Consider the following 56,142-nt stretch of genomic DNA (forward strand, 5'->3'; position numbering starts at 1 on the left):
GTCGGTCCGATGACCCGTGCCTGCCTGCTGGAAAACACCCTTTATGCGGCGGAAACCCTGCACGCCTGATCGGTACTTTCAGCAATAAGAAAAACCCGCCTTGTGCGGGTTTTTTCATGCCTGAGAAAAAACTGTAACCGTTCGCCGGAAACCCCTCTTTTTACAGGCCTTTTCACGAGATTTTCAGGTCACTCAAACAACCATCGACAGATCTTCAGCCATACTTCTAGAATGCGACGCTTTGAAGAAATAACCCGTTACAAACTAACGGAATATCCAACCTTTGTGAGTTCGCCCGCGTGAAAATTCGTCTCTCGATTCTGAGCCTGTTTTTTGCAGTTTCAGGCACTTTCATCACGCCAACGATCAACGCTGCGGAAACCACCGCTGCCCCACGTGACGCTTCGACCCTGAAGATCGCCTCCGGCAGCGCACTGCTCATGGATATGCAGACCAACAAAGTCATCTACTCCAGCAACCCTGACGTGATCGTGCCGATCGCCTCTGTCAGCAAGTTGATGACCGGACTGGTTGTGGTTGAAGCCCGGCAGAACATGGACGAATGGATCAATGTCGATATCAGCAACACACCGGAAATGAGGGGTGTGTTCTCCCGAGTCAAACTCAAGAGTGAACTGCCGCGTCGCGAGATGTTGCTGATCGCCTTGATGTCTTCGGAGAACCGCGCGGCTGCCAGCCTTGCGCACCACTATCCGGGCGGTTACGCCGCCTTTATCGCGGCGATGAATGCCAAGGCCAAGGCACTGGGCATGACCAGTACGCACTTCGTCGAGCCGACAGGCCTGTCGGAGCGTAACGTTTCCACCGCCCGCGACCTGAGCAAGCTGCTGGTGGCCGCGCATAAGTACCCGCTACTCAGCGAACTCAGCACTACCAAGGAAAAGACCGTGTCGTTCCGCAAACCCAATTACACCCTGGGTTTCCGCAATACCGATCACTTGGTCAATAAAGCCGACTGGGACATCAAGATCACCAAAACCGGCTTCACCAACCCCGCCGGTCATTGCCTGGTGCTGGTGACGAAAATGGGCAATCGCCCGGTCGCGTTGGTAATTCTCGACGCGTTCGGCAAGTACACCCACTTCGCCGATGCCAGCCGCATCCGCAGCTGGGTGGAAACCGGCCGAAGCGCCAACGTTCCTGCGGTGGCTCAACAATACAAGGCCGAGAAGAACCTCAAGTCGCGCCAGAGCGGCGTGGTTGAAGCCTCCAAGTAACCCGCCACCCAAGAAAAAGCCCCGAATCATCGGGGCTTTTTTTCACCTGTAAATCAGTCATTGGGCAGCGGCATCTTGTCGTCATCGGGAATGCCATCGCCTGCACTCGGATCCCGTGCAGGCTCGGGTGTCAGCACATTAGGCCGAGCCATCGGGTCACGCATCGGGCTGTCCGGGTCCAGCACCGGATCAATCTCTGGCTCCGGCGTTGTAGGTACGCTGTCCGGTTTTTGGTCATCGAAGCTTGAATCGGTACTCATACGCACCTCACATCAAGGTTTCAGATTGGCTAACGGGTCATAAGGTTTGGCCGGTTTCTTGTCGTCCTCACCAGGCTTCACGTCTTTCGGCGCTTTGGCTGGGCCAACCGGGTCGACTTGCGGATCGTCAACATCCGGCGAATCCGGGTCAAAGCCCAGATCATGACCCGAAGAATGTTCGGTCGAATGCGGCCCTTTCGGGGATGGGGAATCTGCCATGTTCGCCTCCTGATTCACCCGCAAACAACGGGCTCTATAGATAGGAGGCGTGCCGGGCGCCGTGGTGCCCGGCAGATGACGAACGGGAACTCAGTGCGCCGTCAGGGCCTTGCGCGCCTGCGCGGCTTCATTTTCCTGACCAGCCTGAGCCAGCTCGTCGGCCGCTTTGAGCCAGCGCTGACGGTCGACGGCGGCCGGGATCTGCGACGGTTTTTGAATCAGGATCGCCCAGCCACCGGACTTTTCCAGCGCCGACTCAAAGGAGCTGAAACTCATCAGCTCGCGGCGGTTCATGCCAGCGCGCAGCAGGACCTTCTGTTTATTGCGATCGTAGCCGGAGAGGATCGCGTACCGCGACTCGGCCCAGAACGCCGAACCCTCGCTGAAACGCACCATCACCGGATAACCCGCCGCCACTTGCGTCAACAGCGCTGGAAGGTTGCTGTCCAGGGGATAAACCACCATGCCGTAGTCGCGGGCAAGGTTCTGGATATTCTGCTGCAGTTTGTCTTCGGCGCCCGGCAGGTGCAGTGGTTTTTCCAGCAAGCCCGGGGTGATCACGATGCCTTGCTGCGACAGGAGACTGGCCAGCACTTGCGGCCCGCTCTGATTGGCTTCGCCGCGATAGAACGTACCGCTCAGTTCAACTCGCTCCGGCAGACGCTTGACCTCGGGCGCCACACTGCCTGCACATCCGGCCAACACCGCCGCGCAACCGGCCACCAGCAGCGCCGCACGAATTCGAGAAAATACCTGCACCATCGTCACTCTCTGTTCAGACGCCGGTCATCGTGTTCCGGCAACGCCTGCGATCATAGGGCCGCGCCAGGCTGCGGTATAGCCTTAAGCGGCAGACACTTCGATTGCATAGAGCAAACTGATTGGTCACCACCGACCTTTGGTCAATAGCCTGAAACACCCCATTGTCTAGACTGTCATTGAAACAGAGCGAATTGAAAAAAGTGTGCGCCCGATGCAGGGCGAAGAGGAGGCACTGATGAGCCTGACCATGACTATCTTAATGTTGATTGCCGGCTGGCTGGCCGTGGCTGCCGCCATGTTGTGGGGGGTGTTGCGTGTTTCGCGGCGCCACCACCATCCGGTTCAGCCTGCTGCGGCTGAGAAAGCCGAGGAACACCGCGTGAGGCATGCTACTGCGCACTGAGGTTCAACATCAAAAGCGAAAAGCCCCTCACCCTAGCCCTCTCCCCGAGGGAGAGGGGACTGACCGAGTCGCTATTGAGAAGTACATCGACCTGAGATATCGAGCCGAACTCAGGTTTAAAAACCACGCAGATCGGCTCCCTCTCCCTCGGGAGAGGGCTGGGGTGAGGGGCTGGTTCTATTCGACACGGCAAATCTCGAATCAAAAAAAACCGCCTGATCCCTAAGAGTTCAGGCGGTTTTTGTACTTTCAGCAGTTACACCTGCTCAGCCAACTTCTTCTGCCTAGCCCTGCGAGACATCATGTTCAGCACTTCAATCGCTGCCGAGAACGCCATCGCTGCATACACATAACCTTTCGGTACATGGGCGCCAAAGCCTTCGGCGATCAGGGTCATACCGATCATGATCAGGAAGCCCAGAGCCAGCATCACCACCGTCGGGTTGTCGTTGATGAACTTCGCCAGCGGTTCAGCGGCAAACAGCATCACCAGCACCGACACCACCACCGCGATAATCATGATCGGCAAGTGTTCGGTCATGCCGACGGCAGTAATGATGCTGTCGATCGAGAACACCATGTCGAGCATCAGGATCTGGCCAATAGCGGCAGCGAAACCCAGGGTAACCGTCGAGGTCGCCGACTTCGGATCTTCCGGTGCCGGGTCCATGCTGTGATGGATCTCGGTCGTGGCTTTCCAGACCAGGAACAGACCACCGGCGATCAGGATCATGTCTTTCCAGGAGAAGGCCTGGCCAAGAATCTCGATCACCGGAGCGGTCAACTGCACGATGAAGGCGATGGTGCTCAACAGCGCCAGACGCAGGATCAACGCCATGCCGATACCGATCCGGCGCGCCTTCTGCTGGTACTGCTTGGGCAATTTGTTGGTCAGGATCGAGATAAAGATCAGGTTATCGATGCCGAGCACGATTTCCATCACCACCAATGTGGCCAAAGCAACCCAAGCGGTGGGGCTGGCGGCGAGCTGTAACAGATATTCCATGGGTCAGTCCTGACTCTGTGTAAGACGAATTAGATGGTCTTGGAGGAAGATTCGGAGTTTTCCGCGTCTTTTTCCGGTGTTTCTTTCTTCTCGATCAACCCGCCGGTGGCATCACTCAGGGCTTGTTCGGCGGCCTTGTGCGTGTCGTCGATCGCTTGCTTGGCGCTTTCGGCAGCCTTGCCCATCAATTGCTGGGCGCTTTTCTCGGCCTGATCGCAACCGGCCAGAAGCAGTAAAGACGTAAACATCAATGCTGGGAGGGTGTATTTCATGGGGATTCCTTCGAATGAACAGACAGGCTCACAGACCGGCCGTCGATGGCTGGGCATTCTAGGGAGACAAACACTTCAGGAAAATTCGTATTTTTAGCGGCTATACTTCGGTTTTCACGAACTGTAGACCGTCATGCTCAACTACCGACAACTGCATTACTTCTGGGTCGTGGCCAAGACCGGCAGCATCGTGCGCGCCTGCGAGCAACTGAACCTGACACCACAGACCATCAGCGGGCAGATTTCCCTGCTCGAACAGACTTATGGCATCGAGTTATTCAGACGCGTAGGCCGGCAACTGGAGTTGACCGAAGCCGGGCGACAAGCCCTGCCCTACGCCGAGCAGATGTTCCAGCTCGGCGGCGAACTGGAACTGATGCTGCGCGCCCAGCCCAACGAACAGCAGATTCTGTTCCGCGTTGGCGTGGCGGATGTGGTGCCGAAATCCATCGTCTACCGCCTGATTGCGCCGACCATGGAGCTGAACGAGCCGCTGCGCATCACCTGCCGCGAAGACAAACTCGAACGCTTGCTCGCCGATCTGGCCATCCAGCGTCTGGATCTGGTGATCTCCGACAGCCCGATGCCCTCGCATCTCGACATCAAGGGCTACAGCCAGAAGCTCGGCGAATGCGGGATCAGTTTCTTCGCCACCCCGGAACTGGCAGCCAGATACGGTCAGGACTTCCCGCGCAGCCTGCATGGCGCGCCGCTGTTGATTCCCGGACCGGAAACCGTGGTGCGCAGCCGCTTGCAGCGCTGGTTTGCCGAGCAGCAGATCCAGCCGCAAATCGTCGGCGAGTTTGATGACAGTGCCTTGATGCAGGCGTTCGGCCAATCCGGCAGCGGGATTTTTATCGGCCCGAGCGTGATTGCCGATGAAGTGAAGCGCCAGTACGGCGTCGAGCTGATTGGCCAGACCGACGCGGTGACCGAGTCGTTCTATGCCATTTCGGTGGAGCGCAAGGTCAAGCACCCCGGCATCGTTGCGATTACCGAAGGTGCCCGACGCGAGCTGTTTACTGCGTTATGAGGCCTCGGCGCACATTTCGCGCGGCTTGAGCGTCATCAACACCATGGCGAGGAACACCGACAGCAGAATGAAGCCGGCGGCGGCAAAGCCGAGGAAGCCCAGACCCGCACTGTCGATGACCCGGCCACCGACAATGGCGCCCAGACCGATCCCCAGATTGGCCCCGGCGATGTTCAGCGAAGCAGCAAAGGCCGGCGCTTCCGGCGCGGCTTTCATCAGGCGCACATGGCTGACCAGGAACAACGCGGCCTGGGTGATACCCCAGATCCCCATCGCCACCGCCAGCCCCAGCGGCGAATGAATGTTCGGCACCAGCGAGACCATGCCGGCAATCATGAACGCACAGAACAACACCGATGCCCCCAACGGATGGCGGTCGACCGCACGACCACCCAGCGAGTTGCCGATCAACCCGACCGCGCCGAAGGCCATCAGGCACCAACCGACCACGGTGCCGTTGAAGCCGGCGAGGCGCTCAAGAATGTCGGCCAGATACGTGTAAGCAGTAAACATGCCGCTGAACACCAGAATCGACAGCAGGATATGGCCGATCATCAACGGGCTGCGCAGGATCTTGAACTGCGAGCGGAAGCTGACCTGATGCTGGTGCAGGCTGGTTTTCGGCAAGTAGACAAACAGCAACAAAGCCTTGGCAAATGCGATCACCGCGAGAATGCCGAAGGCACTGCGCCAGCCGAAGGCGTCGGAAATCAGCGTGCCGACCGGAATGCCGAACACCGTGGCGCAGACAATGCCGAAGCCGATCTTGGCGATGGCGCGACCGGCGAAATCCGGGCCGACGATGTCCACTGCCGTCTCACTGGCCAAGGCCCAAAACACCGGCAACCCCAAGGCCGGAATCAAGCGGGCAATTGCCATCACCCAAATGTTCGGCGCCAGAGCGGCCACGGTATTGGCCAGGCCAAACATGATCAGGATGCTGATAAACAGTTTGCGCCGCTCGAAGCGGGCGAAATATGCGGTCAGGAAAGGCCCGAACATCGCTACGGTGAAAGCGAACAGCGTCACCAGCAACCCGGCCTGCGGGATGGTGACTTCAAGGTCTCGGGCAATCGCCGGCAACAGGCCGACGATGACGAATTCCGTGGTCAGCACCGTGAACCCGGCGGCGGACAACAGAAGAATGGGCAACAGCATGCGCAACTCCAGCAAAACGACGACACCAGCGTTGACCCGGAGGCCCGCTGGCAGAGTTTGAAAATAAGGATGCGCAATCTTAACAGAGTGTGTCCGGGCTGACTTGCACAAACCTGTCGACTTTGTTGCCTGATCCGGTGGCAGATCGTCACAGGCCTGAAGGATAAGGCCCACGCTGTGATAAAGTCCGCGCCCTGAAAAACGTACAGCTTATTCAACGACCGGTTTATTGGCGTTGATCTCGCGTCAGCCCTTTCGGTGCGTGACGGTGGTCTGCCCCCGATGTCCACCGCCCTCACGGCACCTTGCACCCTATAAAAAATCAGAGATGCCGTTATGACTGCTTCGTCCCCTTCTCTATTGCAGCGCCTGAAGAACCTGAGCCTGGTCGCCCAGATCCTGATCGGCCTGATTGCCGGTATCGCTCTGGCGATGTTCGCCCCGCAAGTGGCAAAAGACACCGCGTTCATTGGCAAAGTGTTCGTGTCGGCGTTGAAAGCCGTCGCGCCGATTCTGGTGTTCGTGCTGGTAATGGCCTCTATTGCCAACCACAAGCACGGCCAGGAAACCCACATCCGCCCGATTCTGTTCCTCTATCTGCTGGGTACCTTCGCCGCAGCAGTGGTGGCCGTCGTTGCCAGCATGGCGTTCCCGTCGCACCTGGTGCTGTCCACCGAGAACGTTGCGGTCACTGCGCCCGGCGGCATTGGTGAAGTGTTGCAAAGTCTGTTGCTGAGCGTGGTCGACAATCCGGTGAAGGCGCTGATCGAAGCCAACTTCATCGGCATTCTGGCCTGGGCGATCGGCATGGGCGTCGCGATTCGCCATGCCGGCGACACCACTCGCGAAGTGCTGGGCGATCTGTCCAACGGCGTGACCTTGATCGTGCGTGTGGTGATTCGCTTTGCACCGCTGGGCATTTTCGGTCTGGTCGCTTCGACACTGGCCACCTCCGGTTTCGGCGCTCTGATCGGTTATGCGCACCTGCTGGCCGTGCTGCTCGGTTGCATGCTGTTCGTGGCGCTGGTGATGAACCCGCTGATCGTGTTCTGGAAGCTGCGTCGCAACCCGTACCCGCTGACCCTCAAGTGCCTGCGTGAAAGCGGTATCACCGCGTTCTTCACCCGCAGCTCGGCGGCGAACATTCCGGTGAATCTGGAGTTGAGCAAGCGCCTTGGCCTGCATGAAGACACTTACTCGGTGTCGATTCCGCTGGGCGCGACCATCAACATGGCCGGCGCGGCGATCACGATTACCGTACTGACCCTGGCGGCCGTGCATACATTGGGTATTGCCGTGGATATTCCTACGGCGATTTTGCTCAGCGTTGTCGCCGCCATTTGCGCCTGTGGCGCGTCGGGTGTGGCGGGTGGATCGCTGTTGCTGATTCCGTTGGCGTGCAGCTTGTTCGGGATTCCGAGCGAGATTGCCATGCAAGTGGTGGCGGTCGGTTTCATTATTGGCGTGTTGCAGGATTCGGCAGAGACCGCGCTGAACTCGTCGACTGATGTGCTGTTTACCGCTGCGGCTTGCCTGGGTGAAGAAGCGAAAGCCCAACGCACGGCTTGATATTCGCTGTAATCAAAAGCCCGCCATGGTGTGAACCTTGGCGGGCTTTTTTGTGACTGAGATCTTTTCCCCCTCACCCCAACCCTCTCCCCCAAGGGGGCGAGGGGGAAAGGGGGCAGACCGAGTGCTGTTCAAAACCTGAGTTCGACTTGATATTTCAGGTCGGCGTATCCCGAACAAACAACGCGATCAGTCCCCTCTCCCTCCGGGAGAGGGTTAGGGTGAGGGGCTCTTGAAAAATCAGAACGCGCCCATGTAATCACGCTTGCCCACTTCAACACCGTTATGACGCAGCAACGCATAAGTGGTGGTGACGTGGAAGAAGAACTGCGGCAAGCCATAAGTCAGCAAGTACGACTGGCCACTGAAGCGCTTCTCTTTCGGCGTGCCCGGACGAGTAACGATTTCGATGCCTTCCTTGCCGTCGATCTGCTCTGGCTTGATCTCGCCAATGTAGGCCAGCACCTTGGCGATCAAGGCTTGCAGCTCGGCGAAGGTGGTTTCGGTATCGTCGTACTTCGGCACTTCGACTTCAGCCAGACGTGAGGAAACGCCCTTGGCGAAGTCGACAGCGATCTGCACCTGGCGGGTCAGCGGGAACATGTCCGGGTACAGACGTGCCTGCAGGAAGGCGTTCGGGTCGATGTTTTTCTCGGTGGCGTGGGCTTCAGCCTTTTTCAGTACATCGCTCAGGGCGTTGAGCATCTGTTGAAAAACCGGGACGGATGCGGCGTACAGGGAAATGGTCATGGCAGTCTCGAGTAGTTGCTGGGTGGAACAAGGAGGCGATTATAGCCATGCTTGATGACCACACGGCTTGCCTTTTGTTTGGCAAGGATTAGGCTAGGCGCCTTCGACTGCAAAGGGAACGCGCGATGACCACTGAACCAGAATCCACCTTCGACGAGCCACGGCTCAATGCCACGGAAATCCGCATCCTCGGCTCGTTGATCGAGAAACAGGCAACCAGTCCGGAAACCTATCCGCTGACCCTTAATGCGCTGGTCACGGCGTGCAACCAGAAAACCAGCCGCGAACCGGTGATGAACCTGACTCAAGGTCAGGTCGGGCAGAGCTTGCGCGCACTGGAAGGTCGCGGTTTCGCCAAACTGGTGATGGGCAGTCGCGCCGACCGCTGGGAGCACAAGGTCGACAAGGCACTGGAACTGGTGCCGGCGCAGGTGATTCTCAGCGGTTTGATGTTTTTGCGTGGCCCGCAGACCGTCAATGAGCTGCTGACCCGCAGTGGCCGCATGCATGAATTTGAAGACACCGAGCAAGTGGTGCATCAGCTTGAGCGCTTGATTGCGCGCGGGTTGGCCGTGTTGATTCCGCGCCAGGCCGGGCAACGTGAAGATCGTTACACCCATGCGCTGGGTGATCCGGCGGACATCGAGGCGATCATGGCGGCACGGCAGAATCCGTCGGATCGCGGTGCGAGCAGCGGTGTTTCGGTTGAGCGTATTGAAGAACTGGAAGCGCGGATCGCAGCGCTGGAAGAGCGCCTGGCCCGCCTCGAATAACCACCACCGTTTTATTGTGGGAGCGAGCCTGCTCGCGAAGAGGTTCTGTCAGCTACATCATTTTTGAATGACACACCGCATTCGCGAGCAGGCTCGCTCCCACAGGGGATCTACAGCGAGCACACAATCTGTGTATGACAAAAATTCAACTGTGGGAGCGAGCCTGCTCGCGAAGAGGCCCGCCCAGCCACCACAACCCATCAGCTCCGGGCAAACTCCACCGCCGCCGCAAACTGAGCTTCATTCGGGCGCACGCCGGTGTACAGGACAAACTGCTCCAGCGCCTGAATCGCTATCACCTCAAGCCCGGTAATCACCTTTTTGCCTTCGGCCCGAGCACGCACGATCAGCGGCGTCTCCGACGGAATCGCGACCACATCAAATACCGTCTCAGCCGCAGCAATAACTTGAGGCTCGAACGCCAACTGCCCCGCCTCCGGCCCGCCATCCATGCCCACTGGCGTCACATTGATCAGCATCTGTGGACGCTCCTCGCCCAGTTCCGCCTGCCAGCGATAACCCAGCGAATCCGCCAATGCACGCCCGGCACGCTCGTTGCGGGCGACAATCAAACCGTTTTTGTAACCGCCATCGCGCAAGGCGCTGGCCACCGCTTTGGCCATCCCGCCGCTGCCACGCAGGGCGAAGGTCGAATCCTTGGGCACCGCGTGGGTTTCCAGCAACTGCGCGACGGCAATGTAATCGGTGTTGTAAGCCTTCAGATGGCCGTCGGTATTGACGATGGTATTGATCGACTGGATCGCTGCCGCCGACGCATCCAGCTCATCGACCAGCGCAATGCACGCTTCCTTGAACGGCATCGACACGCCGCAACCGCGAATGCCCAAAGCGCGAATGCCGCCCACGGCACCCGTCAGATCCTGACTGCTGAACGCCTTGTAATAGAAATTCAGGCCCAACTGCTCATACAAATGGTTATGAAAACGCAGACCGAAATTGCCTGGGCGCCCTGACAGGGACATGCACAGCTGAGTGTCTTTGTTCGGGTTCATCTGCATGAAACTTCTCCTTCAAACGCACTTTCGGATAGACGGGATTAGCCAGCCCATCGGGTTCTGAACGATCATTGAGGCCTGTTTTAAGGGTGTCTTTTGGCCCTTGCCTGGCCCGGTAAAGAAGCCGGTACAGACCTTACACAAAATTTACCCAGCGGCTGTGCTGATTTTCAGAATTTCGCTGTCTTAGAAGTATCCCCGCGACAACTGTGGGCCTGGTGCAGGCCCTGCCGCCGGGTCGAAGAACCGAGGACTTATCATGATTCGTAAACTCCCCATTCTGGCCTTGTTGATTGGCGCACTTGCGGTCACAGGTCAGGCAGAAGCCGGTGGTGGCCACGGCTGGCAAGGCCCTGCGGTGTTTGGCGCGATCGTCGGCTCGGCCATCATCGGCTCGGCACTGATCAATCAGGATCGGCCGGTGTACGTGCAACAACAGCCGGTTTATGTGCAGCCACAACCGGTCTACGTGCAGCAGCCGCCACCACCGGTCTACTACCAGCCGGCACCGGTGTATGTACAACAACCGGTGTACATCCAACAGGCCCCCGTCTACTACGGCCCGCCTCGCGGTTATTACGGCCGGCCACATGGCTACTACGGTGGCCCACGCTGGTAATCGCAACACTGAGCCCTGCTTTTATAGCGGGGCTTTTTTATGACCGTTGGTCGGCAAACGTCTGAAAAAATCTCGCCAAGGTCGCTGTGAGGACAGTTTCACCGGCTAAAGTCGGCATGATTGAATGACCGCTATGTAGATTTCCACAAAACGGTCACTTTTTTGTCATGACGGAGCTGCAATCTGAATCCGTCCGTAAACAACAGGTTGATAACAACAAGGACGACTGTATGCCAACACAAAACCCGCACCGCATCGTCGGCCTGTGCACCTCCAGCAAGGTGTACAGCGCGCTGACAGAACTCAAGCACCTGGAAGGCCATCGCTGCGCGAAATTTCTCTCGCTGCTGGCGGAAAACCTGGTGCACAAGGGTTTGCTCAATGAGCGCGAAGTCATGCACATGCTTGATCAAGTGGTCGACTGAGCCAGCCCTCAACGGCGTCAATGACCACTATCGAAAGCGTTGATTGTCCGTAGAACCGGCGAATCTCTAAGGTAGCTCCATTGATAGATGGAGGAACTCGTCATGGCTCAGGTTCAAATCATGTCCGTTATCGGCAGCGCCGTTCCCGCTTCGCTCAGGGCCTCGGGCTTGCTCGCCTGCTGGTATCTGATGCGCGACGGCGAAGCGATCAGCGGCCCGCTCACTTCGCTGCCCGCCGCGCAGGCACTGTCACAAAAAATCGTCAGCGAGCCGTTCCACGCTTAAGGCAGTTGCACCTTGGGCTTGGTCTCGGCGAACAACGCCCAGCTCGACATGAACAACGCCGCGATCAGCGGCCCAATCACAAAACCGTTGAGGCCGAACACTGCCAGACCGCCAAGGGTCGAGATCAGAATCAGGTAATCGGGCATTTTGGTGTCCTTGCCGACCAGAATCGGTCGCAGCACGTTGTCCACCAGACCGATCACGAAAACCCCGAACAAGCCCAGCACCACGCCCTGCCAGATCATCCCGCTGAGCAGGAAATACACCGCCACCGGCGCCCAGACAATCCCCGCGCCGACTGCTGGCAGCAACGACAAAAACCCCATCAACACCGCCCACAGCAATGCGCTGGGGATGTCGAGAAACCAGAAAATCGCTCCGCCCAGCGCGCCTTGAGTCACCGCGACTACGAGATTGCCCTTCACCGTCGCCCGTACCACGCGGTTGAACTTCAACTGCAAGCGCCGCTTGTGGCCTTCCTCCAGTGGCACGGCGGTCCGCACCTTGCGCGCCAGTTCGGCGCCGTCACGCAGAAAGAAAAACAGCAGATACAGCATGATGAAAAAACTCACCACGAACTCGAACGTACCCTGACCAAAACTGAACGCTTGAGTGGCCAGGACCTGACTGCCCTGCATCGCCGATTTGACGATTTTCTCGCGCAGGCCGTTGAGTTCGCCCATGCCGAAACGGTCGAGCAAGTGCTGAAAGTATGGCGGCAAGCTGTGCTTGAACTGCGCCAGATACGCGGCAATGTCCAGCTCACCGCTTTCGATATTCTTGTAAACCGTCGCCCCCTCCTGCACCAGCAACACGCTGACGATGATCACCGGCAAAATCGCGATGACCAGACAGATGCTCAATGTGCACAGCGATGTCAGGTTACGTTGCCAGCCGAATTTCGCCTGCAATTTGCGTTGCATCGGCGCAAACAGAATGCCGAGGATGACCGCCCAGAACACCGCACCGTAGAACGGCAACAGAATCCAGATGAAGGCCACCGTGACCAGCACCAGCAGCACCGTCAGGGATTTGAATTGAAGGCTTTTTTCGTTCATGTCCGGTCCATGTCAGTCAGGCGTCATGCACGCCCCGCTCCTTAGTCAGCCGCGGCGCGCACGAGTGCCATCTTTATTCATGGAGCATAGATCCAGATCAACAAACCCTCACCGCACCTGACTTACCCTGCCGCGCTTTTGCGACCGACACCGCCATGACCCCGACCCTCGCCGCTCCCGAACTGCTCGCCCCCGCCGGCACCCTGAAAAACATGCGTTACGCCTTCGCCTACGGCGCCGATGCGGTCTATGCCGGCCAGCCGCGCTACAGCCTGCGGGTGCGCAACAACGAGTTCGACCACGCCAATCTCGCGTTGGGCATTGGTGAAGCCCAGGCGCAGGGCAAGCGCTTCTACGTGGTGGTCAACATCGCCCCGCACAACGCCAAATTGAAGACCTTTCTCAAGGATCTGGCGCCGGTCATCGAGATGGCGCCGGATGCACTGATCATGTCCGACCCGGGGCTGATCATGCTGGTGCGCCAGCATTTCCCGCAGATGCGGATTCACCTGTCGGTGCAGGCCAACACGGTGAATTGGGCGAGCGTCGAGTTCTGGCAGCAACAGGGCTTGAGCCGGATCATTCTGTCGCGGGAATTGTCGCTGGAGGAAATCGGCGAAATCCGCGAACAGGTGCCGGGCATGGAGCTGGAAGTATTCGTCCACGGTGCACTGTGCATGGCCTATTCCGGGCGCTGTCTGCTCTCGGGTTACATGAACAAACGCGACGCCAATCAGGGCAGCTGCACCAATGCCTGTCGCTGGAAATACTCGGCGCAAGAGGCCACGGAAAACCAGCTCGGCGACATCGTCCAGACCTTCCAGCCCGAGCCGACCCTGGGCCTCGGCGCGCCCACCGATCAGGTGTTCCTGCTGCAGGAAGCCAACCGCCCCGACGAGTTGATGCCGGCGTTCGAGGACGAGCACGGCACTTACATCATGAACGCCAAGGACCTGCGCGCGGTGCAGCATGTCGAGCGTCTGACGCGCATGGGCGTGCATTCTCTGAAGATCGAGGGCCGGACCAAATCGCACTTCTATTGCGCGCGCACTACCCAGGTTTATCGCCGGGCGATTGATGACGCGGTGGCCGGGCGCGAGTTTGATCGCAGTTTGATGACGGACCTGGAGTCACTGGCGCAGCGCGGCTACACCGAGGGTTTTCTGCGTCGGCATGTGCATGACGAGTATCAGAATTATCAGCACGGCAGCTCGGTGTCGGAGCGTCAGCAGTTTGTGGGGGAGTTGACCGGCGAGCGGCGTGAGGGGCTGGCCGAGGTCAAGGTGAAGAATCGTTTTGGTCGTGGTGATCATCTGGAGTTGATGACGCCCACGGGTAATTTTCATTTTGATTTGCATGAGTTGCAGAGTGTTAAGGGTGAGGCGATCGACTTGGCACCGGGGGATGGGCATACGGTTTATGTGCCGATTCCGGAGGGGGTGGATTTGCGATTTGGGTTGTTGATGCGGGATATCGGTAGTGTCTGAAAAGCCCCTCACCCTAGCCCTCTCCCAGAGGGAGAGGGGACTGATTGGGGGATATTGGAGAAGTTCACCGACCTGACCGTGCTGCGCCGAATCCATAATCAACTCTTCCGATCAAGCACACTGGACTTGATCGAATCCATAATCGACTCGCTCGTTCAGCTTGGCCGAATCCATAATCGACTCGATTGTTCAGGTCGGCGTATAACCCGAGACACCTCGGTCGGCCCCCTCTCCCTCCGGGAGAGGGCTGGGCGGGCGGCGTTCCGATGAGGGAAAGCTTTTCCTACGCAACAAACTCCTCCCGCAACATCGCCACAAACGCCTCCCGCGCCGGATGCACCCCGGCGTTTTCATGCCAGTAGAACAAGTTGTCGACGGCCGTCAGTTCAGCGAACTCATACCCCACACACCCAGCTCCTTTCGCGTACTGCTCAAACACGCCCTTGGGCACCAACGCCACCCCCGCCCCGGCACTCACACAACCGACAATCGCCCCATAACTGGCGAGACTGACGATCGGCAGCGACAACCCCTGACGCAACAGCCAATGCTCCAGCGCCGCCCGATACGGGCAACCTTGCGGCCACATGAACACGGTTTTGTCCTGCAGATCATCAATGCCGCGCACCGGCCCGAACGAGGTAGATGCGATCAACAACAACTCTTCGCGATACATCGGCGTGCGCTTGAGCTGCGAACGCTCGACATCCACCGCAACAATCGCCCCATCGAGGCGATGGCTGACAGTGTCGTCGAGCAACTGCGCCCAAGTGCCCGTGGTGAGTTCCAGCGCCACCTGCGGATAGCGCTGGTGAAACTTTGCCAGCAAGCGCGGCAAGCGCCCGGTCGCCGAAGATTCGATCGCGCCAATGCGCAACGGCCCGGACGGTTCGGACGAAGGATCAACCGCGCGTTTGGCCTCGGCGGTCAGTGCCAGAATCTTTTCGGCATAGGCGAGAAACGTCTGCCCTGCCGGGCTGATGCGCAACCCGCGGCCCTCACGCAGAAACAGCGCAACACCCAACTCTGCCTCCAGCGCCTTGATCCGCGCGGTGATGTTCGACGGCACACAGCAGAGCTTTTCTGCCGCCCGCGCGATGCTGCCGAGCTCGGCCACGGTCTTGAACATACGGATTTGCGCCAGCTCCATATCCATCACTCTGAGTGAACATTACGCGCAGTATAAGTCAGTTGTGGCGAATGATTGGCAACCCGGATACTCGGCGCATCGACAGCAACGAGCGCCTGATCATGCCGCACCCTTCCCCGTTGAAAATCCTCTTGGCGATGGCCTTCGTCGTTGCTTGCTGGGCGTATTCGCCGACCGGCATTCACATCGGACTGCAAGCCTACGACCCCGGGCATCTGGCGTTGCTGCGGTTTTTGTTGGCCTCGCTGTTCATGGCGCTGATCGCGGCGTTCAAGGGCATTCGCCTGCCGCACTGGCGCGATGTGCCGCTGTTGTTCGCCCTGGGTTTTTTCGCCGTCAGCCTGCATCACGTCGCACTGAACATCGGCCAGCAAAGCGTCAGTGCCGGGGCTTCCAGCGTGTTGGCGCAATCGAGCCCGTTGTTCAGCACGTTGCTGGCGCGGTTTGTGTTCAAGGATCAGGTCAGCGCCTGGCGCTGGAGTTGTGTGTTGCTCGGGTTTGTCGGCGTGGTGATCGTGGTCAGCGGTGATAAGGGCTTGGGCAATATCGATGCGCACGCACTGCTGATCCTGTTGGCGGCGGTTTCATGGAGCGTTTACTTCGCCCTGCAAAAACACCACGCGCGGCGTTACGACGGTTTCAGTCTGGCGTGTTACGCGGTGTGGTCGGGGACGTTGATGCTGCTGATTTATCTGCCGGGATTGACGCACGCCGTGATGAATGCGCCGTTGCGGGTGCAGTGGGCGGTGTTGGTCTTGGGCGTTTTTCCCAGTGCACTGGCCTATCTGGCGTGGGGCTTTGTGCTCAAGCATGTGGATTTGAGCCGGGCGACAATGACGTTGTATTTGATACCGCCGACGGCGATGGGGATTGCTTCGTTTGGTTTGGGCGAGCGGCCGACGTTGCTGATGCTGGCGGGGTCGGTGGTGGTGTTGATCAGTGTGTTGGCGTTGAATCTGGAGCGGCAGATTGGTCTGGTCAGGACAGCCCGGATCTGATCTGAAATCTGTTTTGAAGCGTATGCCGTCTTCGCGAGCAGGCTCGCTCCCACAGGGAAATGCGTTCCAATGTGGGAGCGAGCCTGCTCGCGAAGGGGCCAGCGAATCCACCACAAAGCCGAGGCTCAGCGCCGATCATCCGACAACGGCGTCGGCTCATCCGCGGGCAGCACGTCCTCATCATCCGCCGGCGGATCCTGCCAATCCTCCGGCCGATCAGCATCGCTCAACGGATCACGCCCCGGGTTCATCCCCGGCGGTGCATCATGATCGGCCAGTGTTGGTTCATCGGTACCGGGCAGCGGGCGGGTTGGATCGGTCGGCAGCACACCGCCCTGAAACAGCAAATCGTTAGCCATGACGCACCTCACTCAGGAGGTCCGGAATACCCGGGCCGTACAACTTGGAATCAGCCCTGTGTACGGCGTGCTATCGAACAGACCAACGGCGTTCAACCCTGCGCGGAAAAGCGGTCGCGGCTGTTGGTCAGGTGCAGCCACATGGCCGCCCGCGCGGCATCCGCATCCTGACGCTTGATCGCGTTCAAGATCGCCTCGTGCTCCAGATGAGCCAGTTGCCCGAGCTTGCTCAGATCCGCCGCACCACGTTCAGCAGCATTGAGCCGGTTACGCGGAATCATCGCACTGCCCAGGTGCTGCATGATTTCACTGAAGCAGACGTTGCCGGTGGCCTCGGCGATGAGCAGATGAAAACGTCGATCGGCTTCGACGCAACTGTCGTTGTTGTCCAGTAACCGCTGGTAGTCATCCAGCGCCTGACGCATTTGCAGCAATTGCTGCTCGCTCCGCCGCTGTGCCGCCAGTGCCGCTGCCTGGGTTTCCAGGCCCAGGCGCAGTTCAAGAATGCTGCGCACCCCGAGCGCTGTGTCGACATTCAGGCGCAAGCCCTGCTCAGGCGCGCGCTCGATGACGAACGTACCGATGCCGTGGCGCGTCTCCACCAGTCCCGAAGCCTGCAACTTGGAAATCGCCTCGCGCACCACGGTGCGGCTGACGCCGTGTTCCTGAACGATGGAATTCTCCGACGGCAGCTTGTCGCCGGGCGACAACTGGCCGAGCAGGATGCTCTGGGTGAGCTTCTCGACCAGGTCATGGGCGAGGTTATGCGCACGTTTGCGAGCAGGAGCGTCGAGGTCTTCTTGCATGGTCGGTTCCGGTGATCGGGGCTTGCGGATCGTAGCACTGTGCGAGAGCGGACGAGATTGATTCTAGCGCCACAACTTGTATGACAACACTCAAATTAGAGCACGATAGTTTCATACCTTTCTGGCGATCTGAACCGGTATACCGTAAAAACAAATCACGCACCGCCAGCCACAAACCCTAGCAAACACTGGATAAAAATACGAAAAAGCATAAAAACACGACCTCTCATAGAAAATTAATCACTCCTCCCCACTTGTAGGAAAAAAATTCTCAGTTGTATGATGTCTAGCAACAACGCCACACCTGCCCTACCCCGCATAAAAATAATCAGTGGGAGAAAACCAAGTGAAAACCTCCGTCTCCGGGATGAACGAGGGCGTCGATTCGACACTCGCGTCCGCCATCTCGAAAGTGAAACGCCACGTCCTGCCGCTTTTCGTGATCATGTTCATCGTCAATTACATTGACCGGGTGAACATCGGTTTCGTCCGCACTCACATGGAACATGACCTCGGTATTGGTGCCGCCGCGTACGGCTTCGGCGCCGGTCTGTTCTTCATCGGTTACGCGCTGTTCGAAGTCCCGTCCAACATGCTCCTGCAGAAAGTCGGCGCACGCATCTGGCTGACCCGCATCATGTTTACCTGGGGACTGGTCGCCGCCGGCATGGCGTTCATCCAGAACGAAACCCACTTCTACGTGTTGCGCTTTTTGCTCGGCGTGGCCGAGGCCGGGTTCTTTCCCGGGGTGATCTACTACTTCACCCGTTGGCTGCCCGGCGCCGAACGCGGCAAGGCGATTGCGATCTTCCTCAGCGGCTCCGCCGTGGCTTCGTTGATCTCCGGACCGTTGTCCGGCCTGCTCCTGCAAATCAACGGGCTGGGCATGCACGGCTGGCAATGGATGTACTTCATTGAAGGGATGTTTTCGGTGTGCCTGTGCGTCTTCGTCTGGTTCTGGCTCGACGCCAAACCCCACGACGCGAAATGGCTGAGCCGCGCCGAACAGGACGCACTGGTCAACGCCATCGACGCGGAACAGAAGGCCCGCGAAGCCGCGACACCGATCCGGCCATCGATGGGCAAATTGCTCAAGGATCGCCAGATCATCCTGTTCTGCCTGATCTACTTCTTCATTCAACTGACCATCTACGCCGCTACATTCTGGCTGCCGAGCATCATCAAGAAAATGGGCGAGATGAGCGACTTCCAGGTCGGCCTGTTCAACTCGATTCCGTGGTTGCTGTCGATCATCGGCATGTACGCCTTCGCTTCGTTCTCGGCCAAGTGGAAACACCAGCAGGCGTGGGTCGCCACCGCACTGTTGATCGCCGCTGCGGGGATGTTCATGTCCACCACCGGCGGGCCGATCTTCGCCTTCGTCGCGATCTGCTTTGCCGCGCTGGGTTTCAAATCCGCTTCGTCGCTGTTCTGGCCGATCCCGCAGGCCTATCTGGATGCACGCATCGCGGCAGCGGTGATCGCGCTGATCAACTCGGTCGGCAACCTTGGCGGCTTTGTGGCGCCGACCACTTTCGGTCTGCTCGAAGAACACACCGGCTCAATTCAGGGCGGCCTTTATGGCCTGGCCGCGACCTCGATCATTGCCGCCATCATTGTTTTCTTCGCGCGCACCACACCGAAACCTGCTGCTGACATAGCCGTGGCCGATGCCGCGCCAAAGCACGCCTGACGTCCATTTTTAAAGATTGCGTATTGAAAGGATAAGAACATGACCGCACACGACACCGCCAAAGCCCCGATCATCACCGACATGCAAGTCATCCCGGTGGCCGGCCACGATGGCATGCTGCTCAATCTGAGCGGCGCCCACGGGCCGTTTTTCACCCGCAACATCGTCATCCTCAAGGACAACGCCGGCCACACCGGCGTCGGCGAGGTGCCCGGTGGCGAGCGCATTCGCCAGACCCTCGAAGATGCACGCAGTCTGGTAGTCGGCAGCCCGATCGGCACCTGGCAGAAGATCCTCAATCAAGTGCGCCAGACCTTCGCTGACCGCGATGCCGGCGGTCGTGGCCTGCAGACGTTCGATCTGCGCATCACCATTCACGCGGTGACTGGCCTCGAAGCCGCCCTGCTCGATCTGCTCGGTCAGCATCTTGATGTACCGGTGGCGGCGCTGCTTGGCGAAGGCCAGCAACGCGATGAAGTGAAGATGCTCGGATATCTGTTTTATGTCGGTGATCAACGCGAAACCGACCTCGCCTATCGCAGCGAACCGGACGCCGACAATGACTGGTTCCGCGTGCGTCACGAGAAGGCCATGACCGCCGAAGCCGTGGTTCGCCTCGCCGAAGCGGCCCATGCGAAATACGGTTTCAAGGACTTCAAGCTCAAGGGCGGTGTGCTCAGCGGCGATGCCGAAATCGAAGCGGTCACAGCGCTGGCCGAACGCTTTCCTGATGCGCGCATCACCCTCGATCCGAACGGCGCGTGGTCACTGAAAGAAGCCATTCGTTTGTGCCGCGACCAGCATCAGGTGCTCGCCTATGCCGAAGACCCGTGCGGTGCGGAAAACGGTTATTCCGGCCGCGAAGTGATGGCCGAATTCCGTCGTGCCACCGGGCTGAAAACTGCCACCAACATGATCGCCACTGACTGGCGCGAGATGGGCCATGCGATCCAGTTGCAGTCGGTGGACATTCCACTGGCCGACCCGCACTTCTGGACCATGCAGGGTTCGGTGCGCGTGGCGCAGATGTGCCATGAATGGGGGCTGACCTGGGGCTCGCATTCCAACAACCACTTCGATATCTCGCTGGCGATGTTCACCCATGTCGCCGCTGCTGCGCCGGGCGAGATCACCGCGATCGACACCCATTGGATCTGGCAGGATGGCCAGCGTTTGACCAAGGCCCCGCTGCAAATTGTCGATGGTCTGGTGCAGGTGCCGAAGAAGCCGGGGCTTGGCGTGGAACTGGACATGGACCAGGTGGCCAAGGCTCATGAACTGTATAAAGGCATGGGCCTCGGCGCGCGGGATGACAGCGTGGCGATGCAGTTTCTGATTCCGGGGTGGAAGTTCGATAACAAGCGGCCGTGTCTGGTGCGCTGAACCTGATCTCCAATCCACCACGGTCCCTGTAGGAGTGAGCCTGCTCGCGATAGCGGTGTGTCAGTTGATGTAAATGTTGACTGACACACCGCTATCGCGAGCAGGCTCACTCCTACAAGGGTTTTGCATTAACCAGAGATTTGCAGCAGCCAGGTTTTGAACGCTGTCATCGCCGCCGTTTCCGGCCGCGACTGCAACCGCGTCAACCAATAACTCCCCGTCGTAATCTCGATCGCAAACGGCTGACAAATCGCCTCCGCCGCCAGTTGCCGGGCGAACATCAGCGGCGGCGCCAATGCCACCCCACCGCCCTGCAAAGCCGCCTCCATCATCGCCAGCGACGAGTCGAAAACGATGCTTTGCGGCGGTGCCGCTTGAGTCGCCAACCCGGCAGCCTGAAACCACTCCGGCCATTCATCCGTACGATAGGAACGCAGCAGCGTCTGCTGCAGCAAGTCCCCCGGCGAATGCAATTGCCGAGCAATTTCCGGCACGCACAACACCGACAGCGGTGCCTCAAGCAACCGCGTCGCTTCGATACCATGCCACGCCCCGGCGCCAAAGCGGATCGCGTAATCCAGCCCTTCTGCCGCGACATCGACGCGGTTGTTGTTGGTCGACAGCCGCAAATCTATAAGCGGATGTTTCGACCGGAAGTCCGCCAGCCTCGGCAACAGCCAACCCACGGCGAACGTACCGACCGCGCCGACGGTCAGCATTTCGCGATACTGTCCACCGGCGAGGCGTTCGAGAATCTGCGCGATGTGATCGAACGAGGCGCTCAACACCGGTAGCAAGGTTTCGCCTTCACTGGTCAGCATCAGCCCACGGGGCAGGCGTTTGAACAGCGTGACGTTGAGTTGCGCTTCGAGGCTTTTGACCTGGTGGCTGACCGCAGCCTGGGTGACGCACAGTTCCACGGCAGCGCGGGTGAAGCTCAAATGACGCGCGGACGCTTCAAAGGCGCGCAGTGCGTTGAGCGGCAATTGCGGTCGAATCATGCCCAGTCCCAAATTTTTCTAATGGCTCGTGCGAGTTTTCGTCGTTTGTCGGTTGGCACCGCGCTGACTAAATTGGCGGCGCTGATCAGTCGCCCAACACAGAAATCGCCCGCAGTGTAGCGGGATAACGCTAGCAACACTCATGGAGAGTGGTTCATTCATGTCATCCATTCAATCGAGCAAACTCATTTCCTGCGCCGCATTCAGCCTGTTTTTCGGTGCCTCGTCCTGCATGGCCGCCGCGCCAACCGACGCGCAGTTACAGGCGCTGGTCAACGACGCTGTGACGCCAGTAATGCAACAACAGAACATTCCCGGCCTGACCGTAGCGCTGACCATTAATGGCCAACCGCATTACTTTAACTACGGGGTTGCCGCGAAAGACACCGGACAGAAAGTCAGCGAAAACACCTTGTTCGAAATCGGCTCGGTGAGCAAAACCTTCACCGCCGCCCTCGCCGGTTACGCCCAAGCGACCGGCAAACTCGATCTGTCGACCAAGGCCAGTCAGCTCTGGCCTGAATTGAAAGGCAGCGCTTTCGACAACATCAGTGTGCTGCAACTGGGCACCTACAGCGCCGGCGGTTTGCCGCTGCAATTCCCGGGCAACGCGGATTCGTCTGACAAGATGCTCGGCTATTTCAAGCAGTGGAAACCGGTGTATCCGGCAGGCAGCCATCGCCAATACTCCAACCCGAGTCTGGGCCTGTTCGGTTATCTGGCCGCAAAAAGCCTCGGCCAGCCGTTTGATCAGGCGATGACGCAAACCTTGCTGCCGAAACTCGGTTTGCAGCACACCTACCTCAGCGTGCCTGCCGCGCAAATGGGCCTTTATGCGCAGGGTTATGACAAGAACGACAAACCGGTGCGCGTCACCCCCGGTGCGCTGGACTCACAGGCCTACGGCGTGAAAACCAGTGCCGTGGACATGCTGCGTTACGTTCAGGCCAACCTGAAACCTGAAACGCTGGAAGCCTCCCTGCAAAAAACCATCGCCAACACCCACACCGGTTACTACACGGTCGGCGATATGACTCAGGGTTTGGGTTGGGAAATGTACCGCTACCCGATCAGCCTTGATCGCTTGCTGGCGGGCAACTCGACAGAAATGGCCATGCATGCGCACAAGGTGCAGTGGCTGAATCCGCCGCAACCTCAACCGCATGACGTGCTGATCAACAAGACCGGCTCGACGGGTGGCTTCGGGACTTACGTAGCGTTTGTGCCGAGCAAGGACGTGGGCATCGTGATCATGGCCAACAAGAACTTCCCGATTCCAGAGCGGGTGAAAATCGCCCACAAAATCCTCAGCGCTGTCGCTGACTGAAAATCAAAAGATCGCAGCCTGCGGCAGCTCCTACAAGATCGGGTTTTCACTCGGTCAATGTAGGAGCTGCCGCAGGCTGCGATCTTTTGTCTTTAAAGCTGCGCCTGCAACTTCCAGCCGATGACATCCATCAAGTCGCAACTGTCACGCAACGGGATCGCCATCACCCGGGCGAAATCCTGCAGCAGCAAGGCGTCGTGCCCTTTGCCCTCACCCAGCGCCAGAGTCTCCATCAATTGCGTGACACAGCGCAAACGGTAAGCCGCCGTGCCATGCAGCACATCCACCGGTGCTTCGCGGTCGATCAGCAGGCAGGGAATGGTGCAGTCGATGCCGGTTATGGGTATGTATCGAGCCATAGTTGAACCTCCCTGTTCAATGTTGCGTCGCCGCCGGCGGGTCGAGATTGTCCAGCGCGCGGTTGACCAGCAACTCGCCGAGGATTGCCAACTGCTGAATCGACAAGGCGAGACTGCGCGGTGAACCCTGCAGTTCTGCGGCGAGGTCAGTGGTCAGGACGTTGAGTGAGGCGAGGGTTTCGCAAGCGTGGCAGAGCAGCGTGGGCGTATCGATATCGGGGAAGATGGTGAAGACGTGGCTGATGGGATCAGGGTGATACGGGTTGCGTAAGCGGGGGTTATTGGCGTCGAAGGATCCTGAATCCATGGGGGATTCGGGAGGGTTTGGCGTGTGTTTTTTCATAAGTAAATGACCTCTAAACATGGGAGAAAAACTGCCAAACTCACTTCCACGAGAGGGTGGCAGCTTTGCGCAGGGGTGGAAGTCCGGGGAGGTCGAGAGACCCGGTGCACTCGAGAGTGCTCCTGCGCATCGCTGCCATAAGCAAACAATGTTGGCATAAAAACCGCCAACATGTGTTCACAGGCGCACATGCGCTCACGACCAACACCGGACTTCCACACCCGACCACTGTGTTTTGCAGCGGCCCAAGAAGACTATCCCTCCTCCCCCAAACCCACCAGTTCACCACCGCCGCCGCGACTTGCAGGAAAAATCCGCGGGGTCTGAAGGAGCTTTGTGTAAGACATTTCGGCCGGCATATGCTGCAACGACTTTGTGCTAGCGAATGAATTCGTTGTATCTACACTGCATCGAATCAATCTTTGGACGAGGATGGCGTCGGGCAAAGAAACCGTCATCCGAAGAGCACAATGATGGAAATCAAAAGTTTGAAGCTTACGGATGTCGGACACTTTGGCGACATGGATATTCAGTTTGCCCCTACCCTGACACACCGCTCGAACATCACGGTGCTGGTGGGAAACAACGGCAGCGGAAAAACCACCATTCTTGAATCCCTGAATATTTGTCTGAGCTGGCTGATAGCAAAAATTCGCTCCAATAGAGGCAATGGCAAATACCTTGTCGATGAAGACATTCGCAACGGCGCCTCAGGAGCCGTCCTTTCGATTGGCATCACAGACGTTTCGCACCCGCGCGCAACTGACAGTGATGCGGGTTCCGAAAGCGAATTGTTCGTATGGGGCGCTGCCCGAAGTCGCCAAGAAGGTGCAGTCTCGGGCCGTGGATATTTAAACGAAGTCAGACTGCTTGCAGACCACTACCGCACTCAACTCACCGCCGACGATAGGGCCTCACTCCCGCTGATCGCTTATTACCCAGCCGAACGTTGCGTTCTCGACATCCCGCTTGAAATCACCAGCAAACAAGCCTCTGATCAACTCGACGGCTACGACACCAGCTTCAACGGTGGCGCGGACTTTCGCGGTTTTTTCGAATGGTTTCGTGAACGTGAGGACAGCGAAAACGAGGACGGGATTTCCGATACCGCACTGGCCGAAGTCGCGGAAAAATTCGGTACTGACAGCGACGTTTATAAAACGCTCGCCAACGTGAAAGCCTCCTCCCGCGACCGCCAGTTGACTGCCGTGCGTTCGGCCATCGCCGTGTTCATGCCGGATTTCTCCAACCTGCGTGTGCAACGCAAACCACATCTGCATATGGCAGTCGACAAACATGGCGCGACATTCAATGTCACTCAGCTCTCGCTTGGCGAAAAGTCGATGATTGCGTTGGTGGGTGACATGGCCAGGCGTCTGGCGATGATGAACCCGTCGATGGACAACCCACTGCACGGCGACGGCATTGTTCTGATCGACGAGGTGGAATTGCGCATGGATCCGCAATGGCAGCTCGGTCTGATTGCACAATTAAGTACGACCTTTCCCAATTGCCAGTTCGTGCTGACCACGCATTCTCCATTGGTCATAAGTGATACCAAAGGTGTGCTGGTTTACCTGCTTGATGAGGGCGATAGCCGTGGGTAGACAAGTTGCGGTGAGGGCGTCGGTGTCCGCAAATCTGCAGGCAACGGGATAAACATTGTAGGAGTGAGCCTGCTCGCGATAGCGGTGTATCAGTCAACGCTGATGGTGACTGATACACCGCTATCGCGAGCAGGCTCACTCCTACAGGGGACGCGTTTTATTCAGTGACTGCGCGATCAGTCATCCGGCATTTCCGGTGGCTTGCTCGGTTTCGCAGGCTTGGTCGGCTTGGCATTCTTGGCACCTTTCGCCGGTTCCGGCGTAGCAGCAACCGGCGCCTGAGCCGCAGCGGCCGCTTCCTTTTCGGCCATAGGCATGGCATCGATGGTGTCAAAGATCTTCTTCAAATCCACCGCTTTCGCCTCATCCCCCGAAGCCGAGAGTTTGGTCTCGCCATCCTTGCCCACCAGGAACACTTTCGGATACGCCCCGGCACCCAGCTTCAGCGAACGCAAAAGCGCCATGGTGTCTTGCTGGCCCATGTCCTTGCCGTCGAGCTGGCCGGCCATGTTGAGGATGGTGTAGACCTTGATGTTGCGGTCGGCGACGCCCTTTTTGTTGGCGGGATCCTCCAGCGACTTCTTGAGGGCTACCCAGACGGGGTCGACGGTGCTTTGTGCGATCACGATCAGCGGTCGGGCGCGGCCCATATCCCCGGCGATGGGCGAATCGTTGTCAGCGGCGAACAAGGGGCCGGCAATCGCCAGCAAGAGTGTCAGGGTCAGTGACCTGATGAGCATGCGCATCTCCTTTTGATATCCACGCTCTAATGATTGCGCATCGTGGCGATTGTTCCGGGACAACCCGGCAAATATCTTCCGCCTAGTCAGAAGCTTAGGACAGGCGCGACATTGCGCAACATATCCGACCTGATCGCAACGCGGATTTGATTACCTTTTATGACCGCATTAGGGTGGCGGTTCTGCCCATAAAATGGAGTTCACCCGCATGCACATCGATTACCTGTGCGATCACCCCGAATTGATCGAAGAACTGGCCACGCTCAACTTCGAGGAGTGGGGCGAGTTTCGTCCCGGGCAAACCGTCGAGGACCGTATCGAACACATGCGCGAATCCTGCGGCAAGGGTGCAGTGCCGAGTGTCGTGGTAGCGCTGGAGGGTTCGCGACTGCTGGGCGGCGCGCTGCTGATCGAAAGTGATCTGAAGCTGCGCCCGAATCTGACGCCATGGCTGGCCGGGGTTTATGTGAAGGCTGAAGAACGCGGTCGCGGGATCGCTTCGCAACTGGTCAATCGCGTGGTTGCAGAAGCGGCGGCGCTGGGTGTGCCTGAGTTGTATCTGTACACCGATGCGGCGCAGTCGCTGTATGCACGGCTGGGTTGGGAAGTGGTTGAGGAACTGGTGTACGAAGAGTTGCCGGTGACGGTGATGAAATACACCTTCCAACGCTGACCCGTGTGGCGACGGCGCTTGCTCCCTCGCCACAGCTTGATGTTCCGTTGCAGAAATTGAAGTCGGATCAGAACGCCAGTTTGTAACCGATCAGCACCAGCATCGTCGCCAGGCACGGGCGCAGGACTTCGTCGGAAATGCGTCCGGTCAGGTGGCTGCCGAGCCAGATGCCTGGCAGCGAGCCGACCAGCAAAAAGCCCAGCACGCCCCAATCCATGTTGCCCATGCTCGCGTGGCCGAGGCCGGCGACCAGCGTTAGCGGCACGGCGTGGGCGATTTCGGTGCCAACCAGGCGACGGGTCGGCAGCAGCGGATAAAGGATGAACAGCGCGACAGTGCCGAGGGCGCCTGCACCGATCGAGGTCAGCGCAACCATGGTGCCGAGGACCAGACCGGTGATCACGGTCATCACGTTCAGGCGCGAACCGCTCGGGTTATAGTTGCCGCCGGCGCGTTTGTGGGCGAACTCGAGCAAGCGTTTCTTGAAGAAGATCGCCAGTGCCGTGGCGAACAGGACGAAGCCCAGCGCCTGTTTGATGATGGCGTTCATCGCGTCCGGCGCAGTGTGCAGGGTGCTGAGGAACCACAGGGTCATGGCCACCGCCGGCACGCTGCCGAGGGTCAGCCAGCCAGTGATGGCCCAGTCGATGTTCTTGTTTTTGCGATGAACGAGGACACCACTGGATTTGGTAATGGCGGCATACAGCAGGTCTGTGCCCACTGCCGTTGCCGGGTTGATGCCGAACCACAACAGGATCGGCGTCATCAACGAACCACCGCCGACACCGGTCATGCCGACAATAAAACCCACCACCAGCCCGGCAATCACCAGGCCGAAATTCGCCAATTCCATTAACACGTCCAGAAAAACGACAGGAAAAATCTGGCCCGCAGCATAGCGATTTTTCTTATAACCACATATATCGATGCGGTCTATCGTTATGCCATATCGAACTCAATACCCTTTCCCCCATGTGGGAGCGAGCCTGCTCGCGAATGCGGTGGGTCATCCGACATATTTATCGACTGACACAACGTCTTCGCGAGCAGGCTCGCTCCCACAGGTGTTATGGGGTGGCTGATGGATCAGTGCACCCGCCGTCCCGGTTTGAAGCTGTGGGTTTTGTTGATCCACACCGTGGCCAGCGCGATCAGCGACAGAATCAGCAGCGCCCACGGAAACGACATCGCCCCTGCCCGATCCAGCAGCAAGCCGCCGAACAAGCCGCCACCGGCGATCGCCACGTTCCACGAAGTGGTGAGCATCGCCTGCACCACGTCGACGTGATCACCGGCCGAGTCCGCCGCCGAGGTCAGCAGCAACGTGGCCGAGCCGCCAAACGACAATCCCCACACCGCCATGCAGGCGTAAATGATCAGAGGCGACGGCGCTGCCAACGCCAGAGCCAATGCCGTCAGCGCAAACACCGCGAGGCTGATCAGCGTCAGCCAGCGCAGCCAGCGATCCACCAGCATGCCAATAATCCAGATCCCCACCAGCGAACACAGACCAAACACCAGCAGCACCAGATCGACCCGGTCAGCCAGCCCGGCCTGCATCAGAAACGGTGCAATGTAGGTGTAAAGAATGTTGTGCCCGAGCATCCACGTCAGCACCACGAACAGCACCGGCCGCACGCCGGGCAGACGCAGCGATTCGAGCAGCGGCAGACGCTCCTCGCTGGTTTGCCCCGGACGATCCGGCACCGCAATGACAATCCACGCCGCCAACACCAGCGCCAGTGCCGACATGATCCCGAACGACGCGCGCCAGCCGATCAGATTGCCCAGCCACGTCCCCGCCGGCGTGCCCAACGACAACGCCACCGGCGTGCCGAGCATGGCAATCGCCAGCGCCCGCCCCTGTTGATGCACCGGCACGATGCCGCGCGCATAACCGGCCATGATCCCCCACGACAATCCCGCCGCCATCCCGGCGAGAAAACGCGAAGCCAGGGTCAGGCCGTAATGGCTGGAGAAGGTGGTGACAGTGTTGAACAGCAGAAACCCGCCGACCGTCATCAATAAAACCCGGCGCCGAGGCCAGCCCCGCGTGGCGACGGTCAGCGGAATCGCCGCGACAATCGAACCGAGCGCATACAGCGTTACCAGTTGCCCGGCAAGCACTTCACTGACGTTGAGCCCGGCGCCGATTTGCGGCAGCAGCCCGGCGGGCAGGGTTTCGGTGAGGATGGCGATGAAGCCGGTCATGGCGAACGCCAGCAACGCGGCATAGGGCAGTTTGTCCGCACGGGCGGTGCGGTCGACGCGGCTGAAATCGGCGCTGGCGGGGTCGGTCATGACGGGTGCGGCTCCATTTTGATCAATAGCGGTGACGGATTGTATACAAAAACAACCTTCACTATTCGATCAATGTGGGAGCGAGCCTGCTCGCGAATGCGGTCTTTCAGCCACTGAAGTGTTGATTGATCCACCGCTTTCGCGAGCAGGCTCGCTCCCACATTGGTGCTGTGCACTCACTGCACCGGCAAGAAATTCAGGAACAGCAAACTCTGCGCGTAGTTAAGGCCGATCCGCCGGTAACGCTCGTCAAGCATCTGCGTGAGCAGATCCAGGCGCGCAACGATCTTGCTGAACTCGGTGGCGAAGCTCAGGTTGGTGCCCTCCTCCGAGATCTCATTGGAAAACAGCAGCGGCTGACCTTCCTTGTTCTGTCGCTGGGACAAAATCCACGTGGCTTTTTCGATATTGCGTGCAGCGTTGTGAACGAATGTCGGGTTGATCGCGTCCGTCATGTAGAACTCGGTGCGATTGCCGTGGGCGGTGACCAGCATGCTGCCGATCGCATAGATGAACGCGCCGACGCGGTCACCGAGAAACTCAGGGCTCATCGCATAGCTCAGCGCTGCCAGATCCTTGCGCCCGCCCAGCACCGGCAGCGGTTGTTGCTGCTCAATGGCCTGGCGTACCTGTTTCACGGCCGCATGGATATTGAGAAAGCCTGACTTGCGCAGCTCGTCCGGGTTGCGCAAGTACAGCTTGCCCTGCAAGCGATAGAGGCTGCTGAGGTTGTCGCGCATCGCCAGTGTGGCCATGCGGTCGACGCTGGTCTGCAAGAACTCCTGCGGCTTCCCCTCACGCATCTGGTTGAAGAAACCGTTGCCGTCCTGGTGACTGCAACCGCTGAACAGCAGCGACGACAGACAGGCCAGCAACAGGCACGGGCGGCGGAAAAAAGCAGCGATCGGGGCAAAAACTCTCGGCATGAAATCTCGAACAGGCACATTCCTGTGCGGCGGGAGTCACCGCATCCTGGCCATGGATAGAGCCGCCGATTGCGAAAAAGTGCAGTGCGCCGAATGCCCGGTCGTCCTTCGACCAACCCCGACCTGCAATTTAGTCTGTCTTTATTGTTGAAATAAACGACTAATCAGCTATAAATTTTCACTTGCTGAGCATTTAGTATGACTACTTTGTTTTTTCGGTGATTAACATACCGATAGAACGCCGCTTTCAAAAACAACAACAAAAAGGAAGGTCAACCATGCTTCAATCCCGTCACCTGCTCTCCGGCCTCGGACTGTCCCTGATGATCGCCACCCTTTCCGCCAACGCGGCCGGCCTCAGCGCCGAACACAAAGCCTTCGGCAAGACCAATGACGGCACGCCCGTCGAGCAATACATCCTGCGCAACAGCCACGGCATGCAGGCCACCGTCATCACCTACGGCGCGACCCTGCAATCGCTGAAAGTGGCGGACAAGCACGGCAAGTTCGACGACGTCGTGCTCGGCTTCGATGATGTACAGGGTTACCAGAAAGGCACCGCCTACTTCGGCGCGACCATCGGCCGCTTCGGCAATCGCCTCGCCGAAGGTGCGTTCGAACTCGACGGCAAGCGCTATCAAGTGCCGCAGAACGACAAGACCAACGCGCTGCACGGCGGCACATCGGGCTTCGACAAAAAAGTCTGGAAAGCCCAGGAAACCAAGGACAAGGACTCAGTCGGCGTGACCCTGACCTATCTGTCGGCGGACGGCGAAATGGGCTTCCCCGGCAACCTCACCACTGAGGTGACCTATCGCCTCACCGACAACAACGAGCTGCGCATCGACTACAAGGCCAGCACCGACAAACCGACCGTGCTCAACCTGACCAACCACAGCTACTTCAACCTCGCCGGCGCCGGCAATGGCGACATTCTCAAACAGGTCGCCACCCTGCACGCCAGCTATTACACCCCGGTCACCGCCAAACTGATCCCGACCGGCGAACTGGCACCCGTGGCCGGCACACCGATGGACTTCACCAAGCCAACCGCAATCGGCACGCACATCAAAGCGAATCATCCGCAGCTGAAATTTGCCGAGCCGAAACAGGGTGGGTTCGATTTCAACTGGGCGCTGGATACCAAGGGCGATATCGGCAAAGTAGCGACTGAGGTGAGTGACCCGCAGTCCGGTCGCGTGCTGCAGTTGTTCACCACGGAACCGGGTGTGCAGTTCTATACCAGCAACTTCCTCGACGGTACGGTCAAGGGCAAGGGTGGCAAGGTCTATCCGCACTGGGGCGCGTTTACCCTGGAGACTCAGCACTATCCGGATTCGCCGAATCAGCCGGACTTCCCGAGTACTCGGCTTGATCCGGGGCAGACTTACAGCCACAGCGTGGTGTTGAAGTTCTCCGCCAAGTAAAAACGAAGATCAAAAGATCGCAGCGTGCCGCAGCTCCTACAGTTAAGCGTTTTCCTGTAGGAGCTGCGGCACGCTGCGATCTTTTTGCTTTTTGAACCCCTGAGCTATCCTGCTGCCCACTAAAAGGTATCGACACATTCAGCAAGGAGGTTTGCATGCGTACCCTCGAACTGGCCGGCGTGCAGGTGCCGGTGATTGGCCAAGGCACCTGGCGCATGGGCGAAGACCGCTCGGCGCACAAGCGTGAAGTGGCGGCGCTGCGCACAGGGATCGAGCTGGGCATGAGCCTGATCGACACGGCGGAAATGTACGCCGAGGGCGGCGCCGAATCCGTCGTAGGCGAAGCCATTGCCGGCCTGCGCGATCAGGTGTTTCTGGTGAGCAAGGTCTACCCGCACAACGCCAGCCGCAAGGGCATCCCGCAAGCTTGCGAGCGCAGCCTGCGGCGGCTCGACACCGACTACATCGACCTCTATCTGTTGCATTGGCGCGGCCAGTATCCGCTGGAAGAAACCGTCGAAGCCTTCGAACGCCTGCGCGAAGACGGCAAGATCGGCAGTTGGGGCGTGTCGAATTTCGATGTCGATGATCTCGAAGAACTCTCCAGTTCCGTCTGCGCGACCAATCAGGTGCTCTACAACCTCGAAGAGCGCGGCATCGAATTCGATCTGCTGCCGTGGTGCCAACACCAGCGCATGCCGCTGATGGCTTACTGTCCGATTGGCCAGGGCGGTGCCCTGCTCGCCGAGCCGGTGTTGAAAGACATTGCCGCTCGTCATGGCGTAACCCCCGCACAGGTTTCGCTGGCGTGGATTCTGCGTCAGGATGGGGTGATTGCGATTCCCAAGGCTGTGCGACCGGAACACGTGCAACTCAATGCACACGCCGCGCAACTGCAACTGGAGGCCGGGGATCTGGCGGCGCTGGACCAGGTGTTTCAAGCGCCACAACGCAAGCAGCGGCTGGCCATGGTCTGAGCCAGCGGCTGGCGAGGGCTTCGCGATGAGAAGCACTGATCAGTACGACCCGTTCAACCTGCAACGTTTTGTCCAGGCCCAGGATTCGGTATTCGAGCGCGTGCAACGCGAACTCGATGAGGGCCGCAAGCGCAGCCACTGGATGTGGTTTGTCTTTCCGCAGTTCGCCGGTCTGGGCGGCAGTGAAATGTCCCGGCGCTTCGCCATCGGTTCGGCCGAGGAGGTCCGGGCTTATCTGGCTCATGAACTGCTCGGCGCACGCCTGCGGACTTGCACGCAGTTAGTGCTGAAGGTGCAACAGCGTTCGATTGCGGAGATTTTCGGCCATCCCGATGACCTGAAATTCCATTCCTCAATGACTCTGTTCGCCCAGTTTGCCGCTGAAGACAGCGTGTTCAATCAGGCGCTGGAACGCTACTTCCACGGCATTCTCGACGAATGGACGCTGCAACTGCTCGACTCAAAACAGGCCCAGTTGCCCGCCGATCAGGGTTGAGAAATCGTCGTCGACAAACGGCAGAATCGCGTCCGCCACCGGTTGCAGTTGCCGGGTGATGTAGTGGTCGTAGTCGATCGCGGCGCGGCGCACCTCCAGCGGCTCGGGACCTGCCAGGGTGATGACGTAGCTGATCCAGCCGCCATTCTGATACTGCCGTGGTCGCCCGTTTTGCGCGTTGTAATCGTCGGCCAGCCGCGCCGCACGCACATGCGGCGGCACGTTGCGCTCGTAATCGTCGAGAGTGCGGCGCAGGCGTTTGCGGTAGACCAGTCGATCGTCGAATTCGCCAGCGAGGGTTTTACGCACATAGTCGCGCACGTAATCCTGATAGGGCTTGCGCTGGAAGATCCGCTCGTAGAGTTCCTGCTGAAATTGCCGGGCCAGCAGCGACCAGTCGGTGCGCACGGTCTCCAGGCCTTTGTAGACCATTTCATCGCTGCCGTCGGTGCGGGTGACGAGGCCGGCGTAGCGCTTCTTGCTGCCCTCCTCCGCACCGCGAATGGTCGGCATCAGAAAGCGTTTGTAGTGAATTTCGAATTGCAGTTCGAGTGCGCTTTCCAGTCCGTATTCATCACGCACATGCGCGCGCCACCAGTCGTTGACGTGCTTGACCAGCGCATGACCAATGTTCGCCGCCTCTTCCTGTCCGTGCGGGCGACGCAGCCAGACGAAGGTCGAGTCGGTGTCGCCGTAGATCACCGCGTGGCCCTGCTCTTCGATCAGCTTGCGCGTGCGCAGCATGATTTCGTGGCCACGCAGGGTGATCGATGAGGCCAGCCGCGTATCGAAGAAGCGACAACCGCTGGAGCCGAGCACGCCGTAGAAGGCGTTCATGATGATCTTCAGTGCCTGCGACAGCGGTGCGTTGTGTTCGCGCTTGGCGGTCTCACGACCTTCGGCGACGCGCGAAACGATGGACGGCAGGCAATGGCGGGTGCGCGAGAATCGGGCGCCACGGAAGCCCGGCACGGAGTCGGCGTCATCCGGGTGCTGCAAACCTTCGATCAGCCCGACCGGGTCGATCAAAAAGGTGCGGATGATCGACGGGTACAGGCTCTTGTAATCAAGGACCAGCACCGACTCGTACAAGCCCGGTTGCGAGTCCATAACGAAACCGCCGGGGCTGGCCTGTGGCGGATTGGTGCCCAGGTTCGGCGCGACAAAGCCCTGTCGATGCATCAATGGCATATACAAATGCGTGAACGCCGCCACCGAGCCGCCGCTGCGGTCCGCCGGCAATCCGGTGACGCTGGCGCGTTCAAGCAAGAACGTCAGCAATTGGGTCTTGGCGAAGATCCGCGTGACCAGTTCGCAGTCCTTGAGGTTGTACTTGGCCAGCGCCGGTTTGTCCTCGGCGAACATGCGGTTGATTTCGTCCATGCGCTGGTACGGGTTGTCGATGGACTTGCCTTCACCGAGCAGGGTCTGCGCGACGTTTTCCAGACTGAACGAGGGGAAACTCCAGGTCGCCGAGCGTAGGGACTCGATACCATCGATGATCAGTCGCCCCGCCGCCGAGGCGAAGTAGTGATTGCGGCTGCCGTGTTCGCGCCATTGCATCTCTTCGCCGCCACGGCCGATTTTCAGCGGCACACCGAGGCGTCGCGCGTGTTCGTGGAGAATGCGTAGATCGAACTGCACGACGTTCCAGCCGATGATTGCGTCTGGGTCGTGGCGTGCGAACCAGTCGTTGAGCTTCTTCAGAATGATCGTGCGCGAGTCGCAGTATTCGAGGTCGAAGTCGACGATGCTGTCGTCGCCATTCGGCGCGCCAAGCATGTACACCTGACGCTCGCCGCAGCCTTCGAGGGCGATCGAATACAACTCGCCGGTTTCGGTGGTTTCGATGTCGAGCGAGACCAGCCGTAGCGTCGGTCGGTAATCGGGGTCAGGTTTGAGCTGGGCGTTGAGCAATACGCCGTCGGCATCGGGCGTACCGCTGAACCGCACCGGCGCGGTGATAAAGCGCTCCATCAGATAGCGCTCCGGCGGGCGAACGTCGGCTTCGAAGACGTCGACACTGTTGCGGTTGAGCGCGGTTTCCAGGCGCATCAACTGGCCGTGTTGCTGGCAATACAGACCAAGCACCGGGCGATGTTCGAAATCCTGCAGGGCCAGCGGGCGCAGTTCTACATTCTTTTCGTCGTGCAGCAGGCGTTCGGCCGCTTCGCGCTGCTCGGCAGGAATAAACGCCACCGACGGCTGATGCGGCAGGCGCACACGGCGCGGCCCGGCGTCGGTCGCCAGCCAGAACTCGACTTCGGTGCCGGCCGGGGTATCGCGCCAATGCCGGGTCAGGACGAAGCCCTGCGGTAAATCCACCACTGCAACCTCAGGAATTGAATCAGAGAGGCATTCTACGCGGCATTGCCTGGGATGACTCTGGCGATAAATAGCCACCCGCCACGGAAAAACCCGGCAAATGACGTTTTTTGCGTGTTATCTGCCGCTTTGCCACCTTGCCCTGCGCGCTTGCGTCTACGATGCTTGGATAACAACGACAACACCTGAGTAACCGCCATGAAGACCGTCGCCCAACTGCTCAAGCTCAAAGATCAGAAAAATCAGGAAGTGCACCAGATCAAGCCTGATCACATGGTGCTCGAAGCGCTGATGAAGATGGCCGAGAAAAACGTCGGCGCCTTGCTGGTGGTCGAAGACGAAAAAGTGGTCGGCATCATCAGCGAACGGGACTACGCGCGCAAACTGGTGCTGCATGGCCGCTCATCCGTAGGCACGCCGGTGCGCGACATCATGGTGGCGAACGTGATCACCGTCGACACCCATCAAACCGTCGACACCTGCCTGGGCATCATGTCGGACAAACGCCTGCGCCACTTGCCGGTGGTCGAGAACGGCAAGTTGATCGGTTTGCTGTCGATCGGTGACCTGGTCAAGGAAGCGATTGCCGAACAGGCGGAGCTGATCAAACAGCTGGAGCAGTACATTCGCGGGGAATAAATCCCGTCCTCCTCATGATCGTTCCCACGCTCTGCGTGGGAACAATCACCTCGGTCAGGACGGCCAATGCCGGGCAAACACCGGCGCCAGCACCGGATGCCGGTCAATCCGCTGCAACCACGCATAAAACCCCGGTCGCGTCTGACGCAAATGCTCGCGGCTGCCCGCCCAGCGCGTCACCACTGCCGCCAGCACATCCAGTGCCCCCGGCGTTTCGTCATCCAGATACAGCTCGGCAGAAAACTGGTCGGCAAACACCTCCCAACTCCAATGCAATCGCTCACGCGCTCCGGCCACCAGATTCTGCCGCGAGGCTTCGTCAGGCATCAGCAGCCAGCGCTCCGGATAATCGATGACGCCGATCGCCGCATAACAGTTGCTGACGATGTAGACCAGACCGCGAATCGCCTGATCACGGTCATCCGCCTTGGTCGGCAGCAGGCCGGACTTGGGAAACGTCAGGCCCAGATGAATCAGGATCGCCGCGCTCTCGGTGATGGCGCTGCCATCGGGCAGTTGCAAGGTCGGTATCTGTTTGAGTGGATTGAGCTGGGCCAACGCCTCGGCTGCTTCGGTGCTGGCCTCGATATCAATGAAACGGTAAGCGATCTGGCACAGCTCCAGCGCCGCTTCGATGGCGGCTGCGCCCGAATTTCTGTGCCCATAGAGCTGGTACATATCCAATCCCCCCGAAAAGACCATTGCCACAGGGTAGATGGCTGTAGCGTGGATGTAGAAAAATTCTGCCTGTGTATCGGTTTTGGCACGGTTTTCCCATGCACTCGCGACTTGCGAATTCAAACCTCGCAAAACAGCGCTGACGGTGCCCATCCCGCACCAAGAGCAATCATCGAACGCTATCCGCGTTCTTGTAAGGTGCGATACCGAACCAAAAGTTCGCGTATCCGAGCTGGCAACAAGGAGTTCACCGCGTGAATCTTCAAACGCTCTGCCGTACGCCCCTCTCTTTGCTTCTTCGTGCACAACGCCGAGTTCATCTGAACAGTCCCGGCGGCCAACGCACTTACTTTATTACCTGACGCAGCCACCAAGCACTGTATTCGGCGATGACGTATTCGCCGACAGCCGCGTGCTATTTATTTTTTAAATATGACTCGAAAGATTATTGCCCAGCCTCTGTATTAAACGAGCGAAAAGAGGATTGTCGAACAATAACTTCCAATGACTTTGCAAATGCACCAGAACCGCTCCAGCGACTTCAACTATCAAGCATTGCAGACATTGATTTCATTTAAACAAGAACAAGGAACATGCCCCGTGACCCGCTAAAACATTGACCCGCACCAAATCGGTCCGCCGCGCACCAGCAAGTGCCCAGGCCGCAAGCCACGCAGCCGCTCTATCCCGCCAATCAGCCGGATACCGCGTACAGCCTGACTCGCCTCTGAAAAAGCTCCGTTAACCGGAGTAACGGGAATCCGTGTGCCAGAGAAAAACCACGGCGATGGCAAAACTTATATAAATGCGACATGGGTAACACTGATGAAATAATCGCTCTACATTTCGGCAATATCTGGCACAGCCGTTGCAAAACAGAACTCGAGTAATCAATTGTAGGAGCTGCCGAAGGCTCGGGCCGCGATCGGACGATCTTTTGATCTTGATCTTTAAAGGCAGAATCAAAAGATCGCAGCCTTCGGCAGCTCCTACATAGAACAACACCAGGGAATGGCTAATGAACGTAGAAAGTCGATGGCGCTAAGCCCGTAAGTTTGCACAAGCCTTGTTAACCGGATAGTTCAACTAACTATCGGCTTCTGCTCACCTTGAAGAAAGTTGCACCCACCCACTCGAACATCCCCCGGATGTTCGGACGGCACCTTATTGCCCTTCATCCACCCGAGGGAGCTTTAATGAACGATGCGGTAAAGCACAGAACCCTGCCGGGGCCGTTGCGGGAAGCTCCAGTTCCGCCGCCACCGGGCAGGCTGGCGTTTAAAGCCAACACGTCGCAACCCGGCGGTCTGAATAAACAGCAGATGGTGTTGCTGGTGGCTGTGTCGGCGCTGATACATGGCGGCGCCTGGTGGTTTCTCCAGCAATCCAAAACAGAGCCACTGCCAACGCCGCCGCAGATTCCGGAAATGACCGTCGAGCTGACCAGCCCGACGCCACCGGCACCACCCACCCCGGAACCGCCGCCGCCTCCTCCGCCACCACCGCCGGAACCTGAACAACCGGTGGAAGACGAGGACGCGGTCAAGCCACCGCCAAAACCGGTGGAGAAGCCCAAGCCGATCGAAAAACCGAAACCGGTCGAGAAGCCGAAACCGGTGAAAAAGGTCGAGCCGCCGAAAGCTCCACCGGCCCCGGCCGCACCCGCTGCACCCGCTGCACCCGCTGCACCCGCTGCACCCGCTGCCCCGGCCACCCCGAGCGCACCGCCGGCACCTGCCGCTGCACCGGGTCCGGTCAAGGAGTCGGCAGCGATCTCGGGGCTCGCCAGCCTCGGCAACCCTCCGCCGGAATACCCGTCGCTAGCCCTGCGGCGCAACTGGGAAGGCAGCGTGGTGCTGCGCATTCAAGTGCTGGCCAACGGTCGCGCAGGATCAGTGACGGTGACCAAATCCAGCGGCAAACCGCAACTGGATGACGCGGCTGTTGCCGCCGTGAAGAACTGGAAATTCATTCCGGCCAAACGCGGTGACACGCCGATCGACGGCTTCGCCACCCAGACCATCGATTTCAAATTGCCGCAATAACCGAATGCTCAATCAACGCACAACCGAATAACGCAAGCGAGGTATCACCATGAACGATTTGTCTTCGATGATTGTCCCCGGCGTGCTCTGGGGTCTGGTGCTGTTTTCCGTGGTCAGCTGGGCGATCCTGCTGGTCAAGTCGGCGCAGTACCTGCGGCAGAAAGCGCAGAACAAACAATTCACCAAAGCCTTCTGGGGCGCGCCGGATCTGCTCACCGCCGCCGAACACGCCAGCCAGTATCCGGGCTCGCTGGCGCGCATCGCCAGCAGCGGTTTCGAAGCGCTGCTGGTGGAAGATTCGCCGCGCACCACGCAGCAATTGGCGCATACCATCAACCGTTCGGATCGCCTGGAACGCAACCTGCGCCAGCAGATCCAGAAGGAACGCCGCTCGCTGGAAAACGGCCAGGCGATCCTCGCCAGTATCGGCAGCACCGCGCCGTTCATTGGTTTGTTCGGCACCGTGTGGGGCATCATGGAAGCGCTGAAAAGCATCGGCGAAACCGGCTCCGCCAGCCTTGAAGCAGTGGCCGGGCCCATCGGTCACGCGCTGATCGCCACTGGCGTCGGTATCGCCGTCGCGGTGCCGGCGGTGCTGATTTACAACTTCTTCCTGCGTCGTCTGAAACTCGCTTCGGCAGACATGGATGACTTCGCCCACGACTTCGACGCCCTCGCCTCGCGCAGCGCGTTTTCCATCAGCCGTCAGGCCATCGCCAGCAAAACCACTGCCGCCGTGCGGGAGGCCAGCTGATGTCTTTTTCTACCCAAGACAGCGATGAAGTGCTCAGCGAAATGAACGTCACGCCACTGGTCGACGTGATGCTCGTGCTGCTGGTGGTGTTCATCGTCACCGCGCCGCTGATGACCAACGCGATCAAAGTCAACCTGCCGAAAACCGATGCCGTCGCCCCCGCCGAAAAGAAAGACCCGGTGGTGGTCAGCGTCGATCAGGACGGCAAGTTCTATCTGGCCAAGACCGAGCTGGCGCCGGAATCGCTGGAAGCCAGCCTCAAAGAGGTCAAGGCCAAGGACGCCGAAGTCCGCGTGCAGCTGCAGGCCGACTCCGCCGTCAATTACGGCCAGGTGGCCAAGGCCATGGCGTCTATCGAACGCTCGGGTATTACCAAAATATCGGTGATGACCACCCACTGAGTGCGGTGGCGGGCGCGCCTTGAGGGACACGCCCGCTACCGCTCGCTGAATCCTGTCGCAATCAGCCGACCGAAAAAACGCCACGCGTCTTCGGAGGGGATCGGCTTGCTTGAAGAAAGTGGTTTTCCGCACGCGGTATCACCGATAGCGGAGCAATGAGGGGCTCACAAGGCCAATTCGATAACGTCTAAAAAGTCGGAAATAACCATGCTGATGAACACTCCACGCTTCACGCTCAAACCCTTGGTGGCAACGATTTCTCGCCACCGTTTTGTTCCGTTGTATCTGGTGGCCATGGGGATGGGCGCCGGGACTGTGCAGGCGGCCGAGGACGACAACGCTTCCGTCCCGGCAGCTGCGGCGGTGGTGGCGCCGACCACGCAACTGCAACGGGTGGAAGTGACCGGTTCGGCGATTCGCCGGGTCGATGCGGAAACGGCGGTGCCGATCACCATTCTCAAGGCCGATGAGCTGCGCAAACAGGGCGTGACCACCACCGCCGAACTGGTGCAGCGCATCACTGGCAGCCAGTCGATCAACAACAGCGCAGGCTCGGTCGGCGCGGCCACTGGCGGCGCCTCGTTCGCCGATATGCGCGGCATCGGCGCGAACAAGACGCTGGTGTTGCTCAACGGTCGACGCCTGGCCAACAACGCCTTGTCCGGCACCAACTCGGCCGGCGGCGCGGTGGATCTGAACATGATCCCGTTTGCCGCCATCGAGCGCGTCGAAGTGCTGCGTGACGGCGCCTCGGCCCTGTACGGCACCGACGCCATCGGCGGCGTGATCAACTTCATCACCAAGAAATCCCTGACCGACGGCCAGTTGACCCTCGGCGGCGAAACCCCGACCCACAGCGGTGGCGGCGCGACCAAAGACATGAGCGCCAGTTGGGGCTACGGCGACCTGGAGGAAGACCGCTTCAACGTGCTCGGCGTGTTCAATTACAACAAGCAGCAGAACCTCGACGCCAACGACCGCTCTTTTGCAACTGACTACGCGCCTGGTCGCGGTCTCGATCAGACCTCGGGCACCGCGTTCCCCGGCAACTACAGCCAGAACGGCAACGCGACCAACCCGTTGGCCAACAGCAATTGCAACGGGCCGAACCTGATCGCCCGCGACGGCTTGTGCCGCTTCAGCACCCGTGAATACATCGATCTGGTGCCGCAAACCGAAAAGACCTCGTTCTTCGGCAAAACCACCGGCAAGCTTGGCGACGATCACAACGTCAACCTCGAATACTTCTGGTCGCGCAACAACAACGCCACGGCGATCGGCCCGGCGCCACTGACCGGCCTGAGCCTCGATTCTTCGTCGCCCTACTACCCCGGCAACGGCATCACCCCGGCGCCCACCGATTTCGCCCTCGACCCGACGCAACCGGTGGACGTCAACTGGCGTGAAACCGCGGCCGGCCCGCGTGAATCGAAAGACCAGAACACCAGCCAGCGCTTCCTGCTCAGTTTCGATGGTCTGGTTGGCGGCTGGGATTACAACGTCGGCGCCTCGTACAACCAGAACAAAATCGTCTCCAGCGTCACCAGTGGCTATGTCAGCGATCAGGCGATGATCGCCGGTCTGGCCAGCGGTCTGCTCAACCCGTTCGGCCCGCAAACTGCGGCCGGTCAGCAGTACATCGACGACGCGGCGTACCACGGCGCCTACTCCACCGCTGTTGGCCGTGTGGCCGGTTTTGACGGACGCATCAGCCGCGAAATCGGCGACTGGTTCGGCGCCGGCCCGTCCGGTCTGGCCCTGGGTGGTGAATACCGAAAAGAGAAATTCCACCAGGATTTCGAGTCGTTCGCTGGCGACATTCAGAGCCTCGGTATCGACCCGGCGGGCAGCGTCGAAGGCGACCGCAGCGTGAAAGCCGCCTATGCCGAAATCAACGTGCCGGTGCTCGACAGCCTCGAACTGTCCGCCGCCGTGCGCCACGACAAATACAGCGACTTCGGCAGCACCACCAACCCGAAATATTCGTTCCGTTATCAGCCGTTGAAAGAGCTGGTGGTGCGTGGCGCCTACAGCGAAGGCTTCCGTGCGCCATCGCTATATGAGCTGTATTCGCCGCGCAGCATCACCTTCACCCAGGGTTACTACAACGACCCGGTGCTGTGTACCGGCGGTGTGGTGCAAACGGGCGGCAACGGCGGCCGCGATTGCGGTCAGCAGTTCCTCAACCAGATTGGCGGCAACGAAGATCTGGCCCCGGAGAAGGCGCGCAACGTGACCCTCGGCTTCGTCTATCAGCCGATCAACAACCTCTCGGTAGGTCTGGATTTCTGGTGGATTCACATCTCCAACCAGATCCAGCCGTTCCCGGAATCCACCGTGTTTGATCAGGCCGGTTCCTACCCGGACCGCTTCGTGCGCAACGCCGACGGTACGCTCAACTACATCGTCACCGGCAACGCCAACCTCGGCATCGTGGAAACCAACGGTGTCGATGTGTCGCTCGACTATCGCTTCCCGAACACGCCGTACGGTCAGTTCGGTCTGGGCCTGCAAGGCACCTATGTTGACGAGTACGACTTCCAGAGCACCATCAAAGGCCCGTTCACCGACAAGGTCGGCGACTTTCAGGGTGACGGCGTGATCGCCCGCTGGAAGCACAACCTCACCGGCAGCTGGACCTTCGGCGCGGCGCGGGCGGCGCTGACCAACCGCTTCACCACGGGTTACAACGACTACGACCGCGACACCCACGCGCGCGTGGCGTCGTATTCGGTGTGGGATCTGTCGGCCGGCTACACCTTCAACAAGGTGCTGGATGTCGATGCCGGGATGAAGAACGTGTTCGACCGCAACCCGCCATTCTCCAACCAGGCCTACAACTTCCAGAGCGGCTATGACCCGCGCTACACCGACCCGCTGGGCCGCACGTTGTTTGCGCGCATGACTTACCACTTCTAACCGGAAACAGAACACATCCCCCTGTGGGAGCGAGCCTGCTCGCGAAAGCGGTGGATCAGCAAGAGAGATGTCGGCTGACTAGACGCCTTCGCGAGCAGGCTCGCTCCCACATTGGGTCCGTGGACTTTCAGGGATTTTCAGGAGTGACTTCATGAGTTTTTTGCGCAATATGGCTGGCCTGCTGCTCGGCAGTGCGCTGCTGTGCACCGGCACCTCGGCGCTGGCCGCTGGCAGTTATGCGCTGACGGTGTACGGCGAGGCGCCGAAGTATCCGGCGAACTTCCAGCACTTTGATTTCGTCGACCCGAAGGCGCCCAAGGGTGGTTCACTCAGTCGCGCGTCGATGGAGATCGGCCAGTACAACTACATCAGTCCGTATGCCGATCAGGGCATTTCCGTGGTGCAGGTCAATGACTGGGTGTATTCGCCACTGGCGTTCCGTTCACTCGACGAGCCGTACACCGTTTACGCACTGGTCGCGCAACAGATCGAGCGCGACCCCGAAGGCTTGTGGGTGCGTTTCACCCTCAATCCAAAAGCACGTTTCGCCGACGGCACGCCGATCACCGCCGAAGACGTGCGCTACACCTTCAACCTGCTGATGACCAAGGGCAGTCTGAGTTATCGCCAGCAATACGCCGATGTGCAGGACGTGCTGATCGAAGGCCCGCGGCAGGTGCGCTTCACCTTCAAGAACAATCTCAACCGCACCTTGGCGCTGGACCTGGCGACGATGCGCATCGTCCCCGAGCATTGGTGGAAAACCCGCGACTTCGCCAATGGCGGCGGTTTCGAGCCACCGCTGGGCAGCGGTCCGTACCGGGTGAGCAAGGTCGACGCCGGGCGCAGCATCAGTTTTCAACGCGATCCGGACTGGTGGGGCAAAGACCTGCCGGTCAGTCGCGGCATGTACAACTTCGACACACTCACGGTGAACTTCTACGGCGACACCGACGTCGCCCGGCAACTGCTGCAGGCCGGCGCATTCGACTACAACCGCGAGTTCTCCTCGTCCGGTTACGTGGTCGGCTACGACAGCCCGGCACTGCGTGACGGTCGCTTGCAGCAGTCGATCCTCGCCCCGGACAAACCCACTGCCGCTCAGGGCTTCGTGTTCAACCTGCAAAACCCGTTCTTCAAGGATCGCCGCGTGCGTCAGGCGATCAGCCTGCTGTGGGATTTCGAGTGGACCAACAAACAGATGATGCGCGGCTTCTACGTGCGCCAGAACAGCTTCTGGCCGAAGAGCGAAATGGCCGCCACCGCCCTGCCCGACGCTGAAGAATTGAAGATCCTCGAACCGCTGCGCGGGCAGGTTCCCGACGAGGTTTTCACCACGGTGTATGAGGCACCGAAAACCGATGGCAGTGGCTACATCCGCGACAAACAACTGCAAGCGCTGAAGCTGCTCGCCGAAGCTGGCTGGACGCCGCAACACAATCGTCTGGTCAACGCTGCGGGCGAGCCGCTGGAGTTCACCTTTCTCGACGGTCAGGGCGGCTTCGACCGCATGTTGCTGCCGTTCAAACGCACCCTCGCGCAGATCGGCATCACGCTCAATCTGCGCCGGATCGATTCGGCGCAATACATCAACCGCCTCAACGCCCGCGACTACGACATGATCGTCGTCGCTTTCCCGCGCAGCGGCGATCCGATCGTCTCTCCCGGCCGCGAGTTGTACAGCCTGTACGCCTCGCAAAGCGCCACGCAAGTCGGCAGTTCCAACTCGATGGTGCTGGCCAACCCGGCGGTCGATCAACTGATCGACGGACTGGTCCAGGCCAACAGCCGCGAAGCCATGGTGCATTACGCCCGCGCCCTCGACCGGGTGCTGCAATGGGGTTACTACATGATTCCCAACTACTACTCCAAAGGCACGCCGACGGTGTATCAGAACCGCTTCGGCATGCCGCCCGTGCAACCGGCGTACGACGAAGGCCTCAACACCTGGTGGGAGGTATCGGCCAAGGCGTTGACCACCCAGCAGATGCACAGCCAGCTCGCGGGGAGCCAGTGACATGCTGCGTTATCTGAGTCGACGTTTGCTGCTGATCATCCCGACGCTGTTGTGCATTCTGGTGGTGAATTTTCTCATCGTGCAGGCCGCGCCGGGTGGGCCGGTGGAGCAAGCCATCGCTCGTTTGCAAGGTTTCGGCGGTCACAGCATGGGCGGCGGTGGCGAGGTTGCTGCGGTTGGCGGCGCGGGTCGCAGCAGCCGTGGCCTCGACCCGGCGCTGATCGAGGAGATCAAACACCACTACGGCTTCGACAAACCGCTGCACGAACGCCTGTGGCTGATGCTGAAAAACTACGCGCAGCTGGATCTGGGCAGCAGTTTCTTTCGCGGCGCCAAGGTCACCGATCTGATTGTGCAGAAGTTGCCGGTATCGCTGTCGCTGGGCTTGTGGGCGACGTTGATCACCTACCTGATTTCCATTCCGCTGGGCATTCGCAAAGCGATCAGGAACGGCAGCGCCTTCGATGTCTGGAGCAGCACGGCGATCATCATCGGCTACGCGATGCCGGCGTTCCTGTTCGCGATTCTGTTGATCGTGGTGTTTGCCGGTGGCAGCTACGTCAACTGGTTTCCGGTGCAGGGGCTGGTGTCGGATAACTTCGACAGCCTGAGCACGCTGGGCAAGGTCGGCGACTACCTCTGGCACCTGGTGTTGCCGGTGACGGCGCTGGTGATTGGCGGCTTTGCCACGCTAACGATCCTGACCAAGAACAGCTTTCTCAACGAGATCAGCCGCCAGTACGTGATCACCGCGCGGGCCAAGGGTCTGACCGAGAGGCGCGTGCTCTACGGCCACGTGTTTCGCAACGCCATGTTGTTGGTGGTGGCCGGTGTGCCGTCGGCACTGATCGAGGTGTTTTTCGCCGGTTCCCTGCTGATCGAAACCATCTTCAACCTCGACGGCCTCGGGCGCATGAGTTACGAGGCAGCAGTGTCGCGGGATTACCCGGTGGTGTTCGGTGCGTTGTTCCTGTTCACCCTGTTCGGCCTGTTGATCAAGCTGATCGGCGACCTTTGCTACACCCTGCTCGACCCGCGCATCGACTTCTCGGCGAGGACTGCCTGATGTTCACTCTTTCTCCCCTTGGTCAACGTCGCGTTGCGCAGTTCAAGGCCAATCGGCGCGGGCGCTGGTCGCTGTGGCTGTTTATCGGTCTGTGCCTGATTTGTCTGGGCGGTGAGTTGATCGCCAACGACAAGCCGTTGGTGATCCGTTACCACGACGCCTTTTACTTCCCGATCCTCAGCGATTACCTGGAAACCGATTTCGGTGGCGAGCTGCCGTTTCAGCCGGATTACGCCAGCAGCTATGTTCACAAGCTGATTGAGGATCAGGGCGGCTGGATGTTGTTTCCGCCGATCCCGTTCAGCTATGACACGGTCAATTACGACCTCAGTGAACCGGCGCCGAGTCCGCCGTCATCGAGCAATTGGCTGGGCACCGACGATCAGGCGCGCGACGTGTTGGCGCGGGTGATTTTCGGCACGCGGATTTCGATTCTGTTTGCGCTGATCCTCACGGGTATCAGTGCGTTGATCGGCATCGTTGCCGGGGCGTTGCAGGGTTATTACGGCGGTTGGGTCGACTTGCTCGGGCAACGGGTGCTGGAGATCTGGTCGGGGTTGCCGGTGCTGTACCTGCTGATCATTTTGTCCGGGTTTGTCTCGCCGAGTTTCTGGTGGCTGCTGGGGATCATGGCGCTGTTTTCCTGGCTGGCGCTGGTCGATGTGGTGCGCGCCGAGTTTCTGCGTGGACGCAATCTGGAATACGTCAAAGCCGCGCGAGCGCTGGGCCTTACCGACAACGAGCTGATGTGCCGGCACATCCTGCCCAACGCGATGACCTCCACCCTCACCTACCTGCCGTTCATTCTGACTGGCGCGATTGCGACGCTGACTGCGCTGGATTTTCTTGGCTTCGGCATGCCGGCCGGTACTGCATCGCTGGGCGAATTGATCGGTCAGGCCAAGCGCAATCTGCAAGCGCCGTGGCTGGGGCTGACGGCGTTTTTTGCCCTGGCGCTGATTTTGTCTTTGCTGGTTTTCATCGGTGAGGCTTGCCGTGATGCATTTGATCCCCGGAGCTGACATGAACGACAACCTGATTGAAATTCGCGATCTGCGCGTCGCATTCGCCGGGCAGGAAGTGGTGCACGGATTGAACCTGGATATTCGCCGTGGCGAATGCCTGGCACTGGTCGGAGAGTCCGGCTCGGGCAAGTCGGTGACCGCGCATTCGATTCTGCGTTTGTTGCCGGGCAAGAACGTCAGCAGCAGCGGCGCGATCCGCTATAACGGCGTGGATTTATTGCACGCCAGCGAGCAGCAGATGCGCGGCTTGCGCGGCAACCGCATTGCGATGATTTTTCAGGAACCGATGACTTCGCTCAATCCGTTGCACACGGTGGAAAAGCAGGTGAGCGAAGTGCTGGAGATTCACAAAGGTTTGAAGGGGCGCGCGGCACGTGAGCGGACGTTGGAGCTGCTGGAGCTGGTGGGCATCCGCCAGCCGTTGCAGCGCTTGAAAGCCTATCCGCATCAGCTTTCGGGCGGGCAGCGGCAACGGGTGATGATTGCCATGGCGCTGGCCAACGAGCCGGAACTGTTGATCGCCGATGAGCCGACCACGGCGCTGGATGTCACGGTGCAGCAGAAGATTCTTGAGCTGCTGATCGAGTTGCAGCAACGCCTTGGCATGTCGCTGTTGCTGATCAGCCATGACCTCAATCTGGTGCGGCGCATTGCGCAAAGGGTGTGCGTGATGCGCCATGGCGAGATCGTCGAGCAGGCCGATTGCGAAACGCTGTTTGGTGCGCCGCAGCATCCTTACAGTCGCTTGTTGATAGAGGCGGAACCCAGCGGCGCGCCGGTGCCCAGTGAGTACGAGCACAACTTGCTTGAAGTCGATGATTTGAAGGTGTGGTTTCCACTGCCCAAGGCGTTGTTCAGTCGCCAGCAGGATTACATCAAAGCGGTGGACGGCGTGAGTTTCACCCTGCAACGGGGCAAGACCTTGGGCATTGTTGGCGAGTCGGGTTCAGGCAAGTCGACGCTGGGTCAGGCGATCCTGCGACTGGTCGAATCCGAGGGCAATATCCGCTTCGGCAACAAGCAACTGAGCCTGCTCAATCAGCGCTTGATGCGACCGTTGCGCCGGCAGATTCAGGTGGTGTTCCAGGACCCGTTCGGCAGCCTCAGCCCACGGATGTCGGTGCAGCAGATCATTGCCGAGGGGTTGCTGACCCATGGCATCGGCACTGAAGCCGAGCGTGAGGCGGCGGTGATTCGCGTATTGGAGGAAGTCGGCCTCGACCCGCAGAGCCGGCATCGTTATCCCCACGAATTTTCCGGTGGGCAGCGCCAGCGTATTTCCATCGCCCGCGCACTGGTGCTGGAACCGGCGCTGATTCTGCTCGATGAGCCGACCTCGGCGCTGGATCGCACGGTGCAGAAGCAGGTCGTCGAGTTGTTGCGGCAATTGCAGGTCAGGCATGGGCTGACGTATCTGTTTATCAGCCATGATCTGGCGGTGGTGCATGCGTTGGCGCATGACTTGATGGTGATCAAGGATGGCAAGGTGGTTGAGCAGGGTTCGTCGCGCGAGATTTTCGCCGCGCCGCAACATCCCTACACCCAGGAACTCCTGAACGCCTCCGGCCTCAAGCCCGATAAAAATCCCTGTGGGAGCGAGCCTGCTCGCGAATACGGTGTGTCAGTCACATAAGTGCTGGCTGACCCGACGCCTTCGCGAGCAGGCTCGCTCCCACAGGGGTTATCGTCGGGTTTGAAATTTATTTTTCAGGCACTGCATCCAAACGCCTCCACCACGGGTAGTCCTTGTAACAGCCCTCTTCGGCTGTCAGCGGTCTACCCTTTTCGGAGATAACACTGATGAACATCACCCAGCTGATTGGCCTCACCGGTTTGCTCGCCCTGTCCTCGACAACCTTCGCCCAAACCAGTTATCCCGACGCGATCAAAGTCCCGGACGGCCACAAGATTGCGATGGAAACCACCGGCGTCGGCGAGATCACCTACGAATGCCGTGACAAAGCCAATACCCCCGGACAGACCGAGTGGACGTTTGTCGGCCCGAAAGCGGTGCTCAATGATCGCAGTGGCAAGCAGGTTGGCACCTACTTTGGCCCGCCCGCCACCTGGCAAGCCAAGGACGGTTCGAAAGTCACCGGCACGCAATTGGCCGTGGCGCCATCAAGCCCGGGCAACCTGCCCTATCAACTGGTCAAGGCCAATCCCGCAGAAGGCAAAGGCGCGATGAGTGGCGTGAGTTACATCCAGCGTGTCGCACTCAAGGGCGGCGTGGCGCCGGGCAGCGAATGCACAGCGGCGAACAAGGGCAAGCAGGAAGTGGTGAAATATCAGGCCGACTACATTTTCTGGGCGGCGAACTGATCTCCGGACTTACCGAGATCCAAGGTGGGAGCGAGCCTGCTCGCGAAGGCGGTGGGTCAGAGAAGGATGTATCGGCTGACACGCCGCCTTCGCGAGCAGGCTCGCTCCCACAGGGTGGAACTGGATTGTGTGGATGTTTGCGGAATGTAAGCTAGATTGCACGACATGCCTTTAGCCGAATCCACATTCGATTACGAAGCCCGCCTCGCAGCCTGTGCCCGAGGCGAGCGCGCGGCCCTGCGCGATTTGTATGTGCAGGAAGGCTCGCGTCTGCTCGGCGTGGCCAAACGGCTGGTGCGCGATACGGCGCTGGCGGAGGACATCGTTCATGAGGCGTTCATCAAGATCTGGAACGGCGCGGCGGGTTTCGACCCGGCGCGCGGTTCGGCGCGTGGCTGGATGTTCAGTGTGACCCGGCATCTGGCGCTGAATCTGCTGCGAGATCAGGGTCGTGAAACGTCGCTCGAGGTTGAGCACGAAACAGTCGGGGATGCAGACGACTTCGAGGCCCATGCGCATTCGGCACGCATTCATCGTTGCCTCGAACAACTCGAGCCACAACGCCGCCACTGCATCCTGCATGCCTATGTCGACGGCTACAGCCACGCGCAGATTGCCACGCGTTTAGACACGCCGCTGGGCACGGTCAAAGCGTGGATCAAACGCAGCCTCAACGCATTGCGGGAGTGCATGGGATGACCAGCGAATCAGCGCAAGACCGCGATGAATTGGCCAGCGAATATGTGCTCGGTACGCTTTCTTTTGAACAACGGATCGAGGTGCAACGACGCTTGCCGAATGATCCTGAATTGCGTGCAGCGGTGGATGCCTGGGAACGGCGTCTGCTGGAGCTGACCGAGCTGGCGCCCGTGCAACAACCCTCGGCGCTGTTGTGGCCACGGATCGAACGCAGCCTTGAACGATTCGCGCCAAAAACGTCATCGACCTCATGGTGGAATCTGCTGCCACTCTGGCGCGGGTTGAGTGCGGCCGGACTGGCCGCCACATTGATTTTGGGCTCGGTCCTGCTGACTCAGACCACGCCGAAACCGAGTTATCTAGTGGTATTGGTCGCGCCGCAAGACAAAGCCCCGGGCTGGGTGATTCAGGCGAGCAATTCGCACGAGATTCAGCTGATTCCGCTCGGTGTGGTCGAAGTGCCAGCCGACAAGGCACTGGAATTCTGGACCAAGGCTGACGGCTGGCAAGGGCCGGTGTCGCTGGGGCTGGTCAAGCCAGGCGAAGCTTTATCGGTGCCGCTGGACAAGCTGCCGCCGCTGCAACCCAATCAGCTGTTCGAGCTGACACTTGAGGGCGCCAATGGCTCGCCGATCGGCAAACCGACCGGGCCGATTCAGGCGATCGGGCGCGCGGTGAAGGTGCTGTAAGGCTCTGCTCTGCGGCTCCTGGCTACCATCATCGGCATCGATGTTCACCATCACGGCAATGAAGTTCTCATAAAAAATCCCGGGCGTAACATCTGCTCCATACCAACCAACAACACCCCGGAGCACACAATCATGAAACGCCAGACTCTTCTCGGTATCGCTTTCTCGGTCTTCGCTATCAACGCTTTCGCCGCTACCCCGGCCCACACCCTGATCGCCGAAGGCGGCTCGGACAAACTGATCGAAAGCCGTGTGGCTGAAGGCGGGTCGGATCGTCTGATCGAACGTCGCGTTGCCGAAGGTGGTTCGGATCGTCTGATCGAACGTCGCGTTGCCGAAGGTGGTTCGGATCGTCTGATCGAACGTCGCGTTGCTGAAGGTGGTTCGGATCGTCTGATCGAACGTCGCGTTGCCGAAGGTGGTTCGGATCGTCTGATCGAACGTCGCGTTGCCGAAGGTGGTTCGGATCGTCTGATCGAACGTCGCGTTGCCTGATGATTGGCTGTAAGCGCAACACCCCAGAAAAACCCGGCTGCCCTGGCCGGGTTTTTTATGTCTGTGTGTTTTATCTCGCCTTGGCCATGCAGCGCTTGTAGCGCTCGTCCACGCGCTTGGCGAACCAGGCTGTGGTGAGTTTTCGGGTGATCTTCGGGCTCTGCAGCACGATCCCCGGCAACACCGCACGCGGCAGTTTTTTCCCCTCCGCTTGCTCCGCCAGTTCAAACACCCGCTGATAGAGTCTGGTCTCTTCGAATTCCACGGTTTTGCCCTTCTCCAGCTGATCGCGAATGGTCGGGTTGCGCATGCCCAATGACTTGCCGAGGGTGCGCACCGCCAGTTCCGTGCCGCCGGGCATGATCGAGTCGTAGCGGATCAGGTCGCCATCGAGTGCCAGCGGAATACCGGAGGCGCGGCTCACCGCGTTTTGAAATGCCGCGTTGCGACTGGCGTACCAGCCGGCATTGAAATCAGCAAATCGGTACAGCGGCTCGCGATAACTCACCGGATAACCGAGCAAATGCGCGATGCCGAAATACATGCCACCACGGCGGCTGAACACTTCGCGGCGAATCGTACCGTCTACCGGGTATGGATAGTCTTTGGCGTGCTGTTCGGCAAATTCAATGCTGACCTGCATCGGCCCGCCCGTGTGCACCGGGTTGAAGCCGCCGAACAGTGTGCGGCCCATCGGCACACGACCGATAAAGTCGTCGAAGATCGCGCTGAGTTCTTTTTCACTGCGCGCCGCATTCAGGCGTTCGCTGTAGGTCTTGCCGTTGGTTGAACGCACTTGCAGAGCGCCGCTGACCAACAGGCTGGGAATATGCACTTTGGCGGCGCGGCGATCGATTTCGTCGCGGGCGATTTTGCCCAGGCCGGGTACCGTGGGGTCAGCCTGGAAGGTGGATTCCTGCTCGGCAACGGCCAGCACCGAGCAGAGGTTTTGCGTGGTCGGGCTGATGTTCTGCGCGGCGAATGCTGCATAGATATCGGTGGCCCAGCCTTGGCGATCTGCAGTCTTGGCCGGCATCAGCCGCACGATCTCGGCCTTCACCTCAGCGGGCGCACGGGGCACCGGTTCCTGGCCGCGCTGCCCCGCGCAACCGGCGAGCACCAGCAGTGCGGCGAGCGAGATCGGTAATCGAAAGTTGTGCATGAAACTTCATCCAGTCCGTTGTGCCGGGTTCACCATACGTTCAATGGTGTGGCGCAGGCTAGGACTGCGGTGTTCTGGCCCTGTTCCCCTGTATCGCCAATTACCCCGAAATAGAGCTATCGACGACTGATGACAAACTGATTGCAAAACGTTACTGAGAAAATCTATCATTTGTGCCTGGAGTCGCATTTGCGCAAGGAGTTCCCGCGCCGCCCTTATTTTTCTCACCGGCCGTGCGCCTCCAGGTATCTACATGCCCGCTCCAGCTCGACTCGCCGTCCCGTTTCGCCCGACGCTTCTCGCCCTGCTGTGCTCCCTGACTGTCACCGCTCACGCCGCCGAAGGCGATAACAAGGCGCTGGTGCTGGACGACGTCAACGTCAATGCCCAGGCCCCGACGCCCAACGCCCTGCTCCCGGTTTACGCGGGTGGCCAAGTAGCCCGCGGTGGGCAACTCGGCGTGCTCGGCAATCAGGACATGATGGACGTGCCGTTCAGCGCCGCCTCCTACACTGAGCAATTGATTCAGGATCAGCAGGCCGAAAACGTCGCCGACGTGCTGCTCAACGATTCGTCGGTGCGTCAGGCCTCGGGTTTCTCCAACCAGGCGCAAGTCTTCATGATCCGTGGCCTGCCGCTGAACGGCGATGACATTTCCTATAACGGCCTGTACGGCGTGCTGCCACGGCAGATCATTTCCACCGACGCCCTGGAGCGCGTGGAGGTGTTCAAAGGCCCCAATGCCTTTATCAACGGCGTGACCCCGACCGGTTCCGGCATCGGCGGTGGCGTCAACCTGCAACCGAAACGCGCCGGCGACGTGCCGCTGCGGCGTTACACCACCGATATCAACAGCGAAGGCCGTATCGGTCATCACTTCGACATCGGCCAGCGTTTCGGTGAAGACAACCGCTTTGGCGCCCGGATCAACCTGTCCCAGCGTGAAGGCGACACCGGTATCGATCACGAGAATCAACGCTCGAAACTGTTTGCCATCGGCCTCGACTATCGCGGTGACGCCCTGCGCATCTCCGGCGACTTCGCCTACCAGAAAGAGCGCGTCAACGGTGGCCGCAGCTCGGTCAACCTCGGCACCGCCACGCACATCCCGGATGCGCCGTCAGCCGACACCAACTACGCGCCGAAGTGGGGCTACACCGACATCGAAGACACCTTCGGCATGCTTCGCGCCGAGTACGACCTGAACGACAACTGGACCGCCTACGCGGCCGGCGGCGCCAAGCACACCCGCGAAGTCGGGCGCTACAACTCGACCACTTTGGTTGGCAACAGCGGCGCGTCGTTCACCACGGGTTCGTTCGTCCCCCACGATGAAGACAACACCAGCGTCATGGCTGGCCTCAACGGCAAATTCAATACCGGCGCGATCAGTCACAAGGTCAATTTCGGGTTGACCGGTATCTGGGCCGAACAGCGCAGTGCCTATGACTTCGACCTGACCCAATACGCCAACAACATCTACCACCCGGTGCAGACGCCGTCGCCGGTGGGCAACTTTGCCGGTGGCGACTTGAATGATCCGGGGATCGTCGGCAAGACCTTCAACCGCAGCATCGCGATTTCCGACACCCTCGGTTTCTTCGATGATCGCCTGCTGGTCACCGCCGGCCTGCGCCGTCAGCAACTGGTGGTCCAAGGTTACAGCTACGCCAGTTATGGCAGCGGCCCGCGCTCCTCGAGCTACGACGAGTCGATCACTACGCCGGTGTACGGCGTGGTGTTCAAGCCATGGGAACATGTGTCGTTCTACGCCAACCACATCGAAGGCCTGGCCCAGGGTCCGACCTCGCCGACCAGCTCCGGTGGTTTCCGTGTGACCAACGGCAACGAGGTTTACGCACCGGCCCGCTCCAAGCAAACCGAGGCCGGGGTGAAAGTCGACATGGGCACTTACGGCGCGAGCCTGGGTGTCTATCGCATCGAACAGCCAAGCGATGGTTACTGCGAAATCGACAGCGCCACCACCTGCACCTACGTACGTGAAGGCGAACAGATCAACAAAGGCGTGGAAATGAACGTGTTCGGCGAGCCGATCCAGGGCCTGCGCCTGATCAGCGGCCTGACCCTGATGGACACCGAGCTGAAGAACACCCTCAACGGCGCGAACGACGGCAATCGTGCGATCGGCGTGCCGACCTTCCAGTTCAACGCTGGTGCGGATTGGGACGTGCCGGGCCTGCAAGGCGTAGCGCTGAATGCGCGGATGCTGCGCACCGGCGGTCAATACGCTGACGCGGCGAACAACCTCAGCCTGCCGACCTGGAACCGCTTCGATGCCGGTGCGCGTTATGCGTTCAAGGTGTCGGAGAAGGACGTGACCGTGCGTCTGGGCGTGGAGAATCTGGCGAACAAGAAGTACTGGGAATCGGCTCAGGGTGGGTATCTGACTCAGGGTGAGCCGCGGGTTGCCAAGTTGTCCGGCACCATTGATTTTTAAAGCTGAAAAGCCCCTCACCCTAGCCCTCTCCCAGAGGGAGAGGGGACTGACCGTGGTGTTCTTGCAAGTTACACCGACCTGAAATATCGAGTCGAACTCAGGTCTTAAAAAACACACAAATCGGCTCCCTCTCCCTCTCCCTCTCCCTCGGGAGAGGGCTGGGGTGAGGGGCCCGGATCTACGCCACGCAAAAGCCCCCCAGCCGAACACCCGAAAAAGGCCCCACAGCCTCACCGCTGCGGGGCCTTTTCCGTCTGGCCGATCAACTGGCCACCCTCTCCTTCTGATCCATACTTGCTGCACAGCAAACGGAGGACAGGCCCATGAACCGCAGCGACGTTCTGATCATCGGCGCCGGCCCGACCGGACTGGTACTGGCCCTGTGGCTGAGCAAACTCGGCGTGCGCGTGCGCATCATCGATAAAACCTCCGCGCCCGGCACCACTTCGCGAGCGCTGGCGGTGCAGGCACGCACCCTCGAGTTGTACCGGCAACTGGACCTCGCCGACACCGTGGTGCGCAACGGCCATCGGGTGGCCGCAGCGAATTTCTGGGTCAACGGCAAACCGGTTGCACAGTTACCGCTGAACCGCATCGGCGAAGGCCTGACGCCCTATGCGTTCGTCGAAATCTTCCCGCAGGATGAACATGAACGGCTGCTGATCGAGCGTCTCGAGGACTATGGCATCACGGTCGAACGCGACACCACGCTGGAAAGCTTCGAAGAAACCGGCGACGGCCTCACCGCGCATTTGCGCCTGCCCGATGGCGAGCAGGAAATCTGCCAAGCCTGTTATCTGGCCGGCTGTGACGGCGCCCGCTCAATCGTGCGCAAAACCCTCGACAGCGGTTTCCCCGGCGGCACTTATCAGCAGATTTTCTACGTGGCCGACGTCAAGGCCAGCGGCCCGGCGATGAACGGCGAGTTGCACCTGGATCTGGATGAGGCGGACTTTCTCGCCGTGTTTCCTCTCGCTGGCGAAGGCCGCGCAAGGCTGATCGGCACCGTGCGTGACGAACGTGCGGATCGCGCCGAAACCCTGGAATTTTCCGATGTCAGCAGCCGCGCCATCGAACATCTCAAGGTGCACATCGAAGACGTGCACTGGTTCTCTACCTACCGCGTGCATCACCGCGTGGCCGAGCATTTTCGCAGTGGCCGCGCGTTTCTGCTCGGCGACGCGGCGCATGTGCACAGCCCCGCCGGCGGTCAGGGCATGAACACCGGCATTGGCGATGCGATTAATCTGGCGTGGAAACTCGCCGCCGTGCTCAGCGGCGCAGCCGAACCACGCCTGCTCGACAGCTACGAAACCGAACGCATTGCCTTCGCTCGTCGACTGGTGTCGACCACCGACAAGGTCTTCAGTTTCGTCACCGCCGAAGGGCGTATGGCTGATCTGCTGCGCATGCGCGTGGCACCGTTTCTGATTCCGAAAATGGCCTCGTTCGAGGCCAGTCGCGAGTTCCTTTTTCGCACCGTTTCGCAGGTCACCCTCAACTATCGCGGCATGCCGTTGAGCCAGGGCGCGGCCGGCCACGTCCACGG

General features: G+C 59.6%; 56 protein-coding genes (2 of these 56 running past the window's edge). 34 read left to right on the forward strand and 22 right to left on the reverse strand.

Annotation, left to right across the window (positions count from 1 at the left end; all coding sequences use genetic code 11):
• Both folD and pbpG read left to right on the forward strand, forming a co-directional pair.
• Positions 1-69, forward strand: the end of a protein-coding gene (folD, locus tag PspS49_RS19215; protein WP_038362797.1) for a bifunctional methylenetetrahydrofolate dehydrogenase/methenyltetrahydrofolate cyclohydrolase FolD. Its footprint begins 786 nt before the window's first position; 69 of the gene's 855 nt are visible here — the last part of the coding sequence; the start codon falls outside the window, past its left edge; the stop codon is at positions 67-69.
• A 230-nt stretch (positions 70-299) separates the two neighbouring features.
• Positions 300-1,238: a D-alanyl-D-alanine endopeptidase gene (gene pbpG, locus PspS49_RS19220; RefSeq protein WP_127929014.1), complete on the forward strand. Its 939-nt coding sequence runs from the start codon at positions 300-302 to the stop codon at positions 1,236-1,238.
• A 53-nt stretch (positions 1,239-1,291) separates the two neighbouring features.
• Here the strand turns inward: pbpG and PspS49_RS19225 are convergent, their stop codons facing one another.
• The 3 genes from PspS49_RS19225 to PspS49_RS19235 all read right to left on the reverse strand — a co-directional run bounded on the left by PspS49_RS19225 (position 1,292) and on the right by PspS49_RS19235 (position 2,479).
• The gene (locus tag PspS49_RS19225) at positions 1,292-1,498 is read right to left on the reverse strand and encodes a hypothetical protein (RefSeq protein WP_127929015.1); all 207 of its coding nucleotides are present in this window, start codon (positions 1,496-1,498) and stop codon (positions 1,292-1,294) included.
• A 12-nt stretch (positions 1,499-1,510) separates the two neighbouring features.
• On the reverse strand, positions 1,511-1,717 hold the full coding sequence (locus tag PspS49_RS19230; RefSeq protein WP_127929016.1) for a DUF6021 family protein: 207 nt from the start codon (positions 1,715-1,717) through the stop codon (positions 1,511-1,513).
• Between the two features lie 90 nt (positions 1,718-1,807).
• The gene (locus tag PspS49_RS19235) at positions 1,808-2,479 is read right to left on the reverse strand and encodes a peptidase C39 family protein (protein ID WP_150751141.1); all 672 of its coding nucleotides are present in this window, start codon (positions 2,477-2,479) and stop codon (positions 1,808-1,810) included.
• Positions 2,480-2,726: 247 nt separating this feature from the next.
• Between PspS49_RS19235 and PspS49_RS29710 the strand changes: the two genes are divergently transcribed.
• Positions 2,727-2,882: a hypothetical protein gene (locus PspS49_RS29710; RefSeq protein ID WP_174245031.1), complete on the forward strand. Its 156-nt coding sequence runs from the start codon at positions 2,727-2,729 to the stop codon at positions 2,880-2,882.
• 256 nt (positions 2,883-3,138) lie between these two features.
• Here the strand turns inward: PspS49_RS29710 and PspS49_RS19240 are convergent, their stop codons facing one another.
• Both PspS49_RS19240 and PspS49_RS19245 read right to left on the reverse strand, forming a co-directional pair.
• Entirely contained in the window at positions 3,139-3,888 is a 750-nt protein-coding gene (locus tag PspS49_RS19240; RefSeq protein WP_122843800.1) for a TerC family protein, read from the reverse strand.
• Between the two features lie 29 nt (positions 3,889-3,917).
• Positions 3,918-4,160, reverse strand: coding sequence for a hypothetical protein (locus PspS49_RS19245; RefSeq protein WP_127929018.1), 243 nt, complete (start codon positions 4,158-4,160; stop codon positions 3,918-3,920).
• A gap of 133 nt (positions 4,161-4,293) precedes the next feature.
• On the opposite strand from PspS49_RS19245, the gene nhaR reads away from it, so the two are divergent.
• A complete protein-coding gene (gene nhaR, locus PspS49_RS19250) occupies positions 4,294-5,193 on the forward strand; it encodes a transcriptional activator NhaR (RefSeq protein ID WP_127929019.1) in 900 nt (299 codons plus the stop codon).
• Here the strand turns inward: nhaR and PspS49_RS19255 are convergent.
• Positions 5,188-6,351: an MFS transporter gene (locus tag PspS49_RS19255; protein ID WP_160041035.1), complete on the reverse strand. Its 1,164-nt coding sequence runs from the start codon at positions 6,349-6,351 to the stop codon at positions 5,188-5,190. The genes nhaR and PspS49_RS19255 overlap by 6 nt on opposite strands.
• A 336-nt stretch (positions 6,352-6,687) precedes the next feature.
• Here PspS49_RS19255 and sstT point away from each other — a divergent pair, with 336 nt between their 5' ends.
• The gene (sstT, locus tag PspS49_RS19260; protein ID WP_141128110.1) at positions 6,688-7,920 is read left to right on the forward strand and encodes a serine/threonine transporter SstT; all 1,233 of its coding nucleotides are present in this window, start codon (positions 6,688-6,690) and stop codon (positions 7,918-7,920) included.
• 240 nt (positions 7,921-8,160) lie between these two features.
• Here the strand turns inward: sstT and PspS49_RS19265 are convergent, their stop codons facing one another.
• Complete coding sequence (locus PspS49_RS19265; protein ID WP_150652255.1) at positions 8,161-8,670, reverse strand: DUF1993 domain-containing protein; 510 nt, start codon at positions 8,668-8,670, stop codon at positions 8,161-8,163.
• 125 nt (positions 8,671-8,795) lie between these two features.
• On the opposite strand from PspS49_RS19265, the gene PspS49_RS19270 reads away from it, so the two are divergent.
• Positions 8,796-9,443 (forward strand): DUF480 domain-containing protein, encoded by a 648-nt coding sequence (locus PspS49_RS19270; RefSeq protein ID WP_110719311.1) that lies wholly within the window; start codon positions 8,796-8,798, stop codon positions 9,441-9,443.
• A gap of 200 nt (positions 9,444-9,643) precedes the next feature.
• On the opposite strand, the gene PspS49_RS19275 is transcribed toward PspS49_RS19270, so the two are convergent.
• Positions 9,644-10,462, reverse strand: a complete 819-nt coding sequence (locus PspS49_RS19275; RefSeq protein ID WP_160041047.1) for a shikimate 5-dehydrogenase — start codon at positions 10,460-10,462, stop codon at positions 9,644-9,646.
• Positions 10,463-10,718: 256 nt separating this feature from the next.
• On the opposite strand from PspS49_RS19275, the gene PspS49_RS19280 reads away from it, so the two are divergent.
• The 3 genes from PspS49_RS19280 (at position 10,719) to PspS49_RS19290 (ending at position 11,788) form a co-directional block, all read left to right on the forward strand.
• Positions 10,719-11,078, forward strand: coding sequence for a hypothetical protein (locus PspS49_RS19280; RefSeq protein ID WP_007917357.1), 360 nt, complete (start codon positions 10,719-10,721; stop codon positions 11,076-11,078).
• 230 nt (positions 11,079-11,308) lie between these two features.
• The gene (locus PspS49_RS19285) at positions 11,309-11,503 is read left to right on the forward strand and encodes a hypothetical protein (RefSeq protein WP_016984641.1); all 195 of its coding nucleotides are present in this window, start codon (positions 11,309-11,311) and stop codon (positions 11,501-11,503) included.
• 102 nt (positions 11,504-11,605) lie between these two features.
• Entirely contained in the window at positions 11,606-11,788 is a 183-nt protein-coding gene (locus PspS49_RS19290; RefSeq protein ID WP_007917359.1) for a hypothetical protein, read from the forward strand.
• Here PspS49_RS19290 and PspS49_RS19295 read toward each other — a convergent pair.
• A complete protein-coding gene (locus PspS49_RS19295) occupies positions 11,785-12,846 on the reverse strand; it encodes an AI-2E family transporter (RefSeq protein ID WP_064389213.1) in 1,062 nt (353 codons plus the stop codon). The two genes, PspS49_RS19290 and PspS49_RS19295, sit on opposite strands and share 4 nt — an antisense overlap.
• Before the next feature lie 155 nt (positions 12,847-13,001).
• Here PspS49_RS19295 and yegQ point away from each other — a divergent pair, with 155 nt between their 5' ends.
• Entirely contained in the window at positions 13,002-14,333 is a 1,332-nt protein-coding gene (gene yegQ, locus PspS49_RS19300; RefSeq protein WP_160041049.1) for a tRNA 5-hydroxyuridine modification protein YegQ, read from the forward strand.
• Positions 14,334-14,616: 283 nt separating this feature from the next.
• On the opposite strand, the gene PspS49_RS19305 is transcribed toward yegQ, so the two are convergent.
• Positions 14,617-15,483: a LysR substrate-binding domain-containing protein gene (locus PspS49_RS19305; protein WP_127929026.1), complete on the reverse strand. Its 867-nt coding sequence runs from the start codon at positions 15,481-15,483 to the stop codon at positions 14,617-14,619.
• A 101-nt stretch (positions 15,484-15,584) separates the two neighbouring features.
• Between PspS49_RS19305 and PspS49_RS19310 the strand changes: the two genes are divergently transcribed.
• A complete protein-coding gene (locus PspS49_RS19310; RefSeq protein ID WP_174245068.1) occupies positions 15,585-16,481 on the forward strand; it encodes a DMT family transporter in 897 nt (298 codons plus the stop codon).
• 125 nt (positions 16,482-16,606) lie between these two features.
• Here the strand turns inward: PspS49_RS19310 and PspS49_RS19315 are convergent, their stop codons facing one another.
• Together PspS49_RS19315 and PspS49_RS19320 are read right to left on the reverse strand one after the other, a co-directional pair.
• Complete coding sequence (locus PspS49_RS19315) at positions 16,607-16,840, reverse strand: hypothetical protein (protein WP_160041053.1); 234 nt, start codon at positions 16,838-16,840, stop codon at positions 16,607-16,609.
• 92 nt (positions 16,841-16,932) lie between these two features.
• Complete coding sequence (locus tag PspS49_RS19320; RefSeq protein ID WP_127929029.1) at positions 16,933-17,646, reverse strand: FadR/GntR family transcriptional regulator; 714 nt, start codon at positions 17,644-17,646, stop codon at positions 16,933-16,935.
• Positions 17,647-17,992: 346 nt separating this feature from the next.
• Here PspS49_RS19320 and PspS49_RS19325 point away from each other — a divergent pair, with 346 nt between their 5' ends.
• Both PspS49_RS19325 and gudD read left to right on the forward strand, forming a co-directional pair.
• Positions 17,993-19,339 (forward strand): MFS transporter, encoded by a 1,347-nt coding sequence (locus PspS49_RS19325; RefSeq protein ID WP_116030207.1) that lies wholly within the window; start codon positions 17,993-17,995, stop codon positions 19,337-19,339.
• A 39-nt stretch (positions 19,340-19,378) separates the two neighbouring features.
• Entirely contained in the window at positions 19,379-20,722 is a 1,344-nt protein-coding gene (gudD, locus tag PspS49_RS19330; protein ID WP_102901669.1) for a glucarate dehydratase, read from the forward strand.
• 128 nt (positions 20,723-20,850) lie between these two features.
• On the opposite strand, the gene PspS49_RS19335 is transcribed toward gudD, so the two are convergent.
• Positions 20,851-21,723: a LysR family transcriptional regulator gene (locus PspS49_RS19335; protein WP_160041055.1), complete on the reverse strand. Its 873-nt coding sequence runs from the start codon at positions 21,721-21,723 to the stop codon at positions 20,851-20,853.
• A 160-nt stretch (positions 21,724-21,883) separates the two neighbouring features.
• Here PspS49_RS19335 and ampC point away from each other — a divergent pair, with 160 nt between their 5' ends.
• Complete coding sequence (ampC, locus tag PspS49_RS19340) at positions 21,884-23,050, forward strand: class C beta-lactamase (RefSeq protein ID WP_160041057.1); 1,167 nt, start codon at positions 21,884-21,886, stop codon at positions 23,048-23,050.
• Positions 23,051-23,142: 92 nt separating this feature from the next.
• Here ampC and PspS49_RS19345 read toward each other — a convergent pair whose 3' ends face one another.
• A complete protein-coding gene (locus tag PspS49_RS19345) occupies positions 23,143-23,409 on the reverse strand; it encodes a hypothetical protein (protein WP_137219493.1) in 267 nt (88 codons plus the stop codon).
• 16 nt (positions 23,410-23,425) lie between these two features.
• Positions 23,426-23,752 (reverse strand): DUF6124 family protein, encoded by a 327-nt coding sequence (locus PspS49_RS19350; RefSeq protein ID WP_160041059.1) that lies wholly within the window; start codon positions 23,750-23,752, stop codon positions 23,426-23,428.
• A gap of 473 nt (positions 23,753-24,225) precedes the next feature.
• Between PspS49_RS19350 and PspS49_RS19355 the strand changes: the two genes are divergently transcribed.
• Positions 24,226-25,359: an AAA family ATPase gene (locus PspS49_RS19355; protein WP_160041061.1), complete on the forward strand. Its 1,134-nt coding sequence runs from the start codon at positions 24,226-24,228 to the stop codon at positions 25,357-25,359.
• A gap of 176 nt (positions 25,360-25,535) precedes the next feature.
• Here the strand turns inward: PspS49_RS19355 and PspS49_RS19360 are convergent, their stop codons facing one another.
• Positions 25,536-26,099 (reverse strand): DUF4174 domain-containing protein, encoded by a 564-nt coding sequence (locus PspS49_RS19360; protein ID WP_160041063.1) that lies wholly within the window; start codon positions 26,097-26,099, stop codon positions 25,536-25,538.
• Positions 26,100-26,307: 208 nt separating this feature from the next.
• On the opposite strand from PspS49_RS19360, the gene PspS49_RS19365 reads away from it, so the two are divergent.
• Complete coding sequence (locus PspS49_RS19365; RefSeq protein WP_160041065.1) at positions 26,308-26,772, forward strand: GNAT family N-acetyltransferase; 465 nt, start codon at positions 26,308-26,310, stop codon at positions 26,770-26,772.
• 67 nt (positions 26,773-26,839) lie between these two features.
• Here the strand turns inward: PspS49_RS19365 and PspS49_RS19370 are convergent, their stop codons facing one another.
• From PspS49_RS19370 to PspS49_RS19380, 3 genes are all read right to left on the reverse strand, one after another.
• On the reverse strand, positions 26,840-27,625 hold the full coding sequence (locus PspS49_RS19370) for a sulfite exporter TauE/SafE family protein (protein ID WP_077573721.1): 786 nt from the start codon (positions 27,623-27,625) through the stop codon (positions 26,840-26,842).
• A gap of 233 nt (positions 27,626-27,858) precedes the next feature.
• Positions 27,859-29,073 (reverse strand): MFS transporter, encoded by a 1,215-nt coding sequence (locus PspS49_RS19375; protein WP_160041067.1) that lies wholly within the window; start codon positions 29,071-29,073, stop codon positions 27,859-27,861.
• A gap of 176 nt (positions 29,074-29,249) precedes the next feature.
• Complete coding sequence (locus PspS49_RS19380) at positions 29,250-29,999, reverse strand: hypothetical protein (RefSeq protein ID WP_160041069.1); 750 nt, start codon at positions 29,997-29,999, stop codon at positions 29,250-29,252.
• 278 nt (positions 30,000-30,277) lie between these two features.
• On the opposite strand from PspS49_RS19380, the gene PspS49_RS19385 reads away from it, so the two are divergent.
• The 3 genes from PspS49_RS19385 (at position 30,278) to PspS49_RS19395 (ending at position 32,899) form a co-directional block, all read left to right on the forward strand.
• The gene (locus PspS49_RS19385; RefSeq protein ID WP_160041071.1) at positions 30,278-31,426 is read left to right on the forward strand and encodes an aldose epimerase family protein; all 1,149 of its coding nucleotides are present in this window, start codon (positions 30,278-30,280) and stop codon (positions 31,424-31,426) included.
• Between the two features lie 155 nt (positions 31,427-31,581).
• Positions 31,582-32,403: an aldo/keto reductase gene (locus PspS49_RS19390; protein WP_160041073.1), complete on the forward strand. Its 822-nt coding sequence runs from the start codon at positions 31,582-31,584 to the stop codon at positions 32,401-32,403.
• A gap of 25 nt (positions 32,404-32,428) precedes the next feature.
• Positions 32,429-32,899 carry a DUF1810 domain-containing protein gene (locus PspS49_RS19395; RefSeq protein WP_160041075.1) on the forward strand — a complete coding sequence of 157 codons (471 nt, stop codon included), beginning with the start codon at positions 32,429-32,431 and terminating at the stop codon, positions 32,897-32,899.
• On the opposite strand, the gene PspS49_RS19400 is transcribed toward PspS49_RS19395, so the two are convergent.
• Positions 32,864-35,224, reverse strand: coding sequence for a DNA polymerase II (locus PspS49_RS19400; protein WP_174245069.1), 2,361 nt, complete (start codon positions 35,222-35,224; stop codon positions 32,864-32,866). The genes PspS49_RS19395 and PspS49_RS19400 overlap by 36 nt on opposite strands.
• Before the next feature lie 198 nt (positions 35,225-35,422).
• Between PspS49_RS19400 and PspS49_RS19405 the strand changes: the two genes are divergently transcribed.
• Positions 35,423-35,863, forward strand: coding sequence for a CBS domain-containing protein (locus PspS49_RS19405; RefSeq protein WP_007918278.1), 441 nt, complete (start codon positions 35,423-35,425; stop codon positions 35,861-35,863).
• Positions 35,864-35,917: 54 nt separating this feature from the next.
• Here the strand turns inward: PspS49_RS19405 and PspS49_RS19410 are convergent, their stop codons facing one another.
• Entirely contained in the window at positions 35,918-36,541 is a 624-nt protein-coding gene (locus PspS49_RS19410) for a glutathione S-transferase (protein ID WP_064117678.1), read from the reverse strand.
• 1,196 nt (positions 36,542-37,737) lie between these two features.
• On the opposite strand from PspS49_RS19410, the gene PspS49_RS19415 reads away from it, so the two are divergent.
• From PspS49_RS19415 to PspS49_RS19470, 12 genes are all read left to right on the forward strand, one after another.
• Positions 37,738-38,586 (forward strand): energy transducer TonB, encoded by an 849-nt coding sequence (locus PspS49_RS19415; protein WP_160041079.1) that lies wholly within the window; start codon positions 37,738-37,740, stop codon positions 38,584-38,586.
• A 49-nt stretch (positions 38,587-38,635) separates the two neighbouring features.
• A complete protein-coding gene (locus tag PspS49_RS19420) occupies positions 38,636-39,340 on the forward strand; it encodes a MotA/TolQ/ExbB proton channel family protein (protein ID WP_007918273.1) in 705 nt (234 codons plus the stop codon).
• Positions 39,340-39,741, forward strand: a complete 402-nt coding sequence (locus PspS49_RS19425; protein ID WP_007918272.1) for a biopolymer transporter ExbD — start codon at positions 39,340-39,342, stop codon at positions 39,739-39,741. Before PspS49_RS19420 ends, PspS49_RS19425 begins: the two co-directional genes overlap by 1 nt.
• A 207-nt stretch (positions 39,742-39,948) precedes the next feature.
• Positions 39,949-42,660, forward strand: a complete 2,712-nt coding sequence (locus PspS49_RS19430) for a TonB-dependent receptor (RefSeq protein WP_174245070.1) — start codon at positions 39,949-39,951, stop codon at positions 42,658-42,660.
• 151 nt (positions 42,661-42,811) lie between these two features.
• On the forward strand, positions 42,812-44,677 hold the full coding sequence (locus PspS49_RS19435) for an extracellular solute-binding protein (protein WP_160041081.1): 1,866 nt from the start codon (positions 42,812-42,814) through the stop codon (positions 44,675-44,677).
• Position 44,678: 1 nt separating this feature from the next.
• Positions 44,679-45,743, forward strand: coding sequence for a microcin C ABC transporter permease YejB (yejB, locus tag PspS49_RS19440; RefSeq protein WP_160041083.1), 1,065 nt, complete (start codon positions 44,679-44,681; stop codon positions 45,741-45,743).
• Positions 45,743-46,765: an ABC transporter permease gene (locus tag PspS49_RS19445; RefSeq protein WP_077573741.1), complete on the forward strand. Its 1,023-nt coding sequence runs from the start codon at positions 45,743-45,745 to the stop codon at positions 46,763-46,765. The genes yejB and PspS49_RS19445 overlap by 1 nt, the downstream gene beginning before the upstream one ends.
• Position 46,766: 1 nt before the next feature.
• Complete coding sequence (locus tag PspS49_RS19450) at positions 46,767-48,401, forward strand: ABC transporter ATP-binding protein (RefSeq protein ID WP_160041085.1); 1,635 nt, start codon at positions 46,767-46,769, stop codon at positions 48,399-48,401.
• Positions 48,402-48,568: 167 nt separating this feature from the next.
• Entirely contained in the window at positions 48,569-49,090 is a 522-nt protein-coding gene (locus tag PspS49_RS19455; protein ID WP_160041087.1) for a DUF3455 domain-containing protein, read from the forward strand.
• Positions 49,091-49,255: 165 nt separating this feature from the next.
• Complete coding sequence (locus tag PspS49_RS19460; protein WP_160041089.1) at positions 49,256-49,789, forward strand: sigma-70 family RNA polymerase sigma factor; 534 nt, start codon at positions 49,256-49,258, stop codon at positions 49,787-49,789.
• Positions 49,786-50,478, forward strand: coding sequence for an anti-sigma factor (locus tag PspS49_RS19465; RefSeq protein ID WP_160041091.1), 693 nt, complete (start codon positions 49,786-49,788; stop codon positions 50,476-50,478). The genes PspS49_RS19460 and PspS49_RS19465 overlap by 4 nt, the downstream gene beginning before the upstream one ends.
• A gap of 132 nt (positions 50,479-50,610) precedes the next feature.
• Positions 50,611-50,973 (forward strand): hypothetical protein, encoded by a 363-nt coding sequence (locus PspS49_RS19470; RefSeq protein WP_160041093.1) that lies wholly within the window; start codon positions 50,611-50,613, stop codon positions 50,971-50,973.
• Positions 50,974-51,043: 70 nt separating this feature from the next.
• Here PspS49_RS19470 and PspS49_RS19475 read toward each other — a convergent pair whose 3' ends face one another.
• Positions 51,044-52,135 (reverse strand): DUF1615 domain-containing protein, encoded by a 1,092-nt coding sequence (locus PspS49_RS19475; protein WP_127929052.1) that lies wholly within the window; start codon positions 52,133-52,135, stop codon positions 51,044-51,046.
• A gap of 253 nt (positions 52,136-52,388) precedes the next feature.
• Between PspS49_RS19475 and PspS49_RS19480 the strand changes: the two genes are divergently transcribed.
• Both PspS49_RS19480 and PspS49_RS19485 read left to right on the forward strand, forming a co-directional pair.
• Positions 52,389-54,593: a TonB-dependent siderophore receptor gene (locus PspS49_RS19480; protein ID WP_160041095.1), complete on the forward strand. Its 2,205-nt coding sequence runs from the start codon at positions 52,389-52,391 to the stop codon at positions 54,591-54,593.
• 323 nt (positions 54,594-54,916) lie between these two features.
• On the forward strand, positions 54,917-56,142 hold the 5' portion of the coding sequence (locus PspS49_RS19485; RefSeq protein WP_160041097.1) for an FAD-dependent oxidoreductase. 310 nt of this gene lie beyond the right edge of the window; only the first 1,226 of its 1,536 coding nucleotides appear in the window; it begins with the start codon at positions 54,917-54,919; its stop codon lies off the right edge, out of view.

Origin of the sequence: Pseudomonas sp. S49, from assembly GCF_009866785.1 — a bacterium.
Classification (GTDB): Bacteria; Pseudomonadota; Gammaproteobacteria; order Pseudomonadales; family Pseudomonadaceae; genus Aquipseudomonas.

Excerpts from the sequence above, each read along its gene's own strand:
- PspS49_RS19455 (WP_160041087.1), top strand. The coding sequence starts at position 48,569 with ATGAACATCACCCAGCTGATTGGCCTCACCGGTTTGCTCGCCCTGTCC.
- PspS49_RS19385 (WP_160041071.1), top strand. The coding sequence starts at position 30,278 with ATGCTTCAATCCCGTCACCTGCTCTCCGGCCTCGGACTGTCCCTGATG.
- PspS49_RS19310 (WP_174245068.1), top strand. The coding sequence starts at position 15,585 with ATGCCGCACCCTTCCCCGTTGAAAATCCTCTTGGCGATGGCCTTCGTC.
- PspS49_RS19475 (WP_127929052.1), bottom strand. The coding sequence starts at position 52,135 with ATGCACAACTTTCGATTACCGATCTCGCTCGCCGCACTGCTGGTGCTC.
- PspS49_RS19345 (WP_137219493.1), bottom strand. The coding sequence starts at position 23,409 with ATGGCTCGATACATACCCATAACCGGCATCGACTGCACCATTCCCTGC.
- PspS49_RS19305 (WP_127929026.1), bottom strand. The coding sequence starts at position 15,483 with ATGGAGCTGGCGCAAATCCGTATGTTCAAGACCGTGGCCGAGCTCGGC.
- PspS49_RS19460 (WP_160041089.1), top strand. The coding sequence starts at position 49,256 with ATGCCTTTAGCCGAATCCACATTCGATTACGAAGCCCGCCTCGCAGCC.
- PspS49_RS19390 (WP_160041073.1), top strand. The coding sequence starts at position 31,582 with ATGCGTACCCTCGAACTGGCCGGCGTGCAGGTGCCGGTGATTGGCCAA.
- yegQ (WP_160041049.1), top strand. The coding sequence starts at position 13,002 with ATGACCCCGACCCTCGCCGCTCCCGAACTGCTCGCCCCCGCCGGCACC.
- PspS49_RS19470 (WP_160041093.1), top strand. The coding sequence starts at position 50,611 with ATGAAACGCCAGACTCTTCTCGGTATCGCTTTCTCGGTCTTCGCTATC.
- sstT (WP_141128110.1), top strand. The coding sequence starts at position 6,688 with ATGACTGCTTCGTCCCCTTCTCTATTGCAGCGCCTGAAGAACCTGAGC.
- PspS49_RS19235 (WP_150751141.1), bottom strand. The coding sequence starts at position 2,479 with ATGGTGCAGGTATTTTCTCGAATTCGTGCGGCGCTGCTGGTGGCCGGT.
- PspS49_RS19265 (WP_150652255.1), bottom strand. The coding sequence starts at position 8,670 with ATGACCATTTCCCTGTACGCCGCATCCGTCCCGGTTTTTCAACAGATG.
- PspS49_RS19270 (WP_110719311.1), top strand. The coding sequence starts at position 8,796 with ATGACCACTGAACCAGAATCCACCTTCGACGAGCCACGGCTCAATGCC.
- PspS49_RS19295 (WP_064389213.1), bottom strand. The coding sequence starts at position 12,846 with ATGAACGAAAAAAGCCTTCAATTCAAATCCCTGACGGTGCTGCTGGTG.
- PspS49_RS19275 (WP_160041047.1), bottom strand. The coding sequence starts at position 10,462 with ATGCAGATGAACCCGAACAAAGACACTCAGCTGTGCATGTCCCTGTCA.
- PspS49_RS19480 (WP_160041095.1), top strand. The coding sequence starts at position 52,389 with ATGCCCGCTCCAGCTCGACTCGCCGTCCCGTTTCGCCCGACGCTTCTC.
- PspS49_RS19435 (WP_160041081.1), top strand. The coding sequence starts at position 42,812 with ATGAGTTTTTTGCGCAATATGGCTGGCCTGCTGCTCGGCAGTGCGCTG.
- PspS49_RS19380 (WP_160041069.1), bottom strand. The coding sequence starts at position 29,999 with ATGCCGAGAGTTTTTGCCCCGATCGCTGCTTTTTTCCGCCGCCCGTGC.
- PspS49_RS19255 (WP_160041035.1), bottom strand. The coding sequence starts at position 6,351 with ATGCTGTTGCCCATTCTTCTGTTGTCCGCCGCCGGGTTCACGGTGCTG.
- PspS49_RS19225 (WP_127929015.1), bottom strand. The coding sequence starts at position 1,498 with ATGAGTACCGATTCAAGCTTCGATGACCAAAAACCGGACAGCGTACCT.
- PspS49_RS19420 (WP_007918273.1), top strand. The coding sequence starts at position 38,636 with ATGAACGATTTGTCTTCGATGATTGTCCCCGGCGTGCTCTGGGGTCTG.
- PspS49_RS19350 (WP_160041059.1), bottom strand. The coding sequence starts at position 23,752 with ATGAAAAAACACACGCCAAACCCTCCCGAATCCCCCATGGATTCAGGA.
- PspS49_RS19280 (WP_007917357.1), top strand. The coding sequence starts at position 10,719 with ATGATTCGTAAACTCCCCATTCTGGCCTTGTTGATTGGCGCACTTGCG.
- gudD (WP_102901669.1), top strand. The coding sequence starts at position 19,379 with ATGACCGCACACGACACCGCCAAAGCCCCGATCATCACCGACATGCAA.
- PspS49_RS19410 (WP_064117678.1), bottom strand. The coding sequence starts at position 36,541 with ATGTACCAGCTCTATGGGCACAGAAATTCGGGCGCAGCCGCCATCGAA.
- PspS49_RS19335 (WP_160041055.1), bottom strand. The coding sequence starts at position 21,723 with ATGATTCGACCGCAATTGCCGCTCAACGCACTGCGCGCCTTTGAAGCG.
- PspS49_RS19425 (WP_007918272.1), top strand. The coding sequence starts at position 39,340 with ATGTCTTTTTCTACCCAAGACAGCGATGAAGTGCTCAGCGAAATGAAC.
- PspS49_RS19360 (WP_160041063.1), bottom strand. The coding sequence starts at position 26,099 with ATGCTCATCAGGTCACTGACCCTGACACTCTTGCTGGCGATTGCCGGC.
- PspS49_RS19230 (WP_127929016.1), bottom strand. The coding sequence starts at position 1,717 with ATGGCAGATTCCCCATCCCCGAAAGGGCCGCATTCGACCGAACATTCT.
- PspS49_RS19415 (WP_160041079.1), top strand. The coding sequence starts at position 37,738 with ATGAACGATGCGGTAAAGCACAGAACCCTGCCGGGGCCGTTGCGGGAA.
- PspS49_RS19240 (WP_122843800.1), bottom strand. The coding sequence starts at position 3,888 with ATGGAATATCTGTTACAGCTCGCCGCCAGCCCCACCGCTTGGGTTGCT.
- PspS49_RS19320 (WP_127929029.1), bottom strand. The coding sequence starts at position 17,646 with ATGCAAGAAGACCTCGACGCTCCTGCTCGCAAACGTGCGCATAACCTC.
- ampC (WP_160041057.1), top strand. The coding sequence starts at position 21,884 with ATGTCATCCATTCAATCGAGCAAACTCATTTCCTGCGCCGCATTCAGC.
- PspS49_RS19365 (WP_160041065.1), top strand. The coding sequence starts at position 26,308 with ATGCACATCGATTACCTGTGCGATCACCCCGAATTGATCGAAGAACTG.
- PspS49_RS19245 (WP_127929018.1), bottom strand. The coding sequence starts at position 4,160 with ATGAAATACACCCTCCCAGCATTGATGTTTACGTCTTTACTGCTTCTG.
- PspS49_RS19285 (WP_016984641.1), top strand. The coding sequence starts at position 11,309 with ATGCCAACACAAAACCCGCACCGCATCGTCGGCCTGTGCACCTCCAGC.
- PspS49_RS19450 (WP_160041085.1), top strand. The coding sequence starts at position 46,767 with ATGAACGACAACCTGATTGAAATTCGCGATCTGCGCGTCGCATTCGCC.
- PspS49_RS19370 (WP_077573721.1), bottom strand. The coding sequence starts at position 27,625 with ATGGAATTGGCGAATTTCGGCCTGGTGATTGCCGGGCTGGTGGTGGGT.
- PspS49_RS19465 (WP_160041091.1), top strand. The coding sequence starts at position 49,786 with ATGACCAGCGAATCAGCGCAAGACCGCGATGAATTGGCCAGCGAATAT.
- PspS49_RS19445 (WP_077573741.1), top strand. The coding sequence starts at position 45,743 with ATGTTCACTCTTTCTCCCCTTGGTCAACGTCGCGTTGCGCAGTTCAAG.
- PspS49_RS29710 (WP_174245031.1), top strand. The coding sequence starts at position 2,727 with ATGACTATCTTAATGTTGATTGCCGGCTGGCTGGCCGTGGCTGCCGCC.
- PspS49_RS19430 (WP_174245070.1), top strand. The coding sequence starts at position 39,949 with ATGCTGATGAACACTCCACGCTTCACGCTCAAACCCTTGGTGGCAACG.
- PspS49_RS19355 (WP_160041061.1), top strand. The coding sequence starts at position 24,226 with ATGGAAATCAAAAGTTTGAAGCTTACGGATGTCGGACACTTTGGCGAC.
- PspS49_RS19290 (WP_007917359.1), top strand. The coding sequence starts at position 11,606 with ATGGCTCAGGTTCAAATCATGTCCGTTATCGGCAGCGCCGTTCCCGCT.
- PspS49_RS19315 (WP_160041053.1), bottom strand. The coding sequence starts at position 16,840 with ATGGCTAACGATTTGCTGTTTCAGGGCGGTGTGCTGCCGACCGATCCA.
- PspS49_RS19395 (WP_160041075.1), top strand. The coding sequence starts at position 32,429 with ATGAGAAGCACTGATCAGTACGACCCGTTCAACCTGCAACGTTTTGTC.
- yejB (WP_160041083.1), top strand. The coding sequence starts at position 44,679 with ATGCTGCGTTATCTGAGTCGACGTTTGCTGCTGATCATCCCGACGCTG.
- PspS49_RS19375 (WP_160041067.1), bottom strand. The coding sequence starts at position 29,073 with ATGACCGACCCCGCCAGCGCCGATTTCAGCCGCGTCGACCGCACCGCC.
- PspS49_RS19405 (WP_007918278.1), top strand. The coding sequence starts at position 35,423 with ATGAAGACCGTCGCCCAACTGCTCAAGCTCAAAGATCAGAAAAATCAG.
- nhaR (WP_127929019.1), top strand. The coding sequence starts at position 4,294 with ATGCTCAACTACCGACAACTGCATTACTTCTGGGTCGTGGCCAAGACC.